Genomic DNA, 56,303 nt, shown 5'->3' with positions numbered 1-56,303 from the left:
AAAATCAGCGCCCACGCCACCGCACCAATCACGTTGAGCAATAAGAATTTTTGTGGTTTCAGCCTGCTGGCTCCGATAATAATCGGGCCAAGAATGCGCAGGCCGTACATAAATCTTACACCGATCACAAACAGGACCGGACGTTTGTGGATCAGTTTGTTGGCTTTAGCGATCTGCTTCTGATGCTTTTTAAACCGCTTCAGGATCGCCGAACCGTAGTGGCGGCCAACAAAGAACAGGGCGGTATCGCCCAGGATGCCGCCAGCCATAGCGACCAGAACCACCAGGCCATAGTGTAACAGCCCTTCATGCGCCGCCACGCCGCCCAGCAGCGTGAACGTTTCCCCTTCGGCAATACAGCCAATAAACAGCGCCAGATAACCGTACTGCGAGATCAGATGATTGACATCCATATGCCCTTCCTCCTGCGGTTGATGCGCTTAGCCTCCATACTTCAAGCTACAGGTGTGTTGGCTGCACGAGCGCACCTCTGTCTCTCACTTAAGTAAGTTCCAGCGGATTTGCTCGCTGGCCGTGTTCCTGTAGCTTGAATTATTTTGACTGTAAAGCAGGTAAGTCTAACCGCTTTGGCTTAAACCTGGCTGAAAGTTAGCGATATTTGTGTTTTTTTTTACTGCAAATTGAATTGATTAGCGCGAAGTCAGTCTGGCGAAAAAACAAACATGTCACGACCATTTATACTTGAAGTAATCCGCCATCTTCCCACTGACCGGCGGCTCGTTGTAGCAGAGGAGTGAAGATATGAACCATGTCTGGGGACTTCTTGCGCATCCTGACCGGGAGATGCGTGATATCAAGCAAGAGAACGAAACGGTCTCTCATCACTACACGCACCACGTCCTGCTTATGGCACTGATCCCGGTGATCTGTGCGTTTATCGGCACCACGCAGTTTGGCTGGGATCTTGGCTCTCAGCAAAACATCCCTCTCTCACTGTTTAACGCCTTTGCTCTGGCGATTCTTTTCTATGCCCTGATCCTCGGCGGAGTGGCGGTAATGGGCAGGGTGATTTACTGGATGGCCCGTGACTACCCGCAGCGCCCGGGTCTGCGCCGCTGTACCGTGTTTGCCGGATATGTGGCAACGCCGTTGTTTATCAGTGGGCTGGTCGCGCTCTATCCGCTGGTCTGGCTATGCGTTTTTGTCGGTGCGCTGGCTCTGGTCTATACCGGCTATTTACTCTACGTCGGTATCCCAATGTTTCTGAATATTGACCGCGAAGAGAGCCTGCGTTTTTCCGGCTCAACGCTGGCAATTGGCATTCTGGTATTTGAAGTATTAATGGCCCTGACCGTGGTGTTATGGGGTTACGGTTATCAACTTTTCTGACATTTTCTGCCGCCGGGTTACCGGCGGCAGCTCATTAACGCTCAGAAACGAATATCCTGTAGGAAAAACCTTAGTCTCCGGCGTATTATGCGCTAGCCAGCCCCGTGAGGCCTGCTTTTCGCGGTGGCGGCGTGCGGCCGTGTCGCACCTGAATCACTCCCCGGTTAAGTTTTTAAAAGATGCCTGCAAAAATTCGCATATCTCTCTTGAGTCTGGCTTTGCTTTTTTCTGGACAGGTTTTCGTGCCTCAGGCCGATGCCAGCAATCGTCTCGTTGATGTGGCCCCTCTGACACAGCCGCAAATCGCCTCTGGCAGCGCGATGATCGTCGACCTCAACAGCAATAAGGTGATTTACGCCAGCCACCCCGATCTGGTTCGTCCAATGGCCTCAATCACCAAACTGATGACGGTGATGGTGACGCTGGATGCCCATCTGCCGATGGACGAGATGCTGAATGTGGATATCAGCCATACGCCAGAGATGCGCGGCGTTTACTCCCGCGTGCGTCTGAACAGTGAAATCAGCCGTAAAAATATGATGCTGTTGGCGCTGATGTCCTCTGAAAACCGTGCGGCAGCCAGCCTGGCTCATCACTATCCGGGCGGCTACGACGCTTTTATCCGCGCGATGAATGCCAAAGCCCGCGAACTGGGCATGACCCATACCCGCTACGTTGAGCCGACCGGCCTGTCTGTCGAGAACGTTTCAACGGCACGCGACCTGACTAAACTGCTGATTGCCACCAAACGCTACCCGCTGATTGGCCAGCTCAGCACCACCCATGAAGACATGGCGACCTTCAAAAGCCCGAACTACACTCTGCCCTTCCGTAACACCAATCATCTGGTTTATCGCCCGGACTGGAATATCCAGCTGACCAAAACCGGTTTTACTAATGAAGCCGGTCACTGTCTGGTGATGCGTACGGTGATCAATCAGCGTCCGGTGGCGCTGGTGGTGATGGATGCCTTCGGTAAATATACCCATTTTGCTGACGCTAACCGTCTGCGGACCTGGATGGAAACCGGTAAGGCCTCGCCGGTCCCGGCCGCCGCGCTGAGCTATAAGAAACAGAAAGCGGCAGATATGGTCAGTAACGGCAGTGTTGCAGAAAACGTCGAGTAGTTAAGAAATCTTATAGTTTCAGACCGGGCAAAAGCATAGACTGGCGCAAGATTTTCTGGTGCCGGTTTTGTCCGGCCTCGTCTTTATATCTGGAAATTTTCATGTCTACCTTATTAACCTTCTTTCGCGTCTGCCTGCTAGTCCTGTTCGCCTGCTCTCCGGTGATGGTTCAGGCGGCCTCCGACGACTCCAGCCAGCAAAATGGTGACGCTCCGGCCAAAGTGAACGCCGCAGTTGAATTGCCGAAAATGCAGAAGGTGCTGGATAAGATTAAGCAGCAGGTTTCCGGCGAAACCAACGACAGCCGCCTTTCCGCGCTGAATGATATGGCGCTGGAGCTGTCAGGAGATGCCGATACGCTGATGCAGGGGATTATCCCCCAGCGTGCGCAGTTGCAGGCTCAGCTGGCGGTGCTGGGTCCGGCTCCCAAACCGGAAAGCGGCGTGAAAGAGACCGCCGAAGTCACCAGCAAGCGCAAAAACCTGGAGAGCCAGAAGGGCAAAACGGACGATCAGATCAAGCAGGCTGAAGCGATTAAAAGCGGGGCGATTAACCTCTCTGCACAGATCGTCAACCTGCGCCGTGATGCGCTGAAAACCCAGCTGGCGCTGAATGCCGGCAGTATCTTCGGCCCGCGTTTCTGGGCACCGATGTTCAATACCCAAAGCGATGACGCAGCTAAAGTCAGTGATTTCATTGGTGAACTGGCGGATACCGCCGTGCTCTCCTGGCAGCCGGGCTGGCGGATTGGCACCGTGTTCTGGGTGGTGCTGGCCGGGCTGGTCGCCACTTTTGGCCGCCGCTATCTGGAAGAGTTTCTGGCCTGGGTGGGCATCCATTTGCTGCCGGAAGGCCGCCTGCGCCGTAGCTTCCTCGCTGCCGCGATCGCCATGACCACGCTGGCCGCTGTGGTGCTGGCCTTTAATTTCCTCGACCTTGCCTTTACCCGCCATGACGACGTGGTGGATGATGTACGGACATTTGCCGACAAGCTGGTCGGCCTGAGCATTCTCTGCGGGCTGATTGCCGGGCTGGGCAGGGCATTCCTGTCAACGCGCCGTCCTTCCTGGCGACTGCCAAATATCTCCAATCAGGTTGCTCTGGCGCTGAAGCCGTTCCCGCCGCTGACTGCCGCGTTGGTGTTCGTCTTCCAGACTATTGAGATCCTCAACAGCAGCGCCAATACCAGTGTGGGCACGACGGTGCTGGCGAACGGCATTACCGCGCTGCTGATTGGTGCCATGGCGTTGTCCATCAGCATTCGTACTAACCGCGTTCGCCGAAAAATGATTCTGGAAGGCGGGCAGCCGGAAGCCAAATCCACGCTGGTCGGTCTGATCCAGATGGCCATCACCCTGGTGGGCGTGGCCATTCTGGTGGCGCTGGTGATTGGTTATGTGACGCTGGCGCGCTTCCTGAGCTATGAGCTGATCTGGATGGGCATTGTGTTCGGCTCGTTCTATATTCTCAGCCAGCTGGTAGCGGATGGCAGCGAAAGTCTGTTTTCGACCAATAACGCTTCCGGTAAAAGCATCCAGCGCTCGCTGAATGTGGATGAGCGCCACCTGTCGCAGGTCGCAGCACTGCTTGGCGCGATCGGTAAAACCATTCTGGTGCTGGCGGCTGCGATGGCGCTGCTCAACGGGACTTTTGGCAGCGCGACCCCGATCGAGCTGGTACAGAAAGCCATTGAGTTCTGGGGCGGTAAGGGGCTGGAGTCGCTGAATATCGTGCCTGCCCATGTGCTGAATGCGTTACTTTGCCTGATTGTCGGCATCTACGTGCTGCGTTCGGTCAAGCGCTGGCTCGACCAGGACTTCCTGCCAAAAACCACTATGGACGCCGGAATGCGCGTCTCGCTGATCACTCTGTTCAGCAACGTCGGCTACGTGGTGGTGTTCCTGCTGGCGCTGTCGATTATGGGGCTGCAGTGGAACAAGCTGGCGTGGATCGTCAGCGCCCTGTCGGTAGGTATCGGTTTCGGCCTGCAGGAGATCGTGAAGAATTTTATCTCCGGCCTGATCCTGTTGACGGAACGCCCGGTGAAAGTAGGGGACCTGGTGAGCATCAGTGGGATTGAAGGGGATATCCGCCGCATTAATGTGCGTGCCACCGAGATCCAGCTGAGCGATAAATCAACGGTGATCGTGCCGAACTCGCAGTTTATTTCGCAAAACGTGCGTAACGCCACCATGGGCAATGCGCAGGGCGTAACCACCATCACCCTGACATTCCCGCTGGATATCGACCCGGTGCTGGTTCGTCAGCTGCTGCTGGACGTGTTTATTGAAAATGAGCGGATCCTGGAAACGCCGGAACCTTCTGTGAGCTTCAAAGACCTGACTTCGGCAGGAATTGTGCTGGCGGTGACTGGCAACGTGGCCAGCCCGCGCCAGGTATCAGGCGCGAAGAGCGACCTGTTGTTTGATATTCTCACCCGCCTGCGGAAAGAGGGCGTGGTGCTCTCCACGCCGCAGACGATGATTGTGGAACAGCGGAACGGTCAGAAAGTGGTGGTGGATCAGGGCGATCTTCCTTAATTCCCCCAGTTTTTTGCTTTGGTGGTTTTGCCGATCCCAGGATTGAGGCTGTTGGTAGGGTCAAGCTGCTGATAAAAGGCTTTCAGCTGCGGCCTGGCCTGATACAGATGACCGACGTTGTGTTCAGCCGGGTATTCGGCCCCGCGATCGGCCAGAATAGCCAACATCTTCTCCTTCAGGGCGTGGGCATCCACGCCCTTTTTCACAATGTAATCCTGATGGAAAACGTGGCAGAAGAAGTGGCCGTAGTAGAGCCGGTGCACCAGCGCATCGTCAAACTCTGCGGGCAGCTGCTCAAACCAGTCCCGGTCGTTACGGCGCAGGGCGATATCCAGCGCCAGAATGTCTTCGACCTCGTCATGATGGACGGCGTGATAGCGCACGGCCGCGCCCGCTGCGGCAAAGCGGTGCAGAAACGCTTTCGCGCCTTCTTCCGGCGTACATTCAAAAAATTCCCCTTCGGCCTGAGCGAAGTAGCTCTGCAGATACTTGCGGGCTTCATCAATACCCGGTCCGGCCATCTTCAGCATCAGGTGATGTTCAAACCGGTCACGATACTGCCTGAGACGCGCGGGCAGGTGTGAGGGCAGCAGATTGCTGACTTTCTGCAGCAGGCGATCCGTCAGGTTCGGTCTGACGAAACTGATTTTTTTCAGCCAGGCATCCACGCGGCCTTTAAGCGTGAAAAATAGCGGCATCTTGTCGGTGCCCAGTTTGTCGATCATCACGAAGGTGTCTTTCCCGTAGACTTCCGCAACGTCAAAGATATCGCGGTGCAGATATTCACCCGCCACCGGCAGTTCGCTGAACTGGCTGAGAATATGGCGGCGCAGCTCATCCAGTACGCCTGGGTTATTGGTGCCGATATAAAAGACCTGCTGCGACTTTTCACTGGCAAACGTGTCCAGCCGCACGGCGAACACGGCCAGTTTACCCGCACACCCTGACGCCTCGAATAACCTGCGGGCATCGGCGTTGAACCGGGAAGGCGTGTCTGCCTGCACATCGCGCACGCGCGTGGCATATTCATGATCTGAGGCATGGCGCGCATCGTGCTTCACGTCACTTTGCTGCCATGTTTTATCGTCCAGGCGGCTGAGGATCTGTTCCGGCGTGCTGCCAAGATCGATTCCCAGATGATTGACCAGCGTCAGCTTGCCTCCGGCATCGATCTGCGCATACAGCGCCATTTCACTGTAAGCGGGACCACGCTTAATCAGCGAGCCGCCGGAATTATTGCAAATGCCGCCCAGTACTGAAGCGCCAATGCAGGAAGAACCGATGACCGAATGGGGCTCACGCCCCAGCGGCTTGAGGATTTTTTCCAGCTGCCAGAGCGTGCTGCCGGGAAAAGCCAGCACCTGTTTGCCTTCGTCGAGTAGCTGGATCTTGTCCATCCGCAGGGTGCTGATAATGACGATATCGCGATCGTAATCATTGCCATTTGGCGTGGAACCTTCGGTCAGGCCGGTGTTTGCTGCCTGCATCAGAACAATTGCATCGGCAGCCACACAGGCTTGCAGAACCCGCCACTGCTCCAGCAACGTGCCGGGGAACACCACGGCCAGCGCCTCGCCAGAGCCGGAGCGAAAACCTTTACGGTAGCGTTCAGTTTGTTGAGGATCGGTCAGCAGATGGGGGCGGCCAACTACTCGGGCCAGCTCAGTGACCAGCTTTTGGCTGACCGGGGAAGGGGCGTTGTGCATATCCTTTGTCCTTTTTTATGTCACGTGCTGATTTTAGCACCCCCTGAACAGGCTGCCGGTTTTAAAAAATCAGAGGTGGATCGCGGCAGTGAGTTGAAAACTACCTGCTATCCTCAACTTATGGCACACTGAATGCCTTATGACCTTGTCACTCAATAAATCCTTGCCCCGCAGTTACTTGAGAGAAACCGCCCTGATGAAATGGATTTGCTCTGTCAGCCTTGCTGCCGCCTTAACGTTACACCCTGCTTTTGCTGACGACTTGTTTGGCCCACATGCTTTAACCCCGGAAGCCCGCGATGCGTTTGTGACGGATCTGCTGAAAAAAATGACCCTCGACGAGAAAATTGGCCAGCTCAGGCTGATCAGCGTCGGGCCGGATAACCCGAAAGAGGCTATCCGTGAAATGATCAAACATGAGCAGGTCGGCGCCATTTTTAACACGGTTACCCGTCAGGATATCCGGGCGATGCAGGACCAGGTGATGCAGCTCAGCCGCCTGAAAATTCCGCTGTTTTTTGCCTATGATGTGGTGCACGGCCAGCGCACGGTATTTCCAATTCCGCTTGGCCTTGCTTCCAGTTGGGATCTGGACGCAGTGGCTGCAGTGGGGCGTATCTCCGCGTATGAAGCGGCAGATGATGGCCTGAACATGACCTGGGCACCGATGGTGGATGTCACACGTGAACCCCGCTGGGGCAGGGTTTCTGAAGGATTTGGCGAGGACACTTATCTGACTTCGCAGATGGGCCGCACCCTGGTGCAGTCCATGCAGGGCAAAAGTCCGGCCGATCGCTACTCGGTGATGACCAGCGTCAAGCACTTCGCGGCTTATGGCGCGGTGGAGGGCGGGCGCGATTACAACACGGTGGACATGAGCCCGCAGCGTCTGGCTCAGGATTATTTGCCGCCTTACAAGGCTGCTCTGGACGCCGGGAGCGGTGGCGTGATGGTGGCACTGAACTCGCTGAATGGCGTCCCGGCCACGGCGGACAGCTGGTTGCTGAAAGACCTGCTGCGCGATGACTGGAAGTTTAAGGGCATTACCATCAGCGATCATGGTGCAATCAAAGAGCTGATGAAGCATGGCGTGGCCAGCGATCCGCAGGACGCAGTGCGCATTGCGATTCAGGCTGGCGTCAACATGAGCATGAGCGACGAGTACTACAGCAAGTACCTGCCGGGCCTGGTGAAAAGTGGCGCGGTAAGCGAGAAAGAGATCGACGATGCCACCCGTCACGTGCTGAACGTCAAATATGATATGGGGCTGTTTAACGACCCGTACAGCCACCTGGGCCCGAAAGGCAGCGATCCGGCTGACACCAATGCGGAAAGCCGCCTGCACCGTGCGGAAGCCCGTGATGTGGCACGTAAAAGCATCGTGCTGCTTAAAAACCGTCTTGAAACGCTGCCGCTGAAAAAATCCGGCACCATCGCGCTGATTGGCCCACTGGCCGACAGCCAGCGTGACATCATGGGCAGCTGGTCGGCTGCAGGTGTGGTTTCACAATCGGTGACTGTGCTGCAGGGGCTGAAAAATGCCACCGCAGGTAAAGCCACGGTGCTGTATGCCAAAGGTGCTAACATCACCGACAACAAAGGGATTCAGGATTTCCTGAATATCTATGAGAAAGCGGTGACGGTTGGCCCGCGTTCGCCAAAAGAAATGCTCGACGAAGCGGTTGCCACAGCGAAGAAATCTGATGTGGTGGTGGCTGTAGTGGGTGAAGCGCAGGGCATGGCGCACGAAGCCTCCAGCCGCAGCGATATCACCATTCCGCCAAGCCAGCTGGCGCTGATCGACGCGCTGAAGTCCACCGGCAAACCGCTGGTACTGGTGCTGATGAACGGCCGTCCACTGGCGTTGGTCAAAGAAAATATGCAGGCCGATGCACTGCTGGAGACCTGGTTTAGCGGTACAGAAGGGGGTAATGCCATTGCTGATGTGCTGTTTGGCGATTACAACCCGTCGGGTAAACTGCCAATGTCGTTCCCACGCTCGGTCGGTCAGATCCCGATTTACTACAATCACCTGAACACCGGTCGTCCGTATGATGCGAACAAGCCTAATAAATACACTTCGCACTACTATGATGCCGCCAACGGTCCGCTGTTCCCGTTCGGCTATGGTCTGAGCTACACCACCTTCAAGATGTCGCCTGTTACCCTGTCATCGAAAACCATGCCGCGGAACGGCACGGTCAATGCCAGCGTGACGGTAACCAACACCGGTAGCCGCGAGGGGGCAACGGTCGTGCAGATGTATCTGCATGACGAAATGGCCAGCATCAGCCGTCCGGTAAAAGAGCTGAAGGGCTTTAAGCGCATTATGCTAAAAGCGGGTGAGACGAAGACGGTAACCTTCCCGATTGATGTTCAGGCACTGCAATTCTGGAATGCAAGAATGCAGCAGGTGGCTGAGCCGGGTAAATTCAACGTGATGATCGGGCTGGATTCTGCCCGCACCAACAACGCGGAATTTGAGTACCTGTAGCAGGGTCTGCACAGGGAAGTCTGACTCCTGAGTCACTTGAGGGACGATGTTGTCGTCCCTTTTCTTATTTGAAAATAACCAGGTAGCATTATGTTGTCGGTTCGCGACAGAATTCAGCAGCAGATTTTTCGCCTGAACGGTCTGGCAAGCAATGATTTCGACCTTTCCCGACCGGAAGGCGACCCGGGCCTGTATGGCCCGGACAGCGTTATCTGGCGAGTGCACGGTGACTTTTCTTCCATGCTGTGCGGCGGCATCTCGGCCTTGCTGATGCAGATGCTGCATCCGCTCGCGCTGGCCGGGGTGTGGGACCACTCTACCTTTCGGGAAGATATGATGGGCAGGCTGCGGCGGACCAGTCAGTTTATCGCCGTGACCACCTTCGGCAATACCGCTGACGCCAACACGCTGATTGAACGGGTGAAGCGCATCCATCTGCAGGTAACAGGCATCGACGCAATGGGCACGCCTTATGCCGCCAGCGATCCCGCACTCCTGACATGGGTACACGTGGCGGAAACCAGCCGTTTCCTGGCTTCTCACCTGCGTTATAAAAATCCGCAGTTCAGCCTGGCAGAACAGGATCGCTACTACGCCGAAGCTGCCGTTGTGGCGGAAGCGCTGGGTGCAGCAAATGTGCCGAAAACGGTACAGGCGGTGGAGGGTTATCTGCAGTCGTTACAGCCAGAGTTGCGTTGCGACGAGAGGACGCGGGAAGTGTTAACCCTGTTACTTCAGGCCCCCGCGCCGAGCTGGCAGGCAGGCCCGGCGATGCACGCGATGATGATGGCCGGTATTGAGCTGTTGCCGGAATGGGCGCAGCAGCAGTTCGGATTTCGTTTCTCTCCGCTAAAGCGCATGCTGATCCGCAAGCGCCTTAATTTTCTGGCTGCGCTGCTCCGCTGGTGTATTCGCAACGGCGCATATCACCGTGCGATGAGGCGGGTGGGAAGGGAGGCGTGAAGATCCTGGTTTTATGGATTTAATACGGCGAGCAGAAAAATGTTCTGCTTTTTGTTTTTATTTTCGTGGGTGAATTTTATTTTTAAATTTCTAACGTAATGCTCAGTATACATTTTGAAGTATCCTTTAATGATATCCAGTCGTCAGGATCTTTCCTGTAGCTTTCCATTGCATATTGTCGTGCTAAAGAGTTGCTTACTGGCAGGTTTGAAATTAACTCAGTTTTCGTTTTTTCTTCATCTGTTGTACTGGTGTCGATCCTCATTGTTGTATACATTTGTTCCGTCATCTCTATTCCCGTGCCTGAAATTGGGATTTTATAATTATTTTCCTTAACGACATCGGCCAGCGCGAAGTTTGTCATTATCATCACTAAAATTAAATATTTCATTCCACGATTATCTCCTTGTCATGACTGTCCCAGATTTCTTTTCTGAACTCATAGTCTGAAACAATGCAACCATTAGATGCGGTGCCCGGATCTTTCCTGCTATCACCGTGGATCAAAAATCCGGCACGCCCACACATTTTTATGACGATGGCAGAGGGCAATAAACACTATCGTGAATCAACTGATGCCGTTATTTAATCTTTTCCGGAAAGTTTTTAGTTCATTTTGTGAAAGAGATATGGGCAAACCCTTCCTCAGGCACAGGGTGTTAGTGAAGGTTTGATGCAGTTCGCTTCCTGGTTTGTGTCACGTTGTTTACCGGCAAGGGGGTTTTGAGACTTTTACCCTTGCTCTGACGTGGCACAACGGGACATCCTGCTCTATTCTCCGGAAAAAGGGATCCCTCCACCCACCGTCGAGGCTTTATGACACAGTCGTATCGGATTGCTGAGGTGACAAATCAGCAACAAACGCTAATCGCCATGGTTGAACAGGATGAGCGTGCCGCTTATTTCTACATCTGGCCCGCAGAGCCTTTTCGCAGCCAGTTTGCCGTGCGCGGCTGCTGGCTGAGAAATCTGCTGCCCGCGCCCGCGCATGAAGATCGTGCTGCGATGGAGCAGGGCATCCCGCCACTGCTCAGCGCGGAATTTTGCCGCACGCTTGAAGCGGAACCAATACTGGATCCTGCGGGACTCCAGGTGATCTGGGAGCCGACCGACGACGGTGCGGCGCTGTGGTATCAGGGCCAGCTGCTGGCGGTGATCCCCGGCTGGAGCCTGTATCAGGATAAACAGGTCAGCTTTTCGGCAGCCTGCATTAAGGAAAACTGCCTGACTGCGCCGCTGGGGTCGGCCTCCACTAATGGCTACTACGCTCAGGCGGAAAAGCATCGCCTGTTCTGGCGTGACTGGCACGATGGTCACCTGTGGGAACCGATGCAGCACGATATGCTGCAGTGCTATCAGGCGCAGTTCGGTGAATCCTTGAAATATTACTCTGTAGACCAGGGTAACTGGCCGCCGATGGCGATTTCCCAGCATTATCATCAGGGAAGCTGGTACTTCCTGACGCTGGGGATGAGCATTCGGCCGATGCCGGGCGTGGATTTTCTGTACGAAGATCTGGCCCCGCAGTATCGCCGCACCGAGCTGGCAATGGCGATTGATGCGGAAGTGATGACCGAAGAGAACGCGGTGCAGATGGCAAGTGCACTGGCAAGCTTCGCGCATTTCCCCTGGGCGCGTCTCAGCTGGCTGGGGGAAGGACACACGCTGGAGTCAGCCGTGGCACCGGTTGGCTTTGAAGGTTTTCTGCTGTCAGGCGAGCTGGCTGAGCAAGGCGGTCAGTTCACTTTGCCAAAACGTGAAGGGGAGAAGGTTAATCTTCTCTGGGCGACGCCGGTCACCACTGCTGAACGTGAATTTGCAGAAAACGATGATAACGGCGGCAATCTGCTGGTCAGCCGACTACGCGAGGCCGGTGGAAACCATATTTTCAGACCTCGCCAGCAAGTTGTTGAATCACAGAACTAACTGCTGTGAGTGGATTTATAAGGATTACTTTAGCAAAATAATTCTCTAAATATTGATCCAGATCACCTCAAGTTATTTTTTAACGAGCCGTTAACTCGATCAGGCAATTGTGCCTGATTGAGTTGAGTGGGGCTCACCATGTTGAAAACTACCCAGGGCAGATTTACCCTCCTGATCGTCGGCTTCTTTGCGTTGCTGCTGCTGATCACGGTTGTGGTCATTAAAATCTTTGTTGCGCCCCAGCTTACGACCAGTGAGAGTCGGCTGGTGCGTTATGAAGTGGACAGTATTGGTTCACGTATTACCGAAATGATGAACCGTATCCAGGCTCAGCAGCGCAGCATCACCGAATCCGTGGCGGTGCTGGACAGCACTGGCATTGATACGGTTCTGCCCGCGCTGGTTAACCAGTATCAGGACGTTAACGTCTTTGGCGGCGGCGTCTGGCCGCTGCCTAAAATGCGCGATCCGGCGAAGAATAAATTCAGCACCTTCTTCGCTCGCGACAGCAGCAATACCCTGCAGGTGAATACCTTCTGGAACTCAGCCGAAGCCCCGAATTATTACGAACAGTCCTGGTATAAAGACGGGCTGGCCGCCGCAAAAGGGCAGTGTGCCTGGGCGAAAGCCTATCAGGATGCGGCAAGCCCGCAGCCCCGTACCAACTGCGCAATGGGCATTTACCGCAATGGTGCAGCCTGGGGCGTGGCGACCATCGACGTGACGCTGGGCTTCTTTAACCATCTGGCGAAAGAGATGGGGCAGGCGGTACAGGGTCAGGTACTGATTGTCGAAGCCGACGGCAAAGTCGTGGGCGATGCCAGCCTGGTGGATGCCGCGCCCAAGCTTAGCAATCTGAGTGAGCTTTCCATACCGATGGCGGCTCCACTGCGCGCGTTACTGGGCAGTGCCGGGTCTGAGCCTTCACAGAGCAGCTATGAGGGAGAAGACGGTAACCATACGCTGTTTGTTCAGCAAATCAGCGGCAGCCCGTGGTATATCGCCAGCGATGTTCCTACCGCGCTGTTGTCGAAACAGACTAATTCCATCCTGACCCGTCTGGGTCTGGTGCAAATCCCGCTGGCCATCGTGCTGCTTCTGGTCCTGCTGGGCTTTATCCGCACGATGATGAAACGTCTCGGCGGTCTGAACGACAATATACTGGCTCTGTCTACTGGCGGTGCTGACCTGACGCAGCGTTTACCCGCCAGCGGCAGCCCTGAGTTCAACGCGGTTGCGCAGAGCTTTAACAACTTTATTGAGTATCTGCAGGGCCTGATGCGTCAGGTTGGTGACAGCGCACTGGCGATCACTTCGGCTTCTAAAGAGATCGCCAGCGGTAACCTCGACCTGTCAGCTCGCACTGAAGAGCAGTCCAGCTCTATTGTGGAAACGGCCGCATCGATGGAAGAGCTGACCGGCACCGTGCGACAGAACGCCGATAACGCCACCCATGCTAACCAGCTGGCGGGTGACGCTTCGCGCGTGGCAGAACGGGGTTCCAATGTGGTGAAACAGGTTGTGACTACCATGGGCGAAATTAACGCTTCTTCCCGCAAGGTGGTCGATATTATCGGCGTCATTGACAGTATCGCCTTCCAGACCAACATTCTTGCTCTTAACGCCGCCGTGGAAGCTGCGCGTGCCGGTGAACAGGGGCGTGGTTTCGCGGTGGTGGCTTCGGAGGTGCGCAACCTCGCCCAGCGTTCAGCCAATTCTGCCCGTGAGATCAAGAAACTGATTGAAGAGTCGGTGGCGAATATCGACCAGGGCAGCCAGCTGGTGCAGGAAGCAGGCAGCACCATGGATGAGCTGATGAATGGCGTCAGCAGCGTGACCACGCTGATGGCCGAAATCATGTCGGCCAGCCGTGAACAGAGCATGGGGATCGATCAGATCAACACCGCCATTAACCAGCTTGACAGCACCACCCAGCAGAATGCCTCACTGGTGGAGCAGGTCTCTTCTGCCGCTCAGGCGATGGAAGAACAGACGGTCCAGCTGGAGCTGGTTGTCAGCAGCTTTAAACTGTAAGATAAGGCCCGACGCAGGCGCGTCGGGCTTTTCCCACGGGATCGCACCTTCAGAACGCGCCATGGATAACATTTGCGGGTTCGCCTATGCACTCTTCCGTTCTGAAACAGCACCCTGTTTACACCGTTTCTCTTTTGCTACTGGTCTGCCTTGCGCTGGGCCTGTTCAGCTTTTACTGGGCTGATTTTGTTCAGGCCTGTATCGCCTTCCAGATTACTATGCATCGCTACCTGGTGATGTATATGCTGCAGCAGCAAAGCGGGCAGATTAAAGGGGGCGTTATGCTGGTGCTCGGTGGCTTCGTCTACGGTTTTCTGCATGCAGTCGGGCCTGGTCACGGTAAATTTGTCATTACCACCTGGCTGGCTACCAGCACGGAAAAAGTAGCAGCCAGTCGGTTGGTTACCCTGATGGGCAGCCTGATGCAGGGGATCACGGCGATTGTCTTTGTCTGGATCCTGGCGGTTATCTTCAACCTGTCCGCAGGCGACCTGAGCCTCAGCCGTTATTACGTGGAAAAGGGCAGCGCGGTGTTTATAGCCTTGTTTGGTATTGCATTGCTGCTGCGGGCTATGGGGCTGAAAGTGAGCCTGTTTCAACGCAACAGCAAGCACAGCGATCGTGCGCATGCGGAGAATTGCTGCTGCGGACATAATCACCTTCCCACAGCACAACAGCTGGAGGGCGACTGGAAAACCCGCCTGTGGGTGATTTTCTCCATCGGTCTGCGGCCTTGTAGCGGGGCGATATTGATTTTGATCTTTGCCAACGCGATAGGCTTTTATCGTTGGGGCGTGCTGGCAACCCTGAGTATGGCGGTGGGCACCAGCCTTTCCATTATGTTAATCGCTACCATGATCACCCATACCCGCAACCACCTGCTGCTGATGAATCAGGGCTGGCTTTCGCGGTTTGCCAGTCGTGCTTACAGTCTGACCGCACTGATCGCCGGATTGTTGCTGATATTTTTCGCTTTTGTGCTGTTCTTCTCGGTGATACCGGTCAGCGCCAACGGCGATTTTATCGCTGCAGGCTGTTAATTCAGAAGGCGTTTAATGTGACTAAATGGGGCTTTCAACGGCACCTTTTGTCACATAATTGCACGATTTTATGCAGCCATAAGGCCGGAAGATATGCCACAATATCTGCGATTAGTCTTAAGGAGTACGCATGTCTGCAATCGAAGTTATCCTGGTTGATCGCCACGATCGTCCCATCGGCAGAATGGAAAAGCTTGAAGTTCACCAAAAAGGGTTGCTGCATCGCGCGGTCACCGTTTACGTGTTCAATTCACGCCACCAGCTGTTATTGCAACAGCGTGCGAACGATAAATATCACTGTGGCGGCCTGTGGAGCAACACCACCTGCGGTCATCCCTATCCGCAGGAATCAACCCAGCAAGCGGCAGAGCGCCGGCTGCGCGAAGAGATGGGGCTGCACCTGACGCTGCATCCGATGTTTGAGCTGAGCTACAACCTGCCCCTGAACAATGGCCTGACCGAACACGAATACGGCCACGTCTATTTCACCTTCAGCGATGAGTTGCCGCAGCCCAATCCGCAAGAGGCTGAGGGCTGGCGGTATGCTTCACTGGCGGAAATACAGCAGGAAATCGATCGGCACCCCGAGCGCTTCACTCCCTGGTTTCTGCACACCTTTGCCCGCATCCCCGTCGAGTTCGAGCGCTTTACCGCCCAGCGCCTGGCTGGCTAGCCTGAAGAGTCCTCGATAAAGATCTCCATCCGGTCTGGCAGGCAAAGAAATTCGGTCAAGTCCGGGGCCCAGTGCCGGATCAGCGGATACTCCGAGGGATCGCTGTGAATGACTCTTTTACCGGCCCGCATTTTGACCAGAGAAGGAAGATCGAGACTGGCTAACGTTATTTCAGCTTGAGTGATTAGCTGACTGTGACGAAATAAAGTTAGAGGCATGACGGCGATAATTTTTTGATGACATCACCCCTCCTCTGAATATATTGCATACATTGAATATATAGCAGTCAGGGATGGGTTATCTGATAAATGAGCGTCTGAGGCGAGCGTCAATGATGGCCAGCAGCAGTGCTACCGGCCAGGGGAGTGGAATCAGTGATTCTGTATGGCAAAATCCTCAGCGTCTACATCATACCCTGAAGGCTCCCAGCGGAAGGCCAGCAGCGCAGTCAGTCCTGCCAGCGGAGCCAGGGCAATCACCCAGAATACGTTGGTGCTCAGTGCTGCCGACAGCAGCGGGAACAGGAACAGCGATACGGTTGAGCTGCCTCGCATCAGCGTCTGGTTAAAGCCCACTCCCACGCCGCGCAGTGAAGTTGGATAGCTCAGTGAAGCGAAAGTCATGGTATGTGAACCGGGACCAAAGCCCTGGCCCAGCAGGAACAACGCCAGCATCGCAATCGAAATGGCCGCCTGGCCGCCATCCGCCGGTTTCCCGACCAGCGCCAGTCCAATCAGCGCCACAAACTGGAAGCTGTAGCCGAGCACCGTCATTTTCCACGCGCCGAAGCGCGGAACCAGACGTACGGCCAGGATGCCGCCGACAAAGGCAAACAGCAGGTTGAGAGTCAGTGAGATCAGAATGGTGGTCAGCATTGACTGGGCCAGGAAGCTGGAGATGATCACCGGCAGGCCAAAGGCGACGGCATTGTAGGCAAACGCAGAAGCTATGGCGGTAACGGTCGCCAGGATAGTGCGACGCAGATACACACCTTTCAGCAGCTCGCCGTAATTGCGCCAGCTGGCTTTTCGGACCGGTGTCTCTGGCGACAGGTCGGCATCCTTTGCCACCTGGGCATTGATGCCGTAAGAGTTTCGCAGAATCGCGGCCGCATCGTGCAGGTTTCCCTGATTCGCTGCCCAGACTGGCGACTCGCTCATATAGCGGCTGCGTATAGCAATAATCAGAATGGCCGGAACCGCCCCGAAGCCGAGGATAATGCGCCACAGCAGGCCGGAGTGCGCTTCAGGCAGTACCGAATAGAAAAACAGCACCAGCAAATAGGAAATGGAGATGGCGGCATACCAGGTGGGGCACCACATCGCAATGCTGGAGGCTTTATTGCCGCGCCCCTTAAGCTTCGAAAACTCGGCAAGGAACGCCATTGCCACCGGCAAATCAATCCCCACGCCCAGTCCCATCACAAAGCGGGCACCCGCCAGCACATATTCATTTGGCGCAAAAGCACAGGCCAGAGCGGCAACCACAAAGAAGAACATATCCGCCATAAAGACGCGATAGCGGCCAATTTTGTCAGTAAGGTAGCCGCCGATCATTGCGCCGACAATAGCTCCGAAGGCAATCGCCGAAGCCACCATTCCGGCACCGGTGGGTGACAGACCAAATTCGCGGGTGACATCTTTCATGCCGAAGGCCAGCGCCCCCAGATCGTAAGCGTCGAGGAAAACACCGCCCAGCGCGATACCGATCACAATCCGCGCATTGCTGCGGGCCTGGGTGCTGGTGTTCACCAGATGAGAGACGTCGGCAGCCCGACGAATGGTGACGGGCTCGCCCGTCGGTGTGTTCCCTGCCATGGACGTCGGCGCGGAAGAAGTTAAATCAGTCATGATGTTGTGTTCGTTTTATAAGAATAAGCCCAGAGAATACTCTCGCCGGCCACAGACATAAATTCCAGCTGGTTATAACTTAAAACTAAATGGTCATTGAAAAGAGCGGCCTTAAATGGGACACCTTTTGAGCACAGGGTGAGTGGATTTTAATCGTCTGGTTTAAGCCGATCAATTATTGGACTACGCTTGATACTAAACTGGCGAAAAGGAAAAGAAAAATGACCAAGATAACGGGACGGAGTGGCACGATCGCGCTGGCTGTTTTGCTGGCGCTGGCAGGGACCGCGCAGGCGGCAGATCCGGTAAAAGTGGGATCTAAAATCGATACTGAGGGGTCACTTCTTGGCAATATCATCCTGCAGGTACTCGACAAGCATGGGGTGAAGACCATCAACAAAGTTCAGCTTGGCACCACTCAGGTGGTTCGCGGTGCGATCACCTCAGGCGAGCTGGATATCTACCCGGAATACACCGGCAATGGCGCTTTCTTCTTCAATGATGAGCACGACGCGGCGTGGAAAAACGCTCAGGCTGGCTATGAGAAAGTGAAAAAGCTGGATGAAGAGAAAAACAAACTCACCTGGCTGACGCCTTCACCGGCCAACAACACCTGGACTATTGCCATCCGTGGGGATCTGGCAGAGAAGAACAAACTGACTTCTCTGGACGATCTCAGCGCCTACCTGAAAAAAGGCGGGGAGTTTAAGCTGGCCGCCTCGGCAGAATTTATCGAACGTCCGGATGCTTTACCGGCCTTCCAGAAAGCCTATGGCTTTAAGCTGAAACAGGATCAGCTGCTGTCGCTGGCCGGGGGAGATACCGCCGTAACCATCAAAGCCGCGGCCCAGCAAACATCCGGCGTGAACGCGGCGATGGCTTATGGGACCGATGGTCCGGTGGCGGCGCTGGGCCTTCAGACGCTGACCGATCCAAAAGGCGTACAGCCGATTTACGCACCGACGCCGGTGATCCGCGATGCCGTGCTGAAAGAGTATCCGCAGATTGCTGACTGGCTGAAGCCGGTCTTCGCCTCTCTGGATGAGAAGACCCTGCAGGAGCTGAATGCCAAAATCGCCGTTGAGGGGATGGACGCGAAAAAAGTGGCCGCAGACTATCTGCAGCAGAAAAAACTGCTGTGATTTTTTGCCCGGGCCGGGCGGATATTTTGCGGGGGAATTTTGCGCTTCACTATTCATAACCGCGTCGTGCTGACGCTGGCGATCCTTCTGGTGGCGGCTGCGGCCGCTTTGCCATTTCTGAATTACGCGCCAAACAGGCTGGTTTCAGGTCAGCCGCTGCCTCTGCATCAGCTGTTGCAGGGGGACGGGCTGATGCTGTTGCTGCCTGCGGTGTTGTTGGGGGGGATGGCGTTTCTGCCGCAAACCCGCTCCGGGTTAGCACTGATTGCGATCATCAGCGAAATATTGTTTATTGCGCTGATTGCACTTGGCGGCCATGAAGCCAGCACGCTGGCTGAGAAGGGCAGTTCGCTGGCCCGCACCTCTTACGGCAGTGGCTTCTGGCTCTCAGCCGGGCTTTGCCTGCTGATCGCGGCGGATGCCATCAGCCGGGTGACGCAAAGTGCGCTGTGGCGTCTGTTGCTGAACGGGCAAATCTGGTTACCGGTCATTGTTTTATTACTCAGCGGCCAGCTCGATCAACTGGCGCTACTGAAAGAGTACGCCAACCGTCAGGAGGTTTTCGATGAAGCCCTCTCACGTCATCTGCTATTGCTGCTCGGCACGCTGCTGCCAACGCTGATTATTGGTATTCCGCTGGGCTGGTATTGTTATCGTCATCCGGCGGGGCAGTCGCCAGTGTTTGCCCTGCTGAACGTCATCCAGACCGTCCCTTCCATCGCGCTCTTTGGCCTGCTGATTGCGCCTCTGGCCGGATTGTCACGCGCTTTTCCGGCGCTGGCTGAACTTGGTGTCAGTGGTATTGGTATGGCACCGGCGCTGATTGCTCTGGTGCTCTACGCGCTGTTACCGCTGGTGCGTAGCGTGGTCACTGGCCTGCAAAATGTGCCGAAAGAGGTGATCGAAACCGCCGAAGGCATGGGGATGACTCGCGGGCAGATATTCTGGCATGCCGAAGTGCCGCTGGCGCTGCCGGTACTGCTGACCGGGCTGAGGGTGATCACCGTCCAGACCATTGGCATGGCGGTGATAGCCGCGTTAATTGGTGCCGGGGGATTTGGCGCGATCATCTTTCAGGGGCTGCTCAGCAGCGCGCTGGATCTGGTGTTGCTGGGCGTGACCCCGGTGATTGCGCTGGCGGTGATTGCCGATGCCCTGTTCAAATTTTTGATTTCAGTTATTGAGGCGGAGCGCCGATGATCAACTTCAACCAGGTGAGTAAACACTTTGCCGGAAAACCCGCAGTCAGCGACTTGACGCTGAATATTGCCAAAGGGGAGTTCACTGTCCTGATCGGTACGTCTGGTTCCGGAAAGTCGACCACGCTGAAAATGATCAACCGGCTGATCGAACACGACCAGGGCACCATCCAGTTCGCCGGGGAGGAGATCCGCAGTTTCAATCCGCAGGTGCTGCGTCGCAGAATGGGTTATGCCATTCAGTCAATTGGCCTGTTTCCCCACTGGACAGTGGAAAAAAACATCGCCACCGTGCCCGCTCTGCTGAACTGGTCGAAACAGAAAATCGCCGATCGGGTCAGTGAGCTGCTGGCACTGCTAAATCTCGATGAGCAGTTCCGCCATCGCTATCCCCATCAGCTGTCTGGCGGGCAGCAGCAGCGTGTCGGCGTGGCCAGGGCGCTGGCGGCCGATCCCGAAGTGCTGCTGATGGATGAGCCATTTGGCGCGCTCGATCCGGTCACCCGTGCGGCCTTACAGCAGGAGATTGTACGTATTCATCAGCTCTCCGGGCGCACCATTGTATTGGTCACCCACGACATTGATGAAGCGCTGGCGCTGGCTGACCGGCTGGTGCTGATGGATGGAGGCAGAGTGGTGCAGCAGGGCACCCCGGTTGAATTGCTGACCCGGCCAACCAATGAGTTTGTGCGTGATTTCTTTGGCCGCAGTGAGCTGGGCGTCAGGTTATTGTCGCTGGGCAATGCGGGGGCAGCTGCGCGCCGTGGCGAGTGGCTGGAAGAGGACGCGATTCCGGAAACCATGACGTTGCGCGAAGCGCTGTCGCAATTTATCGCGCGGCAAACCGATCGTCTGGCGGTGGTCGACAGCTGTCAGCAACCTCTCGGCGTGCTGCACTTCGCAGACCTGCTGCGGCAGCGGGGAAATTAACATGTATCGGATACGCGACCCTCTGTTGTGGTTGATCGCGCTGTTTATTGCGCTGCTGGTGCTGATGCCTTACAGCGGGCCGCTGTTTGCCCACTGGTTCCCGCAGCTTGACCGGCCGCTCTATCAGCAGGACAGCTTCCTGCAACTGGCGCTGGCGCACATTGAGCTGGTGGCGCTCTCCAGCCTGTTCGCGGTGGTCATTGGTATGGGCGCTGGCATTCTGGTGACCCGTCCGGCGGGCAGAGAATTCCGCTCGATGGTCGAAACGCTGGTGGCTGCAGGGCAGACGTTTCCCCCGGTTGCGGTGCTGGCGATTGCCGTGCCGGTGATGGGCTTTGGTGAGCAACCGGCCATTATTGCGCTGGTGCTGTACGGACTCTTGCCTGTATTGCAGGGAACCATTGCCGGGATTGGCGCAGTACCGGCCAGTGCGCGGGAAATTGCTGAAGGGGTGGGGATGAGCCCGTGGCAGATTTTGTGGAAAGTGGAGTTGCCGCTGGCGGCTCCGGTGATCCTTGGCGGGGTCCGTACTTCAGTGATTATCAACATCGGCACGGCAGCCATCGCTTCCACGGTGGGAGCTAAAACGCTGGGAACGCCAGTGATAATAGGGCTCAGCGGTTTTAACACCGCCTACGTCATTCAGGGAGCCTGCCTGGTGGCGCTGCTGGCGATCGTGACTGACCGCCTTTTTGAACGCCTGCTGCGACAGTTTAAGAACGGATAAGAATGGTGTAGCCGGTCAGCATGACGCCGCCGATGCCGCCAAGCGCCATCATCAGGAAAATACAGATCACACCAATTTTTTGCCAGTTCATGCCCTTGCCCGTTTGTCTGAAGCTGAAAGAGGGCAAAGTATATCGCCTTTCGCACCCGCGGGTTAAGCCTTTGCTGGCTTTTTATTGCCCGGCTTCGCGCTCTTTGTTAAAGAACAGCGTGGCGCGGGCCACTTCGATGCCGAACTTTTTCATTGAAGTGACGTTCATCAGGTGCCGGGCATCCTGCTGGTAAATCCAGTCGTCAAAGTTCAGTTTGTAGCTGCTGGAGTCGGTTTTCACCGTCATGGTGTAACGCCAGTTGAAAGCGTTGCCTGCCGCATGTCCCTGCGCTGTGCCAATAATATCACCCGCCGTTCCCACATAGCAGGCTGTTCAGCGAGTGGCCGTTATACTCCAGCCCGCTCTGATTATTTCGCACCGAAAAGCTCATTTCCGTTGGCTTGCTCTCCAGACCCAGCTCGGCCAGCAGCGAGAGAAAGCGCGGATAGGTACGATCGTTAAAGACGATAAAACCGGTGTCGATAGCATAGTGTTTGTCTGCCCCCCTGATATCTACCGTAGCGGTATGACCGCCCAGCGTATCGCCTGCTTCAAACAGGTGAACTTCCGCACGGGAAGCCAGCTTCCACGCGCAACTCAATCCGGCAATGCCACTGCCAACAATGGCTATTTTCACTCTTACCTCGCTATCTGCTGGGTGAGAAGACGCTGGATAGCATTCGGCAGTCGTGAGGTGATGCGCAGAATAATGGAAAAGAGACGCGGGAAGGCAAATTCGGCCTTGCCCTTCGCCAGCCCATCACGGATATAGCGTGATGCCTGCCCGACATTGATCATCATCGGCATGGCAAAATCATTGCGCCTGGTCAGTGGCGTATCAACAAAGCCGGGCTGCACCAGACTGATGGCGATTTGCTGTCGTTTAAGGTCCTGAGCCAGGCTGCGGGCGAAATAGGTCAGCGCGGCTTTAGAAGCGCCATAGGCTTCGGCGCGGGGCAGGGGTACCAGGCTTGCAGTCGAGCCAACCAGCGCCACACGGCTGCCGGGGGCCAGCTGAGGCAGCAACACATCCAGGCAGTTGACCGGACCACTGAAGTTGGCACTCATCACCCGGTGGACTTTCTCTGCTTCCACCACGCCATGATTAAGGTATTCACAGGTTCCGGCGCAGAGGATCACCAGGTTAGCGCTTTTGCCGTCCAGCGCGCGGCGGGTTTCCGCCAGGTCAGTGATATCAAATTCGCACAGCACCATATTACTGAATTTTTCCCGCAGGGTTTCGAGCTTTGCCCGGTTACGTCCGCAGGCGGTTACGTGCCAGCCATCGGCGGCATAATCAAGGGCCAGTTGATAGCCAATTCCGGAGCTTGCGCCAGTAATCAGTACCCGTTTCATGGTGTTAACCTCTTTTTAAGCTGTCTGATTACCGGCCCAGCACGGGGATCTTTTCGTACAGCATGGCGCCCATGTCGTAGTAATCGCGTTGAAAACTGATTTTGTCGTCGCGGAACTGCAGGTAGCTGCTGCCTGACAGCTGTTGCTTAGCCCCGCGTTGCAGGGCTGGATGGGCATAAATCATCTGCCAGATCAGCAGTGCAGCCCCATCAGGGAGATGGGACTCCGGGACTTCAAACCGGCAGTAGTGCAAGTTTTTCAGCAGCGAGGCGAAGTAGTTTTCCACCACTGGCAGGCTGTTATGCTCACCCACCGGGTCGGCGAGGCATACGTCATCATGATAAATTTCGGCCAGCTGCTGCTGACTGAGGTCGAGCGTCTGATAAAACGCCACCAGTTTTGTCAGCGTTGTCTGCTGCGTAATGAATCACTCCTCAACTGCCCAGATGGGTGATTAAAAATCCCTGCTCCTGCCAGTGTGAAAGTTGTTCCTGCTGACGACGGGTCAGGGGTTTGCCGGTAAAGACAAAAATGTTCTGTCCCGGAAAAAGTTCAGGGCGCGGCAGGTCCAGCGGTTCAGCCATCACATCCATGCGCCAACCCTGCTGGGACAGCCGCCAGGCTTCCAGCCAGATGCGGGTGCGGTCATCCGTGCCCCAGCCAATGATCAATGCATCCTTGCCGTGTCGCTTTCTGCTGCCGGCTAAACAAAAGGCAACATAATCAATTAAAGCGCCGTCCAGCAAACTGCACATGGCTCTGGCCGTATTTTGATCCAAACCCAGGCGCTGCCTGATAGGAATGAACACATGGTCGATCAGCGCGTCGGCCGGGTTTTCACGGCCGATGGCGGCGATTTTAGCTCTGAGTTTGGCGGGTCTGACATGACGGAGTACCGTCATCATTTCTTCCTGTTGTGTGACCCATCCATCATGAATGCTAACGTTGTCGCCTTCCAGCAGCGCTTTGACTTTTCCGACGGGCACGCCACTCTCGATCCAGCGTTTGATCTCTTCAATGCGCTGAATATCTTCATCATCAAACTGGCGGTGACCCCCTTCAGTGCGTTGAGGCTTCAGTAATCCGTAACGGCGCTGCCAGGCGCGCAAAGTGACCGGATTAATTCCGCAACGTTCGGCAACATCACCAATGCTGTACAATGCCATTAAATTCCTCTGTACTGACCTTTACACTCTTACCGTAGCGAACTCTTCATTGTTGTACAACTGATATTTTTCTGTACAAGTTGGAAGGGGGGAATTCGGGAGATATCTCACGACTTTCAGAATGGAAACGCAATGACTCACACCCACTATGAAAACCTGAATGCGGAACAGGCAAAAACAGAGCTGTCATCGCTGGTTAACGTACTTCTTGGCTGCGTGGCGCAGGATGCCAGCGTGGGGTTTATCAGCCTTGAGCCGGAGCCAATGCGTCATTTCTGGCAGGGCGTGCTCAGCAGCCTTGCCAGCGGTGACAGGCAGCTGCTGGTCGCCCGGCAGAATGGCATCATTGTCGGTACGGTAATCGTGGTGCTGGGGATGATGCCGAACGGTCAGCACAGGGCGGAAATTTCCAAACTTCTGGTCCATCCGGATGCGCGTCGCCAGGGGATTGCACGTGAGCTGCTGAGTCGTGGCGAGCAGCTTGCCCGCCAGGCAAGCAGAACGCTGCTGGTGCTGGATACCCGTAGCGGAGATGTGGCGGAGCAGCTCTATCTGAAGGGAGGATGGCAGGTGAGTGGGCGCATTCCGCATTACGCTTTATCCACCAAAGGGGTGCTGGATGCCACCACAGTGATGTACAAGTTTCTGGATCCCGCCTGACCGGCGGGCCAGTTTGCTCCGGGGCGGGCTGTTGTCTGAAAAATGTTCAAGATTATTGCGCAGTCAAAGCAGACTCTCTAAAGTTGCCGGGCCGCCGGTCAGCCCGACTGGCGGCGTCCCTTGTTTGCAGCAGCAAAGACTGCAGTGGACCTCTGGTTGTCGTGTGCAGCACGAATAGATGGATTGAAGGATAAGGATATTGAACATGTTGAAAACCCTCCCCCGGGCGGCTCTGGCTGCCATTTTTGTGATGGGCGCAGCCCACGCCGAGACCCATACCCTGTCAGCCGGTTATGCCTATCAGGAAGTGAAGCATTTTAACCAGTTTGCCGGTATTAACCTTAAATACCGCTACGAGTTCAACAACCGGTACGGGTTGATCGGTTCGTTCAGCTTTGTTTCAGGCAGCGATCCTTACGATGGGCTGAGCAGCAATGGCAGCACGGTGAAAAACAACGTCAGAGTAAAAACGACCAGTTTGCTGGTTGGCCCGGCATACCGTATTAACCGGCATGTCAGCCTGTACGGGCTGGTCGGTGTGAATAATGGTCAGGTGAGTTACTCTCCGCTACGGGACAGTTCAGGGAGCCGTCCGTTTGCCGGGGATGACAATCTTTATGGCATGAAGCACGCCACCAGCTTTGCCTGGGGTGGCGGCCTACAGATTAATCCGGTCAGCTACCTGGTGCTGGATCTGGGCTATGAAGGAACCCGGAAAAGCATAGAAGGTAAGGATTATACCATGAGTGGTTTTAACATCGGGGTGGGTTACTCTTTCTGATCTGCCGGAGCTGTTCCGCCTGATGCACTGTTATAGTGCGGCATCAGGCGATCCCCAGGGACTCCATGAACAGCTTGATGATCTGATTAATCTTGCGCCCTTTTTTAATGATCAGGCAGAAGGGCGTTTCCATTTGTAATTCAGGCGGGCCGAGTGAGCGCAGTTTATTTTCGCTGACGTAGCGACGGGCATAATGCTCGGGCAGATAGCCAATAAAATGGCCGGTCAGGATCAGCATCGCCACCGCCTCTACCTGCACCGCCTGAATGTTGCTTTCGCTAAAGGCAAAAAGCTTATTGCCATGGCGATGTGTGACGTAGGTATGATTAATTATTTTCTGCTGTTTTAATTGTTCAAGTGTAATGCTGTTGTTCTCGTTATGAAATAAAGAGTGATCGCTGCCACAATATAAACAGGAGATTTCAGTGTAAATTTTATAATAGTCGAAATCACTTTTCTCCTCATAAACCGGCGCAATTGCGCAATTAAATCGCCCCTCCGTTAATCCTTTTTCGATATCATCCAGATGGGCGGTCTGCAGGCGAATGTTAACTTTTGGTGCAGCCTTATGCAGCTGCTGCACGGCTTTGGTGACCGGCGATTTTGGATCGGAAATAGTGTTATCCACCACGCTCAGGCTCAGGTCGCCGAGCAATTCACTGCGGCTGTGATGCAGCCTTTCACGAAAGGTGCTCAGCGAAGCAAACAGCTCCAGCGTCGCCTGATACACGGTGATACCGTATTCTGTCAGCTCAAAGCCTTCGCGCCCCCGGCTGCACAGCGTCATCCCCAGGCGGATCTCCAAATCAGAGACCTGTTTGCTGATTGCCGCCAGACCAATATTCAGTTCGTGACTGGCCGAGGTCAGGCCGCCTGCTTCCACCACGCATTTAAATACCCGCAATAATTTCAGGTCGACATTGTTAATGGTGACTGCGGAATTATCCGTGCGGGGATAATTCATGTTTCCCATATTGGAAACCTTACTTTCCATATTAACTATTCATCCCCGAAAGAAATGCAGTGAAAGTAAGAGTGAACCTGAATTAGCCGCTAATTACCAGACGGCAGCCAAAAATAACTTTTATTTATCGATGATGCCGCAATCAGAAGATTTTCTTATTCCGGCAGCGGAAACCTGTGCTAAGAGAGGAATTATGTCTGACAGTGCCGACCGTTTATGGGGTGCCCGTTTCAAAAGTGCGCCTGCCGCCGCCTTAACCGCGCTGTCGCGCAGTCCGGAATACTATTTCGCTCTGGCCCCCTACGACCTGGCGGGCTGCCGGGCTCATGCCCATGAACTGGAGCGTGCCGGTCTGCTGACTGCGGCGGAAACGGTGGAAATGGTTGCCGCAATCGACCAGCTGGATGCGGATTACCGCGCCGGGAAAGTTGACCCGATCCTCGCCGATGAGGATGTGCATACTTTTATCGAACGTGTGCTGACTGAACGGCTGGGAGCGTTGGGCGGTAAGCTGCGTGCCGGTCGTTCCCGTAACGATCAGACTGTTAACGATCTGCGCCTCTACCTGCGTGACAACGTCCGCAAAATCACTACCGCGCTGCTGGCACTCCAGCAGGCGCTGGTAGGGCAGGCGCAACAGCATACCAATACCATCGCGCCGGGTTTTACCCATCTGCAGCAGGCTCAGCCGATTGTGTTTGGCCATCAGTTGCTGGCACACGCTCAATCTTTCTCGCGGGACATCGATCGCCTGCAGGATTGGGATCGCCGCAGTGCCTTCTCACCATTAGGCTCCGCCGCGATGGCCGGATCTGCTATTGCCCGTCGGCCGGAAATGTCCGCGCAGGAACTGGGTTATCTCGGCGCATGTGAGAACTCGATTGATGCCGTTGCCAGCCGTGATTACGTGGCGGAATTTCTGTTTATCACCAGCATGATCGGCGTCAACCTTTCGCGCATCAGCGAAGAGGTATGTCTGTGGACCTCCCGCCAGTTCCGCTGGGTGGAGATCAGCGACAGCTACGCTACCGGCAGTTCGATTATGCCGCAGAAAAAGAATCCGGATATTGCCGAACTGACCCGTGGCCGCAGTGGCCGCCTGATCGGCAATCTCACCGCGATGCTCGCCACCATGAAGGCGATGCCGCTCTCTTACAACCGCGATCTGAGTGAAGACAAGCGCAGCGCGATTGATTCCGTCAACACGCTGCTGCTGGTGTTGCCGGCGATGGCCGGAATGATTGAAACCATGAAGGTGAACGAGGCAGAGCTGCTGGCACAGGCTCCGGATGGCTTTACGCTGGCGACCGAAGTGGCCGACTGGCTGGCGATGCGCGGCGTGCCATTCAAAGAAGCCCATGAAATCACCGGCCAGCTGGTGCAGCTGTGTGAATTCCATCAACAGGGACTCACCGATCTTACCGACGAACAGCTGGCAGAAGTGGACACGCGGCTGACTGCGGAAGTACGCAGCGCCCTGACGCTGGAAGCGGCAATCCACTCCCGTGACGGTTTTGGCGGCACGTCCCCGGCACGAGTCACCGAACAAATCACCCGTCTGCAGGCGCGTATGCAGCAGCAGACCGACTGGGTTAACGCTTATCAGGGCCCCCGTCTGTAACCCGTCAATTTAACTCCGGAGGCTCAATGAATACTTCGCAAAACCCCGGTGCCGCAGGCATCCGGGCGCAGGGCGAGCCCTCATACGATCTCAAGCAGTATGAGATGGTGCCGAAGCGCTATTACGGGCGGATCACCGCGACGGTGGTGATCATCCTGCTGCTGGCTTCGCTGGTTCACGCTTTCTCGCAGGGCAAAATTGAGTGGTCCTATGTCGGGCAGTTCTTTACCGCCCGCGCCATTCTTGATGGCGTCGTGAACACACTGGTGATGTCGATTCTGGCGATGGCGCTGGGCATCTTTTTTGGCGTGGTGGCGGCGATTATGTATATGTCGCCCAATCCGGTGCTGCATTACATCTCGGTAGGCTATGCGTGGGTGTTTCGCGGCACGCCGTTAATCCTGCAGCTGCTGCTGTGGTTTAACCTGGCGCTGGTGTTCCCGACCATCTCGATCCCCGGCGTGTTCAGCGTGGAAACGGTCAATGTGATGACGCCGTTTGTCGCCGCGCTGCTGGGGCTGAGTATTAATCAGGGCGCTTACACCTCGGAAGTGGTGCGTGCCGGACTGCTGTCGGTGGATACCGGTCAGTACGAAGCGGCCAAGTCGATTGGCATGCCGCGTCTGCAGGCGCTGCACCGCATCATTCTGCCACAGGCGATGCGCGTCATTTTGCCCCCGGTGGGCAACGAATTTATCAGCATGATCAAGACCACCAGCCTGGCAAGCATGATCCAGTACTCCGAACTGCTCTACAACACGCAGAACATTTACTACGCCAATGCGCGCGTGATGGAGCTGCTGTTCGTGGCGGGCATCTGGTATCTGATTATCGTGACCGTGCTGTCGTTCGGGCAGAGCCGTCTTGAGCGCTACTTCTCTCGCGGCCAGCGCCGCCGTAACTAAGGAGAATTGCGATGAGGAATATTGTCCGTGCCGTTGAGGTGAACAAATATTTCGACAACTTTCACGCGCTGAAAGACGTCAGTCTGGAGGTGAATTACGGCGAGGTCATGTGCATTCTCGGGCCGTCCGGGTCGGGGAAAAGTACCTTTCTGCGCTGCATCAATCAGTTGGAGAAGGTCGACCAGGGTGGGATCTGGATCGATAACGAACTGGCTGGCTATCGCATCGCCGGGAACAAACTGCACCCGCTGAGCGACAAGCAAATCGCCCGTCAGCGCCTGCAGACCGGCATGGTGTTCCAGCGCTTTAACCTGTTCCCGCATAAGACCGCGCTGGAAAATGTGATTGAAGGCCCCTGCCGTGTGCTGCTGCGACCAAAACGCGAAGCAACGGAAGAGGCGATTGCGCTGCTGGATCGGGTCGGGCTGGCGAACAAAGCCCATGCTTATCCGCAGTCGCTGTCCGGAGGACAACAGCAGCGCGTGGCCATTGCTCGTGCGCTGGCGATGAAACCCAAGCTGATGCTGTTTGATGAGCCAACGTCTGCCCTGGATCCGGAAATGGTCGGGGAAGTGCTGGCCGTAATGCGCACGCTGGCAAAAGAGGGAACCACCATGGTGGTTGTGACCCATGAAATGGGCTTTGCCCGTGAAGTGGCCAACCAGGTGGTGTTCATGGATGAGGGGCGCATCATTGAACGCGGTGCGCCTGAAGACATCCTGCTCAATCCGCAAAATCCGCGGATGCAGAACTTTATCTCCGCCATTCTTCTTTAACAACCCAGGGATATTCAGATGAAAAAGATCGTGCTTTCTGCCGTTGCTGCCGCTGTCCTGATGCACTCCGCCGCCTGGTCCGCCGAACTGCCTGCGGCCATTAAATCGAAAGGGGAAATGACGGTAGCGATTATGCCGAACTATCCACCGATGGAGTTTAAAGATCCTGCCACCAACACCCTGAGCGGTGTGGATGTCGATTTGGGCAATGCCATCGGCACCAAACTGGGCATCAAAATCAACTGGCAGGAAATTGCTTTTGAGCAAATGGTCAACGCCGTGTCCACCAAGCGTGTCGACATGGTGATGTCAGGCATGACCGACACCGAAGAACGTCAGAAAGTGGTCAGTTTTATCGACTACTTCACGACCGGCCCGCAGTTCTACACTCTGGCCGGGCGAAAAGACATCAATACCGCTTCCGACCTGTGCGGTAAAAAAGTGGGCACCAGCCGTCGCACCACTTTCCCACAGGAAATTGCCAAATGGAGCCAGGCGAACTGCGAAGCCAAAGGCAAGCCAGCCATCGTGGTGGTGGGTGCTGAAGGCACTGCCGATGCCCGTACCCAGCTGCGCCAGCGACGTCTGGATGGTGCAGTACAGGGCAGCGAAACCCTGCCGTACGTGATGAACCTGGAGAAAAACACCTACAAGCCGCTGGATAAAGCGATTGCTACCCAGTTTACCGGCATGGCGATCGACAAAAACGATCCGGCGCTGATTGCTGCGATTCAGGGCGCGGTCAACGACCTGATTGCTGACGGGACTTACGTGAAGATCCTCAGCAAATGGGGCCTGGCAGATAACGCCGTTAAAACGGCCACCGTGAACGGGAAGTAACCATGACTGCACCTGACGTTCGCCCGCGCTGGCCACAAGGCCGCGAAGGTTGTATGGCGCTGGCTTTTGACCTCGACGGGCCGACCGGTGATGCGATGCTCAACGGCACGATCTGGCAGAAGCCTGAGTATTTCACCTTTGGTGGCTACGGCCCGTTCCGGGCGCTGGGAAGACTGCTGGATATGCTGGAACAGTACGACGTTCCGGCAACGTTCTTTATTCCTGCCTGGGTGGTGGAACAGTGGCCGCAGCAGTGTGCGGCGATTGTTGAAAAGGGGCATGAGGTGGCTTATCACGGCTACCGGCATGAATCTTTTTATGCGCTCAGCGGTGATGAACAGCGTCAGGTGATGGAAAAATCCCGCGAAATATTCTGGCAGCACCTCGGCATTCGTGCCCGGGGTTTTCGCACGCCGTCGGGCGACTGGCATCAAGAGACGCCGGGTGTGTTGCTGGATGCTGGAGTGACTTACTCCAGCAGCATGCGCGGTGACGATCGCCCGTATGCCATCAGCGTGCCGGGTTATCAGCAGCCGCTGGTTGAAATCCCCGGTAAATGGGAGATGGATGATTACGCCTCGCTGGCCTATACCCGCGAGCCGGATTTCCCGAAAGGGCTGGATCGTACCGCCAGCTATGCGCTGACGCTGGATAACTGGTGCCGTGAGTTTGACGGCGCGATGGATGAAGGGCTGTGTCTGACCACCTTGTTCCACCCAAAAATCAGCGGAAAACCGGGGCGCATCCTGCTGCTTGAGCAGTTTATTGCCCATATGAAGCAGCGTGATGTGTGGTTTGCCCGCTGCCAGGAAATCGCCCACTGGTATCTGCAGGAGCAGCAGCATGACTGAACAGACCCGCTGGCCCGCTGGCCAGCAATCGGCGGTGGTGCTGACCATCGACTTCAACGATATTCACGGCATTCTCACCCAGACACCTGCCGTCGCCGGAAGGGATAAAACCCTGTCGGTCTGGCGCTATGGCACACTGCGCGGGGTGGATCGTTTGCTGGCCTTGCTGGCAGCGAAAAACGTTCGTGCCAGCTGGTGTTTACCGGCGATTGTGGCCGAAGAGAATCCCGAAGTTTTCGCGCGAATTGTGGCTGCAGGGCATGAAATCGCCTGTAGTGGCGACCGTCATCAGAATTTCGACACGCTGACGCTGACAGAGCAGATTGCCAGCGTGACGCAGGGTTGTGCCAGCCTTCAGGCCGCGTCTGGTCAGAACGTGGTGGGCTTCCGCACGCCTGCGGGGCAATGGAAACCCGGGCTGGCAGAGGCGCTGGCAGAGCAGGGGATCCGCTGGTCATCCTCATGGCGCGGCGACGATCTGCCGTATTTTCACCCAGCCACCCGGCTGGTGGAGCTGCCTATGCACTATGAGCTGGAAGATGAACCCTATTTCGCCTTTAACCTCAGCCCTGCCGTGCCTCCGGGCCAGTCACGTATTGCCTCTTACCAGCAGACGCTGCAGAACATGAAGCTGGATTTTCAGGGCTTCCATCGCTTCGGCCTGTGCTACGTATTGCGTCTGCATCCGGAAATTATCGGTACCGCCGGGCGTATTGGCCTGCTGGGCGAGCTGCTGGACTTTATGGCCGGGCACCAGAAGGTGTGGATGGCAACGGCGGCAGAAGTGGCAGACTGGTGGCAGACGCAGCCGGATAACGTCAGTGAGCATCCGGCAGAAATCTTCCAGCGGCAAATCCAGGAGCAGCTGGCATGAGTCAGAGCATGATCGATCTGGCCCGTTTCGTGGTGCAAACGCGCTTCGGCGATCTGCCGGAGTCGCTGGTAGCCCGGGCACAACGACATATCCTTGATACCTTCGGCGCTACGCTGGCAGGCAGCAACAGTCCGATAGCGCTGGTGGTGCAGCAGACCGTGATTGCCGAAGGCTGTACGCCGCTGTCGGCAATCTGGGGCTCTTCGTTGCAAACCAGCCCGCGTAATGCGGCATGGCTCAACGGCGTGGCGGCTCATATGTATGAGCTGGACGATACCGGTGGCTGCGATCACTCCGGCGCGGTGGTGCTGCCTGCGGTTATGGCGGCTTTGCCTCTTTGTGCCGGGCCGGTTTCAGGGCAGTCTCTTATTACCGCCGTGGTGCTGGGCTATGACGTGGGTCGCCGGGTGCTGGAAGCCTGCGGCAGCTACGCACCGCATAACGAAGCGGGCTGGCACTCTACTTCGACCTGCGGCGTGTTTGGTGCGGCGGCGGCAGTGGCCTCCCTGCTGCAGTTGAGTGAGCAGCAAACGGTGCAGGCGCTGGGCATTGCGGCCAGCAACAGCTGCGGGCTGTGGGGCTTCATTCACGATGGATCACAGAGCAAAAAACTGCATGCAGGACGAGCGGCGGAAGGTGGCCTGCTGGCGGCAATGCTGGCTGAAAAGGGTATCACCGGTGCTTCGCAGACCTTTGAGGATGTCTGGGGGGGGTTCCTGAAAACCTTCGCACCGCTCAGCCGTCAGCCAGAGGCGCTGACCGCCGGGCTGGGGGAAGTCTGGAAGCTCAACCGTTGCTCCATCAAGCCTTACGCCTCCTGCCGGGGGACGCATTCCGCCATTGATGCCATCGGCTTGCTGATGGAAGAACAGCGCTGCACTGCGGAGCAGACTGCGTATATTCACGTCTACCTCAATCCGTTCCTGCTTGAGATGTGTGGTAATACCGACCGTGAAAGCCTGGCGGCGGCACAGATGAGTCTGCCTTATGCGCTGGCGGCAAGGGTACTGTTTGGGCATGCCGGGCTGGATGCTTATGACGATGATAAACGTGCCAGTGAAGAGATCAGCGCGATGTTGCAGCGTATTGTGTTGCATATCGATCCGGAGCAGGGTAGCAGCGATGAGCCGATTATTGAGCTGGAAACATTAAGCGGTGAACGCTGGCGGAAACAGGTCACCCTGCCACTTGGCGCACCGCAAAACCCGCTCAGCGATGAAGCGCTGTTGGCTAAATTTGACCAGCTTGCCGCCAGAGTGATGGCACCGGAACAGCGAGAACGGCTGCGTGAATGCTGCCTGGGCTTAGTCGATATCGCAGATATTTCAATACTGACCAGGCTGTTGCAAAAGCCATTGCGGGCCTTCTCGTAAATCAAACGTAGTGGTAATGTCGGTTGAAGATTACAACGCGCTGGAACATCTCAAGCGACAGTCTTTACGAAATTCACTCGCCCGCTCAATCGCGCAGGCGCAAACAGGAAATGTGGCAGAAGGGGATGTCATTTTTGATGGGTTAATGAAGGATCTTTAATGGCCCGCTTTACGCTGACGCAGGATGCGCAGGAGAACATGTGCGAGATAAAGGGCTACTCGATCCGGGAGTTTGGACAGGGTGTCGCGAAAGAGTATTTGTCTGCAATGCGGACCACCTTCCAGCGTCTGGCTGATAATCCGGAAACGGGTCATGATGAAACCGCCAGTTTCTGGCCGGATGTGTTCAGTTTTCCCTGCGTGATCCACACGGTATATTACATCCTGAACCCCGGTGGCATTACGGTCATCGGCGTGATACATCAAAGCCGCTTGCCCGGATTGCTGCCGTCACGTTAATCATAGTTTTGCCCTTTTTCCTTCACCAGGCCAATAAAGCGATGATCTTTATTAAAGCGATCGTTATCGGTTTTATCTGCGTACTGCTGTTGTCTTTTGCCCAGAGCTACTACAAAGCCACCCACAACGGCGTGGTGCTAAATGGTCAGAGCTGGTCCACCGCGAGGCGTGATTCTGCCGAAATGGCTCCCGATCCGCGCAAAAACCGCGATGAAGCCATTGTGCAGATTTATGCTGCGCCGACGTTTGGCTGGCGGGGGCTGCTTGCCGTGCATCCGTGGATCATTATCAAAAAAGCAGGTGAGACAGAATTCAGCCGTTATGAGGTGATCAGTTGGGGCAGCACCAATGTGGTTCGCCGGGATTATGCGTTGCCGGATGGCTACTGGTTCGGCGCAAAACCGGTGCTGCTGGTGGATCACCGTGGTGCTTCTGCCGGGGCGATGATCCCGCGGATTGAAGCGGCGATCCGCAGCTATCCCTGGCCGCAGACCTACCGGGTCTGGCCGGGGCCGAACAGCAATACCTTCCTGGCGCATATTGGCCGGGAAGTCCCTGAGCTGCGACTGGATTTACCCGCCAATGCCATCGGCAAAGACTACCGTTCGCTGAGTAATCCGGTGGGCCTGCCGCCCTCAGGCAGAGGAGTGCAGGTTTCACTGCTGGGTGTGCTGGGGGTGACGCTGGGAGCTGAAGAGGGAGTGGAGTTCAATATTTTAGGCTTCAACGTGGGTATGGATGTCCGGACACCGGCTCTGCGCCTGCCGTTTATTGGCCGACTGGGGATGGCTAAGGTTGAAACTGATCGCGGAAGCTGAAGAAGAAACCCGATTCTTGCTTAACGGCAGGAGGCTTTTACCTCCTGCATGAAGGCATTCAGCAGTGACGATCTTAAACCATCAGACTATTTTCGCCATTTAACCCACTTCAGCCGCAAGGCCTTCAACACGGGCGATGGCCTGGAACAGCGCTTCAACCGTTACCGGCTCTGCCATGTTTTCCATATCCGGTGCGCGAACAGATTCCCGCACGATCACCTCCAGTTCCGCTTCCGTCAAATCGGCAATTTCCGTCAGGCTTAACGGCACGCCGCACTGGCGGGCCAGGCGCATTTCACGCTGCAGCTCTTCATCACTGCGCTGTTCCAGCGCCAGCAGGCACAGGTTGCCATAACCCACCAGCAGGCCGTGACCAAACTCGCGGGTTTTATCGCAGAAGGTAAAGCCTTCGTAGATAGCATGAGCGGCCGCAGCATGGGCACCGTTGCTCATCAGCGAGGTCAGCCCGGCGAAGGTAAAGATCACATCCAGCGACTGGTCCAGGTGATGATCCGGCAGGTTATTGCGCACGGCTTCACAGGCCGCAGGCCCGTGAGCGGCAATCACCTCATAGCAGATCAGGCTGTGCGCCAGTGACGAACGGGCATTGGCGTCCAGCGCCGGGTGGCGCTGACTGACGGCCCGGAACTCATACCATTTTGCCAGAGTGTCGCCCAGACCGGCTGCCAGCCAGCGCAGAGGAGCCTTTGCCAGCAGTTCGCTGTCGATAATCACCGCAGCCGGGGCCTGAGGAAGCGGGAAAATATCGAAGAAGTTACCGTTGTCGTCATAGCGAATGCTCAGCGGTGTGACGGCGGAACAGGTGGCGGCGATAGTCGGAATGGTGATCACCGGGATGTTATGTTCTGCGCCCACCGCTTTGCAGGTATCCAGTGATTTTCCCCCTCCGGCAGCGATAATCACCTCTGCTTTCAGGGAGTTCGCCAGCTCGCCCAGGCGGGCAATCTGCTGCAGCGAAGTCTCACCGCCAAACCACTCAGTGCCCAGCAGTTCAACCCCGGCATCAGCCAGCTGCGAGCTGACATGGGGTTCAACCGCTTTCAGCGCCTGATGGCCGCCAATCAGCAGCGCCCGCTGTCCCAGCTCGCGACAGATCTCGCCGAGTTGATGTATCACTCCGGCACCACGCAACACGCGGGCGGGAAAAACCAGATTTTGTTCAGACATGCTGACCTTACTCTCAGTAGCCTGGCGCAGTGCGCCGTTAGTTGTGGTTCACTCCGGGTAACACACAGAGCATTTCATACAGAATATTTGCCGCCAGCTGGGAAGTGGTGCCGCTGATATCGTATGGCGGCGAGACTTCGACCAGGTCGGCACCGATCAGATTCAGGCCCCGGCAGCCACGGACGATTTCCAGCCCCTGAATCGAGGTCAGACCGCCCACTTCCGGCGTGCCGGTTCCGGGAGCCCATGCGGGATCAAAACTGTCGATATCATAAGAAAGATAGACCGGTCCGCTGCCCATCCGCTCACGCACTTCGGCCATCAGCGGCGTCATCGACTGATACCAGCACTTTTCAGCCGGGACCAGATGGAAGCCCTGATCGACGCCCCATTTGAAATCACCCGCATCGTAGCCCTGCGCGCGCTGACCAATCTGCACCACACGTTGCAGATCCAACAGGCCTTCTTCGACCGCGCGGCGGAAAGTGGTGCCGTGGGCAATTTTTTCACCAAACATCTCATCGTTGGTATCGGTGTGCGCATCCACGTGGATCAAGCCTACCGGGCCATGCTTTTTCACCAGCGCCCTGAGTATCGGCAGCGTCAGCGTGTGGTCGCCGCCCAGCGTCAGGGGCACCAGGGGAAAGGCATTCAGACGGGTGTAATAGTCTTCAATAATCTGCACTGACTTGTGCAAATTATAGGTGTTGATTGGCACGTCGCCGAGATCGGCCACGCGCAATGAATCGAACGGAGCGGCGCCCGTCGCCATGTTATACGGGCGGATCATCACTGAATCAGCACGAATGGCCCTTGGCCCGTAGCGGGTTCCTGAACGCTGAGAAGTGCCGATATCCAGCGGAATACCGATAAAAGCCGCATCCAGGTCATCCGGTTGTTCCGCCGCTGGCAGGCGCATCATCGTGCCCCGACCGGCAAAACGGGGCATATCGTTACCGCTCTGCGGCTGGGGGAAATCGCGTTCGTACTCAGAACTCATCAGGGCTTTCTCCATTGAGGAATGTGATGGATCACCATCATCTGTCGGATCAGACTGAGAAAAAATCATTGACAACAAATAATCAGTTCAGAGATTACTTAACTATCTTTTTATTCTGCTGAAGGACATTCCGTGAGTGCCAACCGCCTGCCCAACCTGAAACTGCTGACTATTTTCGCCACGGTGGCCCGCTGTCAGGGGTATTCACGTGCCCAACAGGAGCTGAATATGACCACGCCTGCCATCAGCGGCTATATGAGCGAGCTGGAAGAGCGGCTGGGATTTGTGCTCTGCCAGCGTGGACGCGGTGGTTTCGCACTGACGCCGAAAGGCGAGCAATTTTTACAGTACAGCCTGCAGCTGCTGGGGACGTTGTCAGATTTTGATCGCCAGGTAGACAGCCTGAAGACGGAACAGGGCGGTACTTTCTCACTGGGGGTGGTGGACTCCACTTCCACCGACAGCCAGCTTGGACTCGCGGAAAGCATCAGCCAGTTCAGCGAGCGCTTTCCGGCGGTCTATCTGAACCTTTCCGTCCGTGATCCAAACGCACTGCAGCAGCAGGTGCTGGATAACCGGCTTGACCTGGCTATCGGCCATTTCCCGGTCAACGTCAATAATCTGGTGACCGTGCCGCTGCACCACGAGCAGCACTGGCTTTACTGTAGCGATCGTCATCAGCTGTTCGACGGCGCTGATGACGAAGCGGGAGATTTGCACAATTATGGCTTTGTTACCCGCAGCTACTGGAATCAGTCGGAGCTGGCCCGGCGAGGGTTCAAAGCCAGCTCGGCATCGGTGGAGAGCATCGAAGCGCAGCTGATCCTGATTTTGTCAGGGCGCTACATAGGCTATTTGCCAGAGCATTGCGCACAGTCCTGGGTGGAGAAGGGGCGTTTACGGATGCTATCTCCGCAGCAGTTCAGCTATCAGGCACCCTTCTCGTTGATATTCCGCCGGGGCCGCAGTCGGGAAACGCTGATCCGCACCTTTCGCGATTTGGTCAAATTGCGAGCTGTCCCTGAGGAATAAACAGAGAGGGCTGACTCTGAGGAAATACTGTGTAAAAATACAGTCTGTTTTAATCAAAAGTGGTTGTCATGGCGCTAAATGCTGCGTTGAAAGCGCAAATTGCCGGTTGGTACAAAGCCCTCCAGCAACAGATCCCGGATTTTATTCCTCGCGCTCCGCAGCGGCAGATGATTGCCGAAGTGGCAAAGACCCTGTCGGGAGACGATGGGCGTCATCTGGCGATTGAGGCTCCGACTGGGGTGGGGAAAACACTTTCCTATCTGATCCCCGGCATCGCTGTGAGCCGCGCGGAAGAGAAGCCGCTGGTGGTCAGCACCGCTAACGTGGCGCTGCAGGATCAGATCTACAGCAAAGATTTGCCGCTGCTGAAGAAAATTATTCCCGACCTGCAGTTTACCGCAGCCTTTGGCCGTGGGCGCTATGTCTGCCCGCGCAACCTCTCGGCGCTGGCAACGGATGAGGAAAAGCAGGGAGATTTGCTGCTGTCTCTTGATGATGCGATGACCGCAAGTCAGGATGAGCGCGCCCTCTGTACCCAACTGCAAAAGAATCTTGATCGGCACCAGTGGGACGGTCTGCGCGACCACTGCGAAGAGTCGATTGACGATTCACTCTGGCAGCGCCTGAGTACTGATAAGGCCAACTGCCTGGGCAGCAACTGCCACTGGTTCCGCGAATGTCCGTTCTATGTGGCGCGGCGTGAAATTGAACACGCCGATGTGGTGGTGGCTAACCATGCACTGGTGATGGCGGCGCTGGAAACGGAATCGGTGCTGCCGCCGCCGAAAAATCTGCTGCTGGTGCTGGACGAGGGGCATCATCTGCCGGACGTGGCGCGTGATGCGCTGGAGATGAGTGGCGATATCACGCCGGGCTGGAGCAGTATTCAACTGGACCTGTTCGGTAAGCTGGTGGAGCAGTGCATGGCGCAGTTCCGGCCGAAAAGACCGCCGGGGCTGAGCAATCCTGAACGTCTGAAGGCGCATTGTGAAGAGGTGCGCGAACAGTTGCAGCAGCTGTCGCAGATCCTTGCGCAGTTTCTGCCGCCGGGCAATCAGGAAGGTGAGTATCGCTTTGAAATGGGATTGTTGCCGGAAGAGGTGCTGACTCTGTGCGCCCGGTTGTTCAAGCTGAGCGACGGCCTGCGTGGGCTGGCGGAAGCGTTATTGAACGATCTGAGCGAGAAGTCCGGACAGTTCGACGTGGTGCGCCTGCATCGCACGCTGTTGCAGATGAACCGTGCTCTGGGCTGGTTTGAAGCCAGTAGCAAACTGTGGCGGCTGGCGGCGATGGAGCATGCTTCCGGTGCGCCAGTCTCAAAATGGGCCACGAGGGACATTCGTGAAGGCACGGCACACCTGACCTTCCATTGTGCCGGTATCCGCGTCAGCGATCAGCTGGAGAAGCTACTGTGGCGCAAAATTCCCCATGTGGTTCTGACCTCTGCCACTTTGCGCTCGCTGAGCAGTTTCCAGCGCCTGCAGGAGATGTCCGGGCTGAGTGAAAAGGTCGGTGACCGCTTTGTGGCGCTGGACTCGCCGTTTAACCATATTGACCAGGGCAAACTGATTATCCCGCAGATGCGCTATGAGCCGATGCTGGCGAACGAAGTGGAGCACCTCGCAGAGATGGCGCACTTCTTCCGCCAGCAGATCAAAGCCGGAAAGCACCGGGGGATTCTGGTGTTGTTCGCCAGCGGCCGGGCGATGCAGCAGTTTATCTCTTGTCTGCCTGAACTGCGGCTGATGATGTTGGTACAGGGAGACAAACCCCGTCCGGCACTGGTTGCTCTCCATCGCAAGCGGGTTGAACAGGGAGAGACCAGCGTGCTGGTTGGCCTGCAGTCCTTCGCCGAAGGGCTGGATCTGAAGGGCGATTTGCTGTCTCAAGTGCATATTCATAAAATTGCTTTCCCCCCGGTGGACAGTCCGGTTATTTTGACCGAAGGTGAGTGGCTTAAGAGCCTGAAGCGTTACCCGTTTGAAGTGCAGAGCCTGCCGAGTGCCTCCTTCAACCTGATCCAGCAGGTGGGCAGGCTGATTCGCAGCCACGAATGCTTTGGCGAGATCGTGATTTACGATCGCCGTTTACTGAGCAAGAGCTACGGTGCAAGGTTGCTGGGCGCCTTGCCGGTATTCCCGATTGAGCAACCGGCAATGCCGGAAGGTGAATTGCCGAAAGCTACCCCGGTGAGCAGCAGCAAGCGGACTCCTGGCCGCCGCCGCCGCTGATAACCACTATCCGCAGTCGCTGATACCGTGGACGGGAGTGGCTATTTGACCGACCGTCGTCGCGAACAACTGAACAGAGCAGAAGCATGGACTACAGCAAAATAATCAAAGAAGTCGGGCGTGGTAAAAATCATGCCCGTGATATCGATTTCGCCACCGCCTGCGAGCTGTATCGCAGCATGCTGGGCGGAGAAGTACCTGAGCTGGAGATGGGCAGCATCCTGATTGCCCTGCGCATCAAAGGCGAAGGTGAAGAGGAGATGCTCGGCTTCTATCAGGCAATGCAGGAGCGCGTGCTGAAACTCACGCCGCCAGCAAGCCTGCCGATGCCGGTGGTGATCCCCAGCTACAACGGAGCCCGCAAGCAGAGCAACCTGACGCCGTTACTGGCGTTGTTGCTTTCCGCACTGGGTTTCCCGGTAGTGGTCCACGGCGTCAGTGACGATCCCACACGGATAACCAGTGAAGAAGTCTTCACGGCGTTGGGCATTCAGCCCGTCACCACGGCGGAAGAGGCGCAAGCCAGGCTGGAGCAGGGCAAACTGGTCTTTATCTCCGTCGCTGTACTCTGCCCGGCGCTGGATCGGCAGCTTTCGCTGCGCTGGCGGATGGGCGTTCGCAATAGTGCCCACACGCTTGCCAAACTGCTCACTCCGTTTGGGGAAGATGCAGCGCTGCGTTTATCCAGCGTGTCGCATCCGGAATATATTCCACGGGTCGGCAAATTCTTCCATACTGTCGGCGGCCGTGCGCTGTTGCTCAACGGTACGGAAGGGGAAGTCTATGCGAATCCGCAGCGTTGCCCGGCCATCAGCCTGATTGCCGGTGAGGAGCCTGAAGTGCTGCTGCCACGGCAGGAGGAGAGCGGTATCAGGCGTAAAGAGTTACCGGAAAATAAAGAGGCCCAGACCACAGCTGGCTGGATCAAACGCTGCCTGAACCGTGAAGTGGCGGTACCCCAGTCGTTGCGCCAGCAAATTGCCTGCTGCTACGTGGCAACCGGACGGGCGAAGGATATTGAAAGTGGTCTGGAACAACTGGAAAAAGCGGGTTATTGATCTCTTTCCTGTGGAGCAGTAAGTACGTTAAGTGATTCTCCGGTGGCCTAAAATGGCCCACCTGTCACATAGTGCAGACTGCGCAGCGATGGATTGGCCTGATCAAAATGCCAGCGTCCGTCACTGAACACCCAGGTATCGGCCCAGGCTCGGGCCACTTCATCGATATTCTGGCCCGGTGACCGGTAAAAGCCGTTCCGCCAGCGCAGTCCACAGCGCCACGCCAGGGGCGATCAGATCATCGTTAAAATCATAATGAGCATTGTGTAGCGGCCTTGATGGCGTTACGCCATCGGCGCCTGTCCAGAAGTAGGCCCCCGGACAGGCTTCCAGCATGCAGGCAAAATCTTCTGAGGCCATCGACGGATTGATCTCCCAGTGCACCTGCTCCTCTGGCAGCAGGGCCAGCGCACAATCCCGCACTTTTTCCGCTTCGGCAGCGTTATTGCAGGTGACCGGATAGTCAGTCAGATACTCAATGCTGCCCTCAATGCCCATCGGCGAAGTAAAGGTAGTCACAAATTCATCAATCATCTTGCGCACTTTCACCCGCACATCACTTTGCAGGCAACGCAGCGTGCCGCGCAGCACCACATTTTCGGGGATAACGTTAATCGCTTCGCCGCCGTTGATTTGCGTGATGCTGACCACTGCTGAAGCCAGCGGTGAAAGACGACGGGACGGGATGGTTTGCAGGGCGAGGATCAGCTGAGCGGCTGCCACAATCGGGTCTGCGCCGTTTTCCGGCATCGCCGCGTGGCAACTTTTGCCACGCAGCGTAATTTCGAAGGCATCCAGCGAAGCCATCATTGCGCCGCTGTTGATGGCGATATGCCCGACCGGCAGCCCCGGCCAGTTGTGCATGCCGTAAATGGCATCCATCGGAAACAGTTCAAACAGGCCATCGGCCACCATCTTCCGGGCGCCACCAAGATTCTCTTCTGCGGGCTGAAAGACAAAGTGCAGGGTGCCGCTGAAGTGGCGGGTGGTACTGAGATGCTTAGCCGCAGCCAGCAGCATTGCCGTGTGGCCGTCGTGGCCGCAGGCGTGCATCACGCCTGGTTGGGTGGAGCGCCACTCGCTATTGCCCAGTTCAGTGATCGGTAAAGCATCCATATCGGCACGGAAGCCGATAGTCGGGCCAGGGCCATTTTCCAGCGTGCCCACCACGCCGGTCCCGGCAAGGCCGGTATGCACCTGAAGCCCAAATACCCGCAGTTGTTCCGCGACCCTGCGCGAGGTCTGATGTTCCTGATAGCCCAGCTCCGGCTGCGCGTGAAACTGCCTGCGCCACTGTGTGGCTTCTTCAATCAGCGAAACGGGAATGACCATCTCTTCCTCTCCTCTCCAGGCGGGTGATCCTGACATCTGGCTGAATTAAGGTAGCATAAAAAGGCGGGCAGGAGCGCTGACGGCGCACCATATGATGCGAAAACAGACAGGCCGGGCGGGGTGCCCGGCCAGAGAGATTACTTCACCATTGGCAGGTTCAGTTCGTGCTTCGCGGCGCACTGCTGCGCCAGTTCATAACCGGCATCGGCATGGCGCATTACGCCGGTTGCCGGGTCATTCCACAGCACACGACCCAGGCGTTTATCCGCTTCGGCAGAGCCATCGCAGACAATCACCACACCAGCGTGCTGCGAGAAGCCCATGCCTACGCCACCGCCGTGATGCAGGCTGACCCAGGTCGCGCCGCCAGCGGTATTGAGCAGGGCATTGAGCAGTGGCCAGTCGGACACGGCATCGGAACCATCTTTCATTGCTTCCGTTTCACGGTTTGGCGAGGCCACCGAGCCGCAGTCCAGATGGTCACGACCAATCACCACCGGCGCTTTCAGTTCGCCGTTGCGAACCATTTCGTTGAAAGCCAGACCGGCGATATGGCGCTCACCCAGCCCCAGCCAGCAGATGCGGGCAGGCAGGCCCTGGAAAGCGATGCGTTCCTGCGCCATATCCAGCCAGCGGTGCAGGTTGTGGTGATCCGGGAACAGCTCTTTCAGTTTGGCATCGGTCTTGTAGATATCCTCCGGATCGCCGGACAGGGCCACCCAGCGGAACGGGCCTTTACCTTCACAGAACAGCGGGCGGATATAGGCAGGAACGAATCCCGGGAAATCAAAGGCATTTTTCACCCCTTCATCCAGCGCTACCTGACGAATATTGTTACCGTAATCGACGGTCGGCACGCCCATATGGCAGAAGTCCAGCATCGCCTGCACGTGAACGGCCATTGAGGCACGTGCCGCTTTTTCTACCGCTTTCGGATCGCTCTTGCGAGAGGTTTCCCATTGGGCAACGCTCCAGCCCGCAGGCAGATAGCCATTGATCGGATCATGGGCCGAAGTCTGATCGGTAACGATATCCGGTTTCATGCCGCCCGCTTTGGCGCGTTGCACCAGCTCAGGCAGAACCTCAGCCGCATTTCCCAACAGGCCCACGGAGATAGCGCGTTTTTCTTTATTCGCTTTGTCGATCATCGCCAGCGCTTCATCCAGGCTGGTGGCTTTATAATCGACGTAACGGGTACGCAGACGGAAGTCGATACGTGACTCCTGGCACTCCACGGCCAGTACCGAAGCACCAGCCAGCACGCCAGCCAGAGTCTGGGCACCGCCCATGCCGCCCAGACCGGCAGTCAGGATCCATTTGCCACTCAGGTCGCTGTTATAGTGCTGGCGACCCGCTTCGGCGAAGGTCTCAAATGTGCCCTGCACGATGCCCTGCGCACCGATATAGATCCAGGAACCGGCAGTCATCTGCCCGTACATCATCAGCCCGGCTTTATCGAGCTCATGGAAATGATCCCAGTTGGCCCAGTGTGGGACCAGGTTGGAGTTGGCAATCAGCACGCGCGGGGCATCGGCATGAGTGCGAAATACCCCGACAGGTTTGCCTGACTGCACCAGCAGCGTCTCTTCCGGCTGCAGGGCTTTCAGCGAGCGCAGAATTTGCTCAAAACAGTCCCAGTTGCGGGCGGCTTTACCGATGCCGCCGTAAACAACCAGATCTTCCGGGCGCTCAGCCACATCCGGGTCGAGGTTGTTCTGGATCATGCGGTAAGCGGCCTCAATCAGCCAGTTCGCACAGTTCAGTGCGCTGCCGTGGGGAGCGCGGATTTCACGTGCTACTGCTTTGCTTACGGAATCACTCATCATTTAATCCTTAACTTTTCGGGGAGCTTAGGGCATGGCTTGGGAGAAGAGCTGCGACGGGCGCTGGCCAGCTGTCGTTGCTTGCCCATAACCGCATCTGTTCAATATCGGGTGCCATCAGGCGATCTTTGTCGAGGAAGGCCACGCGCTGACGCAGGGCTGCCAGCTCGCGCTCCATCAGGTCAGAGCTTTGCAACGGACGGTGAAACTCAATGCCCTGGGCTGCGGCCATCGCTTCAATGCCGACCACCACGGCGGTGTTAAAGCACATCGTTCCAAGGCGACGGGCCGCATAGGTCGCCATCGACACGTGATCTTCCTGATTGGCAGAGGTGGGCAGGCTGTCCACGCTGCCAGGATGGGCCAGCGATTTGTTCTCGGACGCTAGCGCGGCCGCGGTGACCTGGGCGATCATAAAGCCGGAGTTCACGCCGCCATCGTTTACCAGAAACGGCGGCAGACCAGAAAGGCCCGTATCGAGCAGCAATGCCATCCGGCGTTCTGAGATCGCACCAATTTCGGCCACGGCCAGCGCGATAATGTCGGCAGCGAAGGCGACCGGCTCGGCATGGAAGTTACCGCCGGAAATCACATCGCCGGTCTCGCTGAACACCAGCGGGTTGTCAGACGCGGCGTTTGCCTCAATTTGTAACACGCGCGCGGCATGGGTGAGATTATCCAGGCAGGCTCCCATCACTTGCGGCACGCAGCGGATGGAGTAAGGATCCTGCACGCGCCCGCAATTGGCATGGGAGTGCAGAATGTCGCTGCCGTCAAGCAAAGCGGTGACGGCTGCCGCAACGGCAATCTGTCCGTGCTGGCCGCGCGCTTGATGAATACGGCTGTCGAACGGTTTGATTGAACCTTTGATCGCTTCCAGTGACAGCGCTCCAGCAACCAGCCCGGCGGCAAACACTTTTTCACCTTCAAACAGGCCGCGCAGTGCCAATGCTGTGGATACCTGGGTGCCATTCAGCAGCGCCAGACCTTCTTTTGGCCCCAGAACAAAAGGTTGCAGACCGGCCAGCTTCAGCCCGTCAACCGCAGGGATCAGTTCTCCTTCCACGCGCACTTTGCCTTCGCCAAGCAGCATCAGGGAGAGATGGGCGAGTGGCGCCAGGTCGCCCGATGCGCCAACCGATCCTTTCTCCGGAATACAGGGCATGACGCCCGCATTGAACAACGCCAGCAGACCGTCGATCAGTTCAATACGTACGCCAGAGTGGCCGCGAGCCAGGCTGATGATCTTGGTCGCCATGATCACCCGTACCACATTATCTGGCAGCAGGTCGCCAATCCCCACGCTGTGCGACAGCACCAGGTTGCGCTGCAATTCCGCCAGGCGCTGAGCGGGGATAGACGTCTGCGCAAGCTTGCCAAATCCGGTGTTGATGCCATAAGTGACCTTGCCTTCGCTGACGATGGCCTCCACCGTTTCACGTGCCTTGAGCACGCTGGCACGGGCACGCTGATCCAGCGAAAGCTGAAGGCCGCCGTGATAAATGCGTTTCAGCGTTGCCAGCTCAACCTTTCCGGGGGTCAGCTGACAGGAATGCGGGGTGACTGACATGGTATACTCCTGTATAGACAAGTTCGTATGCTGTGATCCCTTTCTCAGGGTAGCCCGGCAGATTGTCACGGACACTTAACAGATCACGTTCTGCAGTGAAGCAGATGTGTATAGTCTTGTCTATACAATTAGCAATGCTTGTGCCAGTTCGATCACAAAACTTTTGCCATCGCGCCAGGCAGCGCCACAGGCCCGCTGTGCTGATATTTCTGGCGGTCAGTGCTTTACAGGAGGTGGCTGGCGTTCAGGCAAAATGCGCCTTCATGGGGCGGTTTGCCCCGATCCTGTGCAGTGAGTGCCCCGCAGATGTATATACATTTAGCAAGGGAGTCAGTAAACTGGCGCAATTATTTTAAGGAAGGAAACAGTTATGGCCGGGCAGACTGCCATTTCACAACTTTCAGCCGCCATGAGCGACCAGCCTGCGCCGATTTATCAGCGCGTGAAGCAGGCGATTGTCAGCCAGATAGCTGAAGGGGTGTGGAAGCCAAATCAACGTGTCCCCTCAGAGAGCGAGCTGGTCAACGAGCTGGGCGTAAGCCGCATGACCATCAACCGCGCGCTGCGGGAGCTGACCAGCGAAGGCTACCTGATCCGCATGCAGGGGGTCGGGACTTTTGTGGCAGAGTCGAAAGGCTACACCGCCATGCTGGAAGTGCATAACATCGCGGAAGAGATTGCCCAGCGTGGGCATCGTCACAGTTGCAAAGTGATTGAACTGCGTGAGATTAAAGCCGATCCGGAGCAGGCTTCACTGCTGGGAATAATCAGTGGCAACCCGGCATTTCACTCGGTGATTGTGCATTATGAAAACGAGCTGCCGGTGCAGCTGGAAGATCGTCTGGTCAATCCGCAGGTCGCGCCTGACTATCTGCAGCAGGATTACCACAGCCAGACGCCGTATACCTATCTGATGCGCGTGGCACCGCTGACGGCGGGCGAGCATATTGTGGAAGCTGTGCTGCCAGATCGCCAGCAGTGCAAATTGCTCTCTCTTGAGTCTGACGAGCCGTGCCTGCTGATCCGCCGCCAGACCTGGAGCGAGGCGAAGATCGTCACCTGCGCGCGCCTGTTGTATCCGGGTTCCAGATACAAGCTGTTAGGTAAGTTTAAAGGCCACGGCTGAGCCGCGGGGCGAATGGATTCAGCCCTGGGGATGCTCCTTTATCCCGCACGGGCCTCCGCCACAAGACAGGTTTATTCAGCCCTCGGAGCGATCTCAGCAAGGAGCAGCAGGGCCTCCGCGCTGGTGGGAGCAAGCGATTTCCCCTGGTTTTCCCACCACACCCCTTGTCCTGGCCCGATCGCCAGATCGCCAGTCACCCACTCTCCGGCCAGCACGTAAACGACCCCGGCAGCAGCGGGGGCGGGCGAAAATGCTTCGCTGGTCACGCGGACATCTGCCTGATGGGTGGCACGGCGCGTCATTACGTTGAAGTCGCTGCTGACGCCGCCAGTCAGTCTGCAGTGGATCTGATCTTCACCGGCGAAGGCAAACGGCTGATTTGGCTGCAGAAGCTGGCTGTAGCTTTCCGCAGCGTTCAGCTGCACGCCATTCCCTGAAAGCAGGGTGATTACCCGATCCACACCCGGAAAAAGAGAGAAGGCGCCGTCGGTGGCAATAGTGGCGATGCTGATCCGCCAGCTGAACGTCTGCACACCAGGCGGAAAACTGATAATTTCCCGGGTTTCGCCGCCACCGTTACGCCAGCGGCTGACTGGCAATGTCTGGCTGTCGTAAAACTGGATCATTGCAGTGCCTCAATTACTTCACGCAGCGCTGCATCGATCTCCTGCTGCTGCGCATGTTTGCCCTGACGGATAACCTGTTTACCTGCCACAAACACATCCTGAATTTGCCCGCGATGACCGGCAAACAGCCAGCGATTGAGCAGGGCGTTGTCGGCGGTGCTGCCGAGCAAAGCATCATCTGCCAGCACCAGCCAGTCAGCACGATAGCCCACCGCCAGGCGGCCCATCTTCACGCCGCAGGCCTGCGCGCCACCATCCAGCGCCTGACGGTAAAGCAGGTCGCCCACCGAGTTCTGTTCGCCGCTGACAATTCGGTTACGGCGACGATCGCGCAGTCGCTGTCCGTATTCCAGCCAGCGCAGCTCCTCCACCACGTCCAGCGACACATGACTGTCCGAGCCAATGCCCCAGCGCCCGCCCCGGGCGATATACTCTGTTGCCGGGAAGATGCCGTCGCCCAGATTCGCTTCGGTGGTCGGGCAAAGTCCGGCCACGGCCTGGCTGGTTGCGAGGCGGGATATTTCACTGTCATCAAGATGGGTGGCATGGATCAGGCACCAGCGGGCATCGACCTCAAAGCGATTAAGCAACCAGCTCACCGGCCGTTCACCGCTCCAGATCAGGCTGTCGTTGACCTCTTTCTGCTGCTCGGCAACGTGGATGTGTATCGGCAGTTCGCTTGCGCTGGCGGCCAGCACTTCGCGCATCTGTTCTTCGCTGACTGCACGCAACGAGTGGAAGCATAATCCACGATTATGCAGCGGCTTATCCGCAATCAGTTCCTGCAGACGCTGGTGTTGCTGCAGATAGCTTTTGGTGTCCTGAATAAAACGCTTCTGGCCTGCCTGCGGGGGTTGAGCACCAAACCCGGCGTAGCTGTACAGCACCGGTAACAGAGTCTGACCAATACCGGCTTGTTCAGCCGCAGCAACCAGATGGCCCAGCATTGCGTCGTCGGCATAAGGCTGGCCGTCGGTGTCATGATGCAGGTAGTGGAACTCCGCCACCTGGGTATAGCCACCTTTCAGCATTTCCACATAAAGCTGGCGGGCAATGGTTCCGACCTGTTCCGGAGAGAGCCGCTGCACCATGCGGTACATCAGATCGCGCCACGTCCAGAAGCTGTCCTGCGGATCGCCCGCCACTTCGGCCAGCCCTGCCATCACGCGCTGGAAGGCATGCGAGTGAAGATTCGCCATCCCCGGCAGCACCGCGCCATTCAGGCGTTGCGCATCACCGGCGATGGCATCAGGGGTCAGGCTGCTGATATTTCCAGCGGCATCAACTTCAATCAGTACATCGTGTTGCCAGCGGTCCCCGAGCAGGACGCGCGGCGCAAAATAGCGAGCCATCATGGTTGCTTCCCGGGCAATGTAGTTGTATATACATATACATACTTATGAATCAACAGTAAAGCCGGGAGAAAAGATGAGCGGAGAACTACGCTGTGACCACCTGTGGTACGGGGCTGACATTGTCACCATGCAGGAGGGAAAGTATAGCATCATCAAAAACGGCGCGATCGCAGTGAATCAGGACAAGATCGTGTGGATAGGGCCCTGGCAGGAAGCAAAGCAGATCAAGGCCGATATCCACACCAAATTCGAAGGCGGTATCATCACGCCCGGGCTGATCGACTGCCATACGCACCTGGTGTTTGGCGGCGACCGCAGCCATGAGTTTGAACAACGTCTGAACGGTGTCAGCTACAGCGAGATTGCGGCGCAGGGCGGCGGCATCATTTCCACCGTCAGCGCTACCCGCAAAGCCACGCTGGAGGAACTGGTGGCAAGTGCGGGCTGGCGGCTGGAAAGATTGCTGGCAGAAGGTGTTACTACCGTTGAAATCAAGTCCGGTTATGGTCTGGATAAGGCCAGTGAGTTGCGCATGTTGCAGGCCATCCGCCAACTGGCGAAGCAGGTTCCGGCGCAGGTGCTCTCAACCTGCCTGGCCGCGCACGCCACGCCGCCGGAGTATAAAGACGATTCGGATGGCTGGATCACACTGATCTGTGAAGAGCTGTTGCCGCAGGTGGCGAAAGAGAAGCTGGCCGACGCGGTGGATGCTTTCTGTGAACATCTGGCGTTCTCACCGGCCCAGGTCTCGCGGGTGTTTGAAGCGGCTCAGCGTCTGGGACTGCCGGTTAAACTGCATGCGGAGCAGCTCTCTTCACTGGGCGGCGGCGCGCTGGCGGCGAAATTCAAAGCGCTCTCTGCCGACCACCTTGAATACGCTACCGCAAGTGATGTGGCAGCGATGGCCGAAAGCGGCACCGTCGCCGTATTACTGCCGGGAGCGTTTTATCTGCTGCGTGAAAAACAGGTGCCACCGGTTGAACTGTTCCGTAAATACAAGGTACCGATGGCGCTGGCCAGCGATGCTAATCCTGGCACTTCTCCCGCGCTTTCCCTGCGTCTGATGCTGAATATGGGCTGTACGCTGTTTGGCATGACGCCGGAAGAAGCGCTGGCAGGCGTCACGATCCACGGCGCGCAGGCATTAGGTCTGGGTGAGAGCCAGGGATCGCTGGAAGCTGGCAAATTTGCTGACTTTGTTCACTGGCCGCTGCAGCGACCGGCGGAACTGGTCTACTGGCTTGGCGGGCAGCTGCCCTGCCAGGTAATATTCAGAGGAGAGGCAATTCGATGAAACCGTTTGAGTTTACCCAGGGGACGCTGCCGCTGCTGTTCAGCGCCCCGCATGCCGGAACCGCACTGACGCCAGAAGTGGAAAAGGGGCTGAGCGGGGAAGCGAAAGGCCTGCCGGATACCGACTGGCATATTCCACAGCTGTATGATTTTGTCCGTGAGATGGGTGCCAGTGTGCTGGTGGCAAACTATTCCCGCTTTGTGATTGATCTGAACCGTCCACCGGACAACGAAGCGCTCTACACCACGGCGACCACTGGGCTCTATCCCGAAACGCTGTTTGACGGCACGCCGACCTTTAAGCCAGGCATGACGCCAACAGACGCTCAGCGTCAGGGCTACCTGGAGACCATCTGGACGCCGTATCACGATAAAATTCAGCAGGAGCTGGCGAGAATTAAGCAGCAGTTTGGCTACGCACTGCTGTTTGATGCGCATTCGATTGCTTCGGTGATCCCACGCCTGTTTGACGGCAAGCTTCCTGACCTGAATCTGGGTACCAATGGCGGACTGAGTTGCACTCCTGCAATCACTGAAAAACTGACCGATCTCTGTGCCGCACAGTCAGACTTCAGTTGGGTGATGAACGGGCGTTTTAAGGGTGGCTATATCACCCGCGCCTATGGCAAACCGCAGGAAGATCAGCATGCGGTGCAGCTGGAGCTGGCACAGGTGAATTATATGGATGAAACGCCGCCGTTTAACTGGCGGGAAGACAGGGCGGCCAGCCTGCAGCCGCTGTTGAAAAAAATTATCGAAACCATTCTGCAGCGCTGATCGCAATCCTCAGGTGAAGAGGCCTGGTTGAACCGGCAGTATGCCATGTCTCTTCACCGTTTTGGCTTCATTGGGCCTTGCAGCGAAGCGGCCTGCCTATAGCAGTAACGTCTCAATTTCCAACCAGTTTTTCACCCGTCGATAACCGGTCACATTCAGGTTATGTGGTGCGCTGTAAAGAATGCCTTCCCCACGAAAATGCGCAAAGTTGATGGCATTGTCGTCAATCATGTAGTCAGCGTTGATGATCCCTTTATTGCCGCAGAACACGATATTGCTGGGTTTAATCGCCGGGAAGTGGGCCTTCAACCAGCTGAATTTCGCGTTAAATGAGGTCGGAACTTCCATTGCCGCGGTGGTGATAAACACCTCATATTTCTTGCTCAGTTCTTCAATAACCCGCTGGCTGTCGGCGATCACTGCCAGATCGCCAAAGAAATCCGGTTCGCTGACCAGCGTCATGATCTGCTGCAGCATTTCTGGCTTTTCGTGACGCAGGCTGAACAGGTTCAGATCGTCGTTGCCCAGATCCAGTGCAAAGTGGCGGTTAAAGGTCTCGACCATTTTCGGGTGGAAGTCCGCGATGACTTCATCCATATCGATGGCAATTCTTTTCATTTATCGCTCCATGATTGAGGGGAAAGAAGGGAGATGATAACAAATAAAAGGCTGAGCTTTGTGGATTCAGGCTCAGGATGAACTCTGAAAGCGGCCAAACATTTTGTAGCGGGCGCCGGGGTAGAGCAGGCGGGCGCAGGTGACAACCGACTGCTGATGCCAGGTACGGCGCTGGATCTGCAGGCACGGTTCGCCAGCGCTAATCTGCAGCAGCTGGCGCTCTTCTTCGCTGGTGCTGACCGCTTCCACGACATGCTCACCCGCCGTCAGTGGGGCCACTCTGGTCAGCCAGGCGTGCGGGGTCAGTTTGGTGAAATCCTGTTGCAGATAGTCAGGTGCAATCAGCGGATTAACCTGGCGATCTTCCAGCTGTACCGGCACCTGATTATCAAAATGGATAATGCGCGAGTGGAATAACGTCGCACCCGGTGGCAGCCCCAGCGCTCTGGCATCGTTTACGCCGGCCCGTTCAGCACGCAGGAACAGCACTTCGCTGGCATGACGGTGGCCACGGCTGGCAATCTCGTCCGCGATATTATGGACTTCCAGCATCGGCGTGAAGGCTTTCATCTCCGCCACGAAGGTGCCCACGCCCTGCAGACGCAACAAAAATCCTTCGCTGGTCAGTTCCCGCAGTGCGCGGTTAATGGTCATTCTGCTGACGCCGAGTTCGCTGACCAGCTCGCTTTCGGACGGTACTCGCTGACGGGGCTGCCACTGTCCGGAGCGGATCAGAGTCACGATCCCCTGTTTAACCTGTTGATAGAGCGGGGCAGGTTCATGACTGAGCGAAGCGATGGTTTCCGTAAGCGTTTTATGGTCTGACACTGCTGTCACCTTTTGCAGGGAGTAAGAGGGGAGTACCGTGATTCAGGGGCTGTATTTGTCTATACAATAACGGTATTTTCGTGAGTTTTGGCGCATTTTTTCTGACCTGTTTTAGTGCGCAATGCCTCTTCATGGTGCAAATTAACGCAAATTCGCTGACGGCTTGCTGATGAAAACGGGCTTTAAACGCCCTCCCTGTCCGCTTATTCATTGCTCTGAAAACAGTGGCACAACATTTGCTCTGGTTGTATGTACAAGACATAACAACCTGGCGCTACAATCCATTAACATAGAGTGCGTCACAGTTTTGTCTTGCGCTGCGGGAATTGTCAGATATTTAGTTGTATATACATGACATAACTACTCAGCTCTTGCCGTCCCTGACGGTCCGTCATTCATTCGGTCTGCTGCCATCGGGCAACCGGCCTTCACCCCTCCAGGAGCGTTAGATGAAACATCCGTTATTTCGCCGGGTTCTGGCTACCACCCTTGTGACTTCCGCACTGCTCTGCGCGCTGCCTTCCCAGGCGAAAGAGTGGAAATCCATCACCATCGCCACCGAGGGGAGCTACGAGCCGTGGAACATAACGCTGCCGGGCGGCAAACTCAGCGGTTTTGAGCCGGAGCTGATGACCAACCTTTGCGAACGCATGAAAATCAGCTGCAAGCTGGTGGTGCAGAACTGGGACGGGATGATCGCCGGGATGCAGGCCGGTAAATACGATGTGATCATGGACGCCATTGTGATCACGCCGGAGCGCCGCCAGGTGATCGACTTCACCGTGCCTTATGCAGCCACGCCTGCCAGCTTTATCACCACGAAGGACGGGAATGTCCTGCCGAAAGGGACCGGAGCAGATAACATCGTCAGGCTGCATGACGACCCGAAAGAGATTGCGCCGGCAATTGCCAGCCTGAAGGCGGCGCTGAAAGGCAAAACCATCGGTATTGCTTCCGGTACGGTCTACACGCCATTTATCGACAAATACTTTAAAGACGTGGCGACAGTGCGCGAATACAGTGCTTCTGCCGATGCAATCCTCGATCTTCAGGCCGAGCGTATTGACGCAGTATTTGATGACGTGACTTTTGCCAATTCCATTCTCAGTAAACCGGAAAACAAAGATCTGCAACTGTCCGGTCCGCAACTGGGCGGCCCGATCTGGGGTGAGGGCGAAGCGCTGGGGATCCGCAAGTCTGATGGCGATCTGAAAGCGAAGCTGGATGAAGCGATCAAAGCCGCGCTGGCCGATGGCACGGTGAAAAAACTCAGCGAGAAATGGTTTAAAACTAACGTAACACCGTAAGCGGGGAACAGTGAAAATGGCCATTCCTGGGTTTGGTGAAAATGGCTGGGGATTTCTGATCCTCAGCGCCGCAATGACCACGTTGCTGCTGTCGCTGGCGGCGATGGCGGTCGGGGCCGTGGTGGGAAGCGGCGTGGCCGCAGCCAAGCTGTCGCCACGCAGACCAGTACGCTGGCTGGGTGATGGCTACTCGGTGATTTTCCGCGGTATTCCGGAGCTGCTGATCATCTATCTGTTTTACTTCGGCGGCTCCGGTCTGATTACCCAGATTGGTCAGTTGTTCGGTGCGGACGGCTTTATCGAAGTACCGCCTTTCCTGATTGGCGCGCTGGCGATTGGGCTGATATCCGGCTCCTATCAGGCTGAAGTGTTTCGCGCTGGCAGGCTGGCGCTGAACAGCGGAGAGATCGAGGCCGCCCAGGCGATCGGTATGCCGAAGTGGCGTATTCTGCAGCGCATTATTCTGCCGCAGGTGGTGCGCTACGCGCTGCCTGGTCTGGCAAATGTCTGGCAGATGAGCCTGAAAGACTCGGCGCTGATTTCGGTCACCGGCATTGTTGAACTGATGCGCGCCAGTCAGGTGGCGGCTGGTTCAACCCGGCAATATTTCACCTTCTACCTGATTGGCGGTACCTGCTATCTGGTGCTGACGGTGCTCTCTAATACCGCGTTTAAACGGGCTGAAAAACGCCTCGGACGCGCGCATCAAAGCCGCACTGCGGCGCACAGCTAAAGGAGCAGCCGATGATTGATTTTCCGTTTCTGAGCGAAACCTTCCTCAGGCTTGCCGCCGCGCTGCCGGTGACGCTGGGATTGTTCTTTGCTTCCTTTGTGCTGGGCGGTGTGCTGGCGATGGGGATCCTTGCCCTGCGTATGAGCCGTAACCGGATCCTTAGCGGCTTTGCCCGCTTCTATATCTTGGTGTTTCGCGGCTCGCCGTTGATGATCCAGCTGTTCCTGATCTACTACGGGTTGGGGCAGTTTGGAGTGATCCGCCACAGTTTTGTCTGGCCGGTGCTGCGTGAGCCGTTCTTCTGTGCGGTGGTGGCTCTGGCACTTTGTACCGCATCCTATACGGCGGAGATTTTTCGTGGTGGCCTGCTGGCCATCCCTGGCGGACAAATAGAAGCGGGGATGGCCTGTGGCATGTCGCGCTGGTTGCTGCTGCGCCGGATTATTGCGCCAGTCATGCTGCGTTACGCCTTACCAGCCTATTCCACCGAGGCGATCCTGCTGGTGAAATCCACCGCGCTGGCAAGCCTGGTGACGGTGTGGGATGTGACCGGGGTCGCCCAGCAGATTATTCAGCGTACCTATCGCACGATGGAAGTGTTCGTCTGCGCCGCGCTGATTTACCTGATCCTGAATTTTATTATCGTGCAGATTTATGCCTGGGTTGAGCGCCGCCTGTCGCCGCGGCTGCGGCCGGTTGAGACCGCGCCGTCCCTGCCTGTTCCCCCTGTGATTGCCGGAGAGAAAAATGAGTGATTCCGCCCCTGTAACGCTCTCGATGAGTGACATTCGCAAGTCTTTTGGCTCGCTGGAGGTGCTAAAGGGCATTTCGCTGGAGGCCCGTAAAGGTGACGTGATCTCCATTCTGGGGGCCAGTGGTTCGGGTAAGAGTACCTTCCTGCGCTGCATTAACCTGCTGGAGACACCGGATTCAGGCGTGGTAAGCGTTGCCGGTGAAACTATCGAGATGAAGCGGCATGCGCGGGGGCACCAGCTGGCAGCCAATCACAAACAGGTGGAGACGCTGCGCTCGCGGCTGGGGATGGTATTCCAGAGCTTCAACCTGTGGTCGCATATGACCGTCTTGCAGAACGTGATTGAGGGGCCGCTTTACGTGCTGAAGCGCAACCGTAAAGAGTGCATTGAGCAGGCTGAACAGATCCTGAACCGG

53 protein-coding genes and 2 pseudogenes (2 of these 55 cut by a window edge) are annotated in these 56,303 nt (G+C 56.5%); 35 read left to right on the top strand and 20 right to left on the bottom strand.

The annotated features are described in order from the left end of the window. Positions 1 to 413 carry the 5' portion of a DedA family protein gene (locus GSQ70_RS14820; RefSeq protein WP_158783253.1) on the bottom strand. 187 nt of this gene lie to the left of the window's left edge, so only the first 413 of its 600 coding nucleotides appear in the window; it begins with the start codon at positions 411 to 413; its stop codon lies off the left edge, out of view. A 349-nt stretch (positions 414 to 762) separates the two neighbouring features. On the opposite strand from GSQ70_RS14820, the gene GSQ70_RS14815 reads away from it, so the two are divergent. The 3 genes from GSQ70_RS14815 to GSQ70_RS14805 all read left to right on the top strand — a co-directional run bounded on the left by GSQ70_RS14815 (position 763) and on the right by GSQ70_RS14805 (position 5,017). Beyond that, positions 763 to 1,350, top strand: coding sequence for a Yip1 family protein (locus GSQ70_RS14815; protein ID WP_158783252.1), 588 nt, complete (start codon positions 763 to 765; stop codon positions 1,348 to 1,350). A gap of 179 nt (positions 1,351 to 1,529) precedes the next feature. After that, complete coding sequence (gene pbpG / locus GSQ70_RS14810) at positions 1,530 to 2,477, top strand: D-alanyl-D-alanine endopeptidase (protein ID WP_158783251.1); 948 nt, start codon at positions 1,530 to 1,532, stop codon at positions 2,475 to 2,477. A 101-nt stretch (positions 2,478 to 2,578) separates the two neighbouring features. Beyond that, the gene (locus GSQ70_RS14805) at positions 2,579 to 5,017 is read left to right on the top strand and encodes a DUF3772 domain-containing protein (protein WP_158783250.1); all 2,439 of its coding nucleotides are present in this window, start codon (positions 2,579 to 2,581) and stop codon (positions 5,015 to 5,017) included. Here the strand turns inward: GSQ70_RS14805 and dld are convergent. Further along, entirely contained in the window at positions 5,014 to 6,723 is a 1,710-nt protein-coding gene (dld, locus tag GSQ70_RS14800; RefSeq protein ID WP_158783249.1) for a D-lactate dehydrogenase, read from the bottom strand. The genes GSQ70_RS14805 and dld overlap by 4 nt on opposite strands. Positions 6,724 to 6,919: 196 nt before the next feature. On the opposite strand from dld, the gene bglX reads away from it, so the two are divergent. Both bglX and GSQ70_RS14790 read left to right on the top strand, forming a co-directional pair. Next, positions 6,920 to 9,217, top strand: a complete 2,298-nt coding sequence (gene bglX, locus GSQ70_RS14795) for a beta-glucosidase BglX (protein ID WP_158783248.1) — start codon at positions 6,920 to 6,922, stop codon at positions 9,215 to 9,217. Between the two features lie 90 nt (positions 9,218 to 9,307). Beyond that, positions 9,308 to 10,180 carry an oxygenase MpaB family protein gene (locus GSQ70_RS14790; RefSeq protein ID WP_158783247.1) on the top strand — a complete coding sequence of 291 codons (873 nt, stop codon included), beginning with the start codon at positions 9,308 to 9,310 and terminating at the stop codon, positions 10,178 to 10,180. An 82-nt stretch (positions 10,181 to 10,262) separates the two neighbouring features. On the opposite strand, the gene GSQ70_RS14785 is transcribed toward GSQ70_RS14790, so the two are convergent. Further along, positions 10,263 to 10,571 carry a hypothetical protein gene (locus GSQ70_RS14785; protein WP_158783246.1) on the bottom strand — a complete coding sequence of 103 codons (309 nt, stop codon included), beginning with the start codon at positions 10,569 to 10,571 and terminating at the stop codon, positions 10,263 to 10,265. 425 nt (positions 10,572 to 10,996) lie between these two features. Here GSQ70_RS14785 and GSQ70_RS14780 point away from each other — a divergent pair, with 425 nt between their 5' ends. From GSQ70_RS14780 to idi, 4 genes are all read left to right on the top strand, one after another. Beyond that, positions 10,997 to 12,106, top strand: a complete 1,110-nt coding sequence (locus tag GSQ70_RS14780) for a suppressor of fused domain protein (RefSeq protein ID WP_158783245.1) — start codon at positions 10,997 to 10,999, stop codon at positions 12,104 to 12,106. A gap of 138 nt (positions 12,107 to 12,244) precedes the next feature. Beyond that, positions 12,245 to 14,140 (top strand): methyl-accepting chemotaxis protein, encoded by a 1,896-nt coding sequence (locus GSQ70_RS14775; protein ID WP_158783244.1) that lies wholly within the window; start codon positions 12,245 to 12,247, stop codon positions 14,138 to 14,140. Positions 14,141 to 14,226: 86 nt separating this feature from the next. Continuing rightward, complete coding sequence (locus GSQ70_RS14770; protein WP_158783243.1) at positions 14,227 to 15,180, top strand: nickel/cobalt transporter; 954 nt, start codon at positions 14,227 to 14,229, stop codon at positions 15,178 to 15,180. A 130-nt stretch (positions 15,181 to 15,310) separates the two neighbouring features. After that, positions 15,311 to 15,853 carry an isopentenyl-diphosphate Delta-isomerase gene (gene idi / locus GSQ70_RS14765; RefSeq protein WP_158783242.1) on the top strand — a complete coding sequence of 181 codons (543 nt, stop codon included), beginning with the start codon at positions 15,311 to 15,313 and terminating at the stop codon, positions 15,851 to 15,853. A 371-nt stretch (positions 15,854 to 16,224) separates the two neighbouring features. Here idi and GSQ70_RS14760 read toward each other — a convergent pair whose 3' ends face one another. Next, entirely contained in the window at positions 16,225 to 17,703 is a 1,479-nt protein-coding gene (locus tag GSQ70_RS14760; protein WP_158783241.1) for an MFS transporter, read from the bottom strand. Positions 17,704 to 17,924: 221 nt separating this feature from the next. On the opposite strand from GSQ70_RS14760, the gene GSQ70_RS14755 reads away from it, so the two are divergent. From GSQ70_RS14755 to GSQ70_RS14740, 4 genes are read left to right on the top strand one after another with little or no spacing between them, the layout of a single operon-like run. Further along, complete coding sequence (locus tag GSQ70_RS14755) at positions 17,925 to 18,845, top strand: ABC transporter substrate-binding protein (RefSeq protein ID WP_158783240.1); 921 nt, start codon at positions 17,925 to 17,927, stop codon at positions 18,843 to 18,845. Positions 18,846 to 18,884: 39 nt separating this feature from the next. After that, a complete protein-coding gene (locus GSQ70_RS14750) occupies positions 18,885 to 20,045 on the top strand; it encodes an ABC transporter permease (protein ID WP_158783239.1) in 1,161 nt (386 codons plus the stop codon). Further along, on the top strand, positions 20,042 to 20,974 hold the full coding sequence (locus GSQ70_RS14745) for an ABC transporter ATP-binding protein (RefSeq protein ID WP_158783238.1): 933 nt from the start codon (positions 20,042 to 20,044) through the stop codon (positions 20,972 to 20,974). The genes GSQ70_RS14750 and GSQ70_RS14745 overlap by 4 nt, the downstream gene beginning before the upstream one ends. Position 20,975: 1 nt before the next feature. Next, positions 20,976 to 21,701: an ABC transporter permease gene (locus GSQ70_RS14740; protein WP_158783237.1), complete on the top strand. Its 726-nt coding sequence runs from the start codon at positions 20,976 to 20,978 to the stop codon at positions 21,699 to 21,701. On the opposite strand, the gene GSQ70_RS14735 is transcribed toward GSQ70_RS14740, so the two are convergent. The 6 genes and pseudogenes from GSQ70_RS14735 to GSQ70_RS14710 all read right to left on the bottom strand — a co-directional run bounded on the left by GSQ70_RS14735 (position 21,688) and on the right by GSQ70_RS14710 (position 24,314). After that, complete coding sequence (locus tag GSQ70_RS14735) at positions 21,688 to 21,792, bottom strand: protein YohO (RefSeq protein WP_158783236.1); 105 nt, start codon at positions 21,790 to 21,792, stop codon at positions 21,688 to 21,690. The two genes, GSQ70_RS14740 and GSQ70_RS14735, sit on opposite strands and share 14 nt — an antisense overlap. 81 nt (positions 21,793 to 21,873) lie before the next feature. After that, positions 21,874 to 22,116 (bottom strand): annotated as a pseudogene (locus tag GSQ70_RS14730) (DUF3833 family protein); the annotation flags it as partial. Between the two features lies 1 nt (position 22,117). Further along, positions 22,118 to 22,429 (bottom strand): annotated as a pseudogene (locus GSQ70_RS14725) (FAD-dependent oxidoreductase); the annotation flags it as partial. A gap of 2 nt (positions 22,430 to 22,431) precedes the next feature. After that, positions 22,432 to 23,148 carry an SDR family NAD(P)-dependent oxidoreductase gene (locus GSQ70_RS14720; RefSeq protein ID WP_158783235.1) on the bottom strand — a complete coding sequence of 239 codons (717 nt, stop codon included), beginning with the start codon at positions 23,146 to 23,148 and terminating at the stop codon, positions 22,432 to 22,434. A gap of 28 nt (positions 23,149 to 23,176) precedes the next feature. Then, a complete protein-coding gene (locus GSQ70_RS14715) occupies positions 23,177 to 23,542 on the bottom strand; it encodes a nuclear transport factor 2 family protein (RefSeq protein ID WP_233268311.1) in 366 nt (121 codons plus the stop codon). Between the two features lie 40 nt (positions 23,543 to 23,582). Further along, a complete protein-coding gene (locus GSQ70_RS14710; protein ID WP_158783234.1) occupies positions 23,583 to 24,314 on the bottom strand; it encodes a MerR family transcriptional regulator in 732 nt (243 codons plus the stop codon). A gap of 132 nt (positions 24,315 to 24,446) precedes the next feature. Between GSQ70_RS14710 and GSQ70_RS14705 the strand changes: the two genes are divergently transcribed. Then, the gene (locus tag GSQ70_RS14705; RefSeq protein WP_158783233.1) at positions 24,447 to 24,974 is read left to right on the top strand and encodes a GNAT family N-acetyltransferase; all 528 of its coding nucleotides are present in this window, start codon (positions 24,447 to 24,449) and stop codon (positions 24,972 to 24,974) included. 205 nt (positions 24,975 to 25,179) lie between these two features. Continuing rightward, entirely contained in the window at positions 25,180 to 25,755 is a 576-nt protein-coding gene (locus tag GSQ70_RS14700; RefSeq protein WP_158783232.1) for an Ail/Lom family outer membrane beta-barrel protein, read from the top strand. Between the two features lie 43 nt (positions 25,756 to 25,798). Here GSQ70_RS14700 and GSQ70_RS14695 read toward each other — a convergent pair whose 3' ends face one another. After that, positions 25,799 to 26,749 carry a LysR family transcriptional regulator gene (locus tag GSQ70_RS14695; RefSeq protein ID WP_158783231.1) on the bottom strand — a complete coding sequence of 317 codons (951 nt, stop codon included), beginning with the start codon at positions 26,747 to 26,749 and terminating at the stop codon, positions 25,799 to 25,801. Positions 26,750 to 26,912: 163 nt separating this feature from the next. On the opposite strand from GSQ70_RS14695, the gene argH reads away from it, so the two are divergent. The 10 genes from argH to GSQ70_RS14645 are packed head-to-tail and all read left to right on the top strand — an operon-like array spanning position 26,913 to position 35,236. After that, positions 26,913 to 28,340, top strand: a complete 1,428-nt coding sequence (gene argH / locus GSQ70_RS14690) for an argininosuccinate lyase (protein ID WP_158783230.1) — start codon at positions 26,913 to 26,915, stop codon at positions 28,338 to 28,340. A gap of 26 nt (positions 28,341 to 28,366) precedes the next feature. Beyond that, positions 28,367 to 29,245 carry an amino acid ABC transporter permease gene (locus GSQ70_RS14685; protein WP_158783229.1) on the top strand — a complete coding sequence of 293 codons (879 nt, stop codon included), beginning with the start codon at positions 28,367 to 28,369 and terminating at the stop codon, positions 29,243 to 29,245. A gap of 11 nt (positions 29,246 to 29,256) precedes the next feature. Further along, entirely contained in the window at positions 29,257 to 30,021 is a 765-nt protein-coding gene (locus GSQ70_RS14680; protein ID WP_158783228.1) for an amino acid ABC transporter ATP-binding protein, read from the top strand. A gap of 18 nt (positions 30,022 to 30,039) precedes the next feature. After that, the gene (locus GSQ70_RS14675) at positions 30,040 to 30,861 is read left to right on the top strand and encodes an ABC transporter substrate-binding protein (RefSeq protein WP_158783227.1); all 822 of its coding nucleotides are present in this window, start codon (positions 30,040 to 30,042) and stop codon (positions 30,859 to 30,861) included. A 2-nt stretch (positions 30,862 to 30,863) separates the two neighbouring features. Further along, the gene (locus tag GSQ70_RS14670; protein ID WP_158783226.1) at positions 30,864 to 31,712 is read left to right on the top strand and encodes a polysaccharide deacetylase; all 849 of its coding nucleotides are present in this window, start codon (positions 30,864 to 30,866) and stop codon (positions 31,710 to 31,712) included. Next, on the top strand, positions 31,705 to 32,586 hold the full coding sequence (locus tag GSQ70_RS14665) for a polysaccharide deacetylase (protein WP_158783225.1): 882 nt from the start codon (positions 31,705 to 31,707) through the stop codon (positions 32,584 to 32,586). The genes GSQ70_RS14670 and GSQ70_RS14665 overlap by 8 nt, the downstream gene beginning before the upstream one ends. Further along, a complete protein-coding gene (locus GSQ70_RS14660) occupies positions 32,583 to 33,959 on the top strand; it encodes an MmgE/PrpD family protein (RefSeq protein WP_158783224.1) in 1,377 nt (458 codons plus the stop codon). The genes GSQ70_RS14665 and GSQ70_RS14660 overlap by 4 nt, the downstream gene beginning before the upstream one ends. 16 nt (positions 33,960 to 33,975) lie before the next feature. After that, entirely contained in the window at positions 33,976 to 34,119 is a 144-nt protein-coding gene (locus GSQ70_RS14655) for a hypothetical protein (RefSeq protein ID WP_158783223.1), read from the top strand. Next, a complete protein-coding gene (locus GSQ70_RS14650) occupies positions 34,119 to 34,418 on the top strand; it encodes a type II toxin-antitoxin system RelE/ParE family toxin (protein WP_158783222.1) in 300 nt (99 codons plus the stop codon). The genes GSQ70_RS14655 and GSQ70_RS14650 overlap by 1 nt, the downstream gene beginning before the upstream one ends. A gap of 41 nt (positions 34,419 to 34,459) precedes the next feature. Beyond that, a complete protein-coding gene (locus tag GSQ70_RS14645; RefSeq protein WP_158783221.1) occupies positions 34,460 to 35,236 on the top strand; it encodes a DUF3750 domain-containing protein in 777 nt (258 codons plus the stop codon). A 99-nt stretch (positions 35,237 to 35,335) separates the two neighbouring features. Here the strand turns inward: GSQ70_RS14645 and GSQ70_RS14640 are convergent, their stop codons facing one another. Next, a complete protein-coding gene (locus GSQ70_RS14640; RefSeq protein WP_158783220.1) occupies positions 35,336 to 36,424 on the bottom strand; it encodes an iron-containing alcohol dehydrogenase family protein in 1,089 nt (362 codons plus the stop codon). A gap of 37 nt (positions 36,425 to 36,461) precedes the next feature. Next, a complete protein-coding gene (gene speB / locus GSQ70_RS14635; protein WP_158783219.1) occupies positions 36,462 to 37,424 on the bottom strand; it encodes an agmatinase in 963 nt (320 codons plus the stop codon). A gap of 132 nt (positions 37,425 to 37,556) precedes the next feature. On the opposite strand from speB, the gene GSQ70_RS14630 reads away from it, so the two are divergent. From GSQ70_RS14630 to ybiB, 3 genes are all read left to right on the top strand, one after another. Continuing rightward, on the top strand, positions 37,557 to 38,456 hold the full coding sequence (locus tag GSQ70_RS14630; RefSeq protein ID WP_158783218.1) for a LysR family transcriptional regulator: 900 nt from the start codon (positions 37,557 to 37,559) through the stop codon (positions 38,454 to 38,456). Between the two features lie 68 nt (positions 38,457 to 38,524). Beyond that, positions 38,525 to 40,687: an ATP-dependent DNA helicase DinG gene (gene dinG, locus GSQ70_RS14625; protein ID WP_158783217.1), complete on the top strand. Its 2,163-nt coding sequence runs from the start codon at positions 38,525 to 38,527 to the stop codon at positions 40,685 to 40,687. 86 nt (positions 40,688 to 40,773) lie between these two features. After that, positions 40,774 to 41,745, top strand: a complete 972-nt coding sequence (gene ybiB / locus GSQ70_RS14620; RefSeq protein WP_158783216.1) for a DNA-binding protein YbiB — start codon at positions 40,774 to 40,776, stop codon at positions 41,743 to 41,745. Between the two features lie 159 nt (positions 41,746 to 41,904). Here the strand turns inward: ybiB and GSQ70_RS14615 are convergent, their stop codons facing one another. The 3 genes from GSQ70_RS14615 to hutH all read right to left on the bottom strand — a co-directional run bounded on the left by GSQ70_RS14615 (position 41,905) and on the right by hutH (position 46,470). Next, on the bottom strand, positions 41,905 to 43,077 hold the full coding sequence (locus GSQ70_RS14615; RefSeq protein WP_158783215.1) for a M20 aminoacylase family protein: 1,173 nt from the start codon (positions 43,075 to 43,077) through the stop codon (positions 41,905 to 41,907). 137 nt (positions 43,078 to 43,214) lie between these two features. Continuing rightward, a complete protein-coding gene (hutU, locus tag GSQ70_RS14610; RefSeq protein WP_158783214.1) occupies positions 43,215 to 44,900 on the bottom strand; it encodes a urocanate hydratase in 1,686 nt (561 codons plus the stop codon). Between the two features lie 10 nt (positions 44,901 to 44,910). Continuing rightward, on the bottom strand, positions 44,911 to 46,470 hold the full coding sequence (gene hutH / locus GSQ70_RS14605; protein ID WP_158783213.1) for a histidine ammonia-lyase: 1,560 nt from the start codon (positions 46,468 to 46,470) through the stop codon (positions 44,911 to 44,913). 370 nt (positions 46,471 to 46,840) lie between these two features. Here hutH and hutC (GSQ70_RS14600) point away from each other — a divergent pair, with 370 nt between their 5' ends. Next, positions 46,841 to 47,596: a histidine utilization repressor gene (hutC, locus tag GSQ70_RS14600; RefSeq protein ID WP_158783212.1), complete on the top strand. Its 756-nt coding sequence runs from the start codon at positions 46,841 to 46,843 to the stop codon at positions 47,594 to 47,596. A gap of 71 nt (positions 47,597 to 47,667) precedes the next feature. On the opposite strand, the gene GSQ70_RS14595 is transcribed toward hutC (GSQ70_RS14600), so the two are convergent. Both GSQ70_RS14595 and GSQ70_RS14590 read right to left on the bottom strand, forming a co-directional pair. Then, positions 47,668 to 48,222, bottom strand: a complete 555-nt coding sequence (locus tag GSQ70_RS14595) for a HutD family protein (RefSeq protein WP_158783211.1) — start codon at positions 48,220 to 48,222, stop codon at positions 47,668 to 47,670. Further along, a complete protein-coding gene (locus GSQ70_RS14590) occupies positions 48,219 to 49,574 on the bottom strand; it encodes a formimidoylglutamate deiminase (RefSeq protein ID WP_158785324.1) in 1,356 nt (451 codons plus the stop codon). The genes GSQ70_RS14595 and GSQ70_RS14590 overlap by 4 nt, the downstream gene beginning before the upstream one ends. Positions 49,575 to 49,650: 76 nt before the next feature. On the opposite strand from GSQ70_RS14590, the gene hutI reads away from it, so the two are divergent. Then, on the top strand, positions 49,651 to 50,871 hold the full coding sequence (gene hutI / locus GSQ70_RS14585) for an imidazolonepropionase (RefSeq protein ID WP_158783210.1): 1,221 nt from the start codon (positions 49,651 to 49,653) through the stop codon (positions 50,869 to 50,871). Beyond that, entirely contained in the window at positions 50,868 to 51,647 is a 780-nt protein-coding gene (hutG, locus tag GSQ70_RS14580; RefSeq protein WP_158783209.1) for an N-formylglutamate deformylase, read from the top strand. Before hutI ends, hutG begins: the two co-directional genes overlap by 4 nt. Positions 51,648 to 51,743: 96 nt before the next feature. On the opposite strand, the gene GSQ70_RS14575 is transcribed toward hutG, so the two are convergent. Further along, positions 51,744 to 52,265, bottom strand: a complete 522-nt coding sequence (locus GSQ70_RS14575; protein WP_158783208.1) for a 5'-3'-deoxyribonucleotidase — start codon at positions 52,263 to 52,265, stop codon at positions 51,744 to 51,746. 72 nt (positions 52,266 to 52,337) lie between these two features. After that, entirely contained in the window at positions 52,338 to 53,093 is a 756-nt protein-coding gene (gene hutC / locus GSQ70_RS14570) for a histidine utilization repressor (RefSeq protein ID WP_158783207.1), read from the bottom strand. 449 nt (positions 53,094 to 53,542) lie between these two features. On the opposite strand from hutC (GSQ70_RS14570), the gene GSQ70_RS14565 reads away from it, so the two are divergent. The 4 genes in view from GSQ70_RS14565 to GSQ70_RS14550 are tightly spaced (at most 16 nt apart) and all read left to right on the top strand, a layout consistent with a single transcriptional unit that may run on beyond the window. Next, positions 53,543 to 54,400, top strand: coding sequence for a transporter substrate-binding domain-containing protein (locus GSQ70_RS14565; protein ID WP_158783206.1), 858 nt, complete (start codon positions 53,543 to 53,545; stop codon positions 54,398 to 54,400). 16 nt (positions 54,401 to 54,416) lie between these two features. Beyond that, complete coding sequence (locus GSQ70_RS14560) at positions 54,417 to 55,133, top strand: ABC transporter permease (RefSeq protein WP_158783205.1); 717 nt, start codon at positions 54,417 to 54,419, stop codon at positions 55,131 to 55,133. An 11-nt stretch (positions 55,134 to 55,144) separates the two neighbouring features. Continuing rightward, positions 55,145 to 55,888 (top strand): ABC transporter permease, encoded by a 744-nt coding sequence (locus tag GSQ70_RS14555; protein ID WP_158783204.1) that lies wholly within the window; start codon positions 55,145 to 55,147, stop codon positions 55,886 to 55,888. Continuing rightward, positions 55,881 to 56,303: the 5' portion of an ABC transporter ATP-binding protein gene (locus GSQ70_RS14550; protein ID WP_158783203.1), read on the top strand. 360 nt of this gene lie beyond the right edge of the window; only the first 423 of its 783 coding nucleotides appear in the window; the start codon lies at positions 55,881 to 55,883; its stop codon lies off the right edge, out of view. Before GSQ70_RS14555 ends, GSQ70_RS14550 begins: the two co-directional genes overlap by 8 nt.

The sequence above is a fragment of the Pantoea sp. BAV 3049 genome (genome assembly GCF_009765445.1).
Lineage (GTDB): Bacteria > Pseudomonadota > Gammaproteobacteria > Enterobacterales > Enterobacteriaceae > Erwinia.
Note: the sequence above shows the minus strand (reverse complement) of the source record. Positions and strands in the feature narration are given on the sequence as shown.

Coding starts and splice junctions, on each gene's coding strand:
- GSQ70_RS14815 (WP_158783252.1), top strand. CDS start 763: ATGAACCATGTCTGGGGACTTCTTGCGCATCCTGACCGGGAGATGCGT.
- pbpG (WP_158783251.1), top strand. CDS start 1,530: ATGCCTGCAAAAATTCGCATATCTCTCTTGAGTCTGGCTTTGCTTTTT.
- GSQ70_RS14805 (WP_158783250.1), top strand. CDS start 2,579: ATGTCTACCTTATTAACCTTCTTTCGCGTCTGCCTGCTAGTCCTGTTC.
- dld (WP_158783249.1), bottom strand. CDS start 6,723: ATGCACAACGCCCCTTCCCCGGTCAGCCAAAAGCTGGTCACTGAGCTG.
- bglX (WP_158783248.1), top strand. CDS start 6,920: ATGAAATGGATTTGCTCTGTCAGCCTTGCTGCCGCCTTAACGTTACAC.
- GSQ70_RS14790 (WP_158783247.1), top strand. CDS start 9,308: ATGTTGTCGGTTCGCGACAGAATTCAGCAGCAGATTTTTCGCCTGAAC.
- GSQ70_RS14785 (WP_158783246.1), bottom strand. CDS start 10,571: ATGAAATATTTAATTTTAGTGATGATAATGACAAACTTCGCGCTGGCC.
- GSQ70_RS14780 (WP_158783245.1), top strand. CDS start 10,997: ATGACACAGTCGTATCGGATTGCTGAGGTGACAAATCAGCAACAAACG.
- GSQ70_RS14775 (WP_158783244.1), top strand. CDS start 12,245: ATGTTGAAAACTACCCAGGGCAGATTTACCCTCCTGATCGTCGGCTTC.
- GSQ70_RS14770 (WP_158783243.1), top strand. CDS start 14,227: ATGCACTCTTCCGTTCTGAAACAGCACCCTGTTTACACCGTTTCTCTT.
- idi (WP_158783242.1), top strand. CDS start 15,311: ATGTCTGCAATCGAAGTTATCCTGGTTGATCGCCACGATCGTCCCATC.
- GSQ70_RS14760 (WP_158783241.1), bottom strand. CDS start 17,703: ATGACTGATTTAACTTCTTCCGCGCCGACGTCCATGGCAGGGAACACA.
- GSQ70_RS14755 (WP_158783240.1), top strand. CDS start 17,925: ATGACCAAGATAACGGGACGGAGTGGCACGATCGCGCTGGCTGTTTTG.
- GSQ70_RS14745 (WP_158783238.1), top strand. CDS start 20,042: ATGATCAACTTCAACCAGGTGAGTAAACACTTTGCCGGAAAACCCGCA.
- GSQ70_RS14740 (WP_158783237.1), top strand. CDS start 20,976: ATGTATCGGATACGCGACCCTCTGTTGTGGTTGATCGCGCTGTTTATT.
- GSQ70_RS14735 (WP_158783236.1), bottom strand. CDS start 21,792: ATGAACTGGCAAAAAATTGGTGTGATCTGTATTTTCCTGATGATGGCG.
- GSQ70_RS14720 (WP_158783235.1), bottom strand. CDS start 23,148: ATGAAACGGGTACTGATTACTGGCGCAAGCTCCGGAATTGGCTATCAA.
- GSQ70_RS14710 (WP_158783234.1), bottom strand. CDS start 24,314: ATGGCATTGTACAGCATTGGTGATGTTGCCGAACGTTGCGGAATTAAT.
- GSQ70_RS14705 (WP_158783233.1), top strand. CDS start 24,447: ATGACTCACACCCACTATGAAAACCTGAATGCGGAACAGGCAAAAACA.
- GSQ70_RS14700 (WP_158783232.1), top strand. CDS start 25,180: ATGTTGAAAACCCTCCCCCGGGCGGCTCTGGCTGCCATTTTTGTGATG.
- GSQ70_RS14695 (WP_158783231.1), bottom strand. CDS start 26,749: ATGGAAAGTAAGGTTTCCAATATGGGAAACATGAATTATCCCCGCACG.
- argH (WP_158783230.1), top strand. CDS start 26,913: ATGTCTGACAGTGCCGACCGTTTATGGGGTGCCCGTTTCAAAAGTGCG.
- GSQ70_RS14685 (WP_158783229.1), top strand. CDS start 28,367: ATGAATACTTCGCAAAACCCCGGTGCCGCAGGCATCCGGGCGCAGGGC.
- GSQ70_RS14680 (WP_158783228.1), top strand. CDS start 29,257: ATGAGGAATATTGTCCGTGCCGTTGAGGTGAACAAATATTTCGACAAC.
- GSQ70_RS14675 (WP_158783227.1), top strand. CDS start 30,040: ATGAAAAAGATCGTGCTTTCTGCCGTTGCTGCCGCTGTCCTGATGCAC.
- GSQ70_RS14670 (WP_158783226.1), top strand. CDS start 30,864: ATGACTGCACCTGACGTTCGCCCGCGCTGGCCACAAGGCCGCGAAGGT.
- GSQ70_RS14665 (WP_158783225.1), top strand. CDS start 31,705: ATGACTGAACAGACCCGCTGGCCCGCTGGCCAGCAATCGGCGGTGGTG.
- GSQ70_RS14660 (WP_158783224.1), top strand. CDS start 32,583: ATGAGTCAGAGCATGATCGATCTGGCCCGTTTCGTGGTGCAAACGCGC.
- GSQ70_RS14655 (WP_158783223.1), top strand. CDS start 33,976: ATGTCGGTTGAAGATTACAACGCGCTGGAACATCTCAAGCGACAGTCT.
- GSQ70_RS14650 (WP_158783222.1), top strand. CDS start 34,119: ATGGCCCGCTTTACGCTGACGCAGGATGCGCAGGAGAACATGTGCGAG.
- GSQ70_RS14645 (WP_158783221.1), top strand. CDS start 34,460: ATGATCTTTATTAAAGCGATCGTTATCGGTTTTATCTGCGTACTGCTG.
- GSQ70_RS14640 (WP_158783220.1), bottom strand. CDS start 36,424: ATGTCTGAACAAAATCTGGTTTTTCCCGCCCGCGTGTTGCGTGGTGCC.
- speB (WP_158783219.1), bottom strand. CDS start 37,424: ATGAGTTCTGAGTACGAACGCGATTTCCCCCAGCCGCAGAGCGGTAAC.
- dinG (WP_158783217.1), top strand. CDS start 38,525: ATGGCGCTAAATGCTGCGTTGAAAGCGCAAATTGCCGGTTGGTACAAA.
- ybiB (WP_158783216.1), top strand. CDS start 40,774: ATGGACTACAGCAAAATAATCAAAGAAGTCGGGCGTGGTAAAAATCAT.
- GSQ70_RS14615 (WP_158783215.1), bottom strand. CDS start 43,077: ATGGTCATTCCCGTTTCGCTGATTGAAGAAGCCACACAGTGGCGCAGG.
- hutU (WP_158783214.1), bottom strand. CDS start 44,900: ATGAGTGATTCCGTAAGCAAAGCAGTAGCACGTGAAATCCGCGCTCCC.
- hutH (WP_158783213.1), bottom strand. CDS start 46,470: ATGTCAGTCACCCCGCATTCCTGTCAGCTGACCCCCGGAAAGGTTGAG.
- hutC (WP_158783212.1), top strand. CDS start 46,841: ATGGCCGGGCAGACTGCCATTTCACAACTTTCAGCCGCCATGAGCGAC.
- GSQ70_RS14595 (WP_158783211.1), bottom strand. CDS start 48,222: ATGATCCAGTTTTACGACAGCCAGACATTGCCAGTCAGCCGCTGGCGT.
- GSQ70_RS14590 (WP_158785324.1), bottom strand. CDS start 49,574: ATGGCTCGCTATTTTGCGCCGCGCGTCCTGCTCGGGGACCGCTGGCAA.
- hutI (WP_158783210.1), top strand. CDS start 49,651: ATGAGCGGAGAACTACGCTGTGACCACCTGTGGTACGGGGCTGACATT.
- hutG (WP_158783209.1), top strand. CDS start 50,868: ATGAAACCGTTTGAGTTTACCCAGGGGACGCTGCCGCTGCTGTTCAGC.
- GSQ70_RS14575 (WP_158783208.1), bottom strand. CDS start 52,265: ATGAAAAGAATTGCCATCGATATGGATGAAGTCATCGCGGACTTCCAC.
- GSQ70_RS14565 (WP_158783206.1), top strand. CDS start 53,543: ATGAAACATCCGTTATTTCGCCGGGTTCTGGCTACCACCCTTGTGACT.
- GSQ70_RS14560 (WP_158783205.1), top strand. CDS start 54,417: ATGGCCATTCCTGGGTTTGGTGAAAATGGCTGGGGATTTCTGATCCTC.
- GSQ70_RS14555 (WP_158783204.1), top strand. CDS start 55,145: ATGATTGATTTTCCGTTTCTGAGCGAAACCTTCCTCAGGCTTGCCGCC.